This window comes from Veillonella sp. AF36-20BH (assembly GCF_003602765.1).
GTDB classification, from domain to species: Bacteria; Bacillota; Negativicutes; order Veillonellales; family Veillonellaceae; genus Veillonella; species Veillonella hominis.
Map to the genome: position 1 here is coordinate 1 of NZ_QTLR01000002.1, position 57,671 is coordinate 57,671.

Annotated in this window: 46 protein-coding genes (1 of these 46 running past the window's edge); 14 read left to right on the forward strand and 32 right to left on the reverse strand. The window is 39.3% G+C overall.

The annotated features are described in order from the left end of the window. Positions 1-267: 267 nt before the first annotated feature. The 16 genes from cysK to DW000_RS02695 all read right to left on the reverse strand — a co-directional run bounded on the left by cysK (position 268) and on the right by DW000_RS02695 (position 16,856). A complete protein-coding gene (cysK, locus tag DW000_RS02620) occupies positions 268-1,203 on the reverse strand; it encodes a cysteine synthase A (RefSeq protein WP_120054865.1) in 936 nt (311 codons plus the stop codon). 15 nt (positions 1,204-1,218) lie between these two features. Then, positions 1,219-1,668, reverse strand: a complete 450-nt coding sequence (locus DW000_RS02625; protein WP_004698292.1) for an Rrf2 family transcriptional regulator — start codon at positions 1,666-1,668, stop codon at positions 1,219-1,221. Between the two features lie 377 nt (positions 1,669-2,045). After that, the gene (gene ahpC / locus DW000_RS02630; RefSeq protein ID WP_009352518.1) at positions 2,046-2,609 is read right to left on the reverse strand and encodes an alkyl hydroperoxide reductase subunit C; all 564 of its coding nucleotides are present in this window, start codon (positions 2,607-2,609) and stop codon (positions 2,046-2,048) included. A gap of 609 nt (positions 2,610-3,218) precedes the next feature. Further along, positions 3,219-4,364 (reverse strand): low temperature requirement protein A, encoded by a 1,146-nt coding sequence (locus DW000_RS02635; protein WP_120054867.1) that lies wholly within the window; start codon positions 4,362-4,364, stop codon positions 3,219-3,221. Positions 4,365-4,577: 213 nt separating this feature from the next. Beyond that, positions 4,578-5,015, reverse strand: a complete 438-nt coding sequence (locus DW000_RS02640) for a helix-turn-helix transcriptional regulator (RefSeq protein ID WP_207798782.1) — start codon at positions 5,013-5,015, stop codon at positions 4,578-4,580. Between the two features lie 9 nt (positions 5,016-5,024). Continuing rightward, positions 5,025-6,635: a CTP synthase gene (locus DW000_RS02645; protein ID WP_004695015.1), complete on the reverse strand. Its 1,611-nt coding sequence runs from the start codon at positions 6,633-6,635 to the stop codon at positions 5,025-5,027. A 15-nt stretch (positions 6,636-6,650) separates the two neighbouring features. After that, positions 6,651-8,384: an arginine--tRNA ligase gene (gene argS, locus DW000_RS02650; protein ID WP_120054869.1), complete on the reverse strand. Its 1,734-nt coding sequence runs from the start codon at positions 8,382-8,384 to the stop codon at positions 6,651-6,653. Further along, the gene (locus DW000_RS02655) at positions 8,350-8,808 is read right to left on the reverse strand and encodes a DUF1934 domain-containing protein (RefSeq protein WP_004695011.1); all 459 of its coding nucleotides are present in this window, start codon (positions 8,806-8,808) and stop codon (positions 8,350-8,352) included. The genes argS and DW000_RS02655 overlap by 35 nt, the downstream gene beginning before the upstream one ends. A 51-nt stretch (positions 8,809-8,859) precedes the next feature. Continuing rightward, entirely contained in the window at positions 8,860-9,141 is a 282-nt protein-coding gene (locus DW000_RS02660) for a GIY-YIG nuclease family protein (RefSeq protein WP_120054871.1), read from the reverse strand. Then, complete coding sequence (locus tag DW000_RS02665) at positions 9,131-9,772, reverse strand: peptidylprolyl isomerase (RefSeq protein ID WP_105087149.1); 642 nt, start codon at positions 9,770-9,772, stop codon at positions 9,131-9,133. The genes DW000_RS02660 and DW000_RS02665 overlap by 11 nt, the downstream gene beginning before the upstream one ends. 212 nt (positions 9,773-9,984) lie before the next feature. Then, on the reverse strand, positions 9,985-10,893 hold the full coding sequence (locus DW000_RS02670) for a DUF3829 domain-containing protein (protein WP_120054873.1): 909 nt from the start codon (positions 10,891-10,893) through the stop codon (positions 9,985-9,987). Positions 10,894-11,029: 136 nt separating this feature from the next. Then, on the reverse strand, positions 11,030-11,806 hold the full coding sequence (locus DW000_RS02675) for an HAD family hydrolase (RefSeq protein WP_004698247.1): 777 nt from the start codon (positions 11,804-11,806) through the stop codon (positions 11,030-11,032). Positions 11,807-11,814: 8 nt separating this feature from the next. Continuing rightward, positions 11,815-12,051 (reverse strand): DUF1653 domain-containing protein, encoded by a 237-nt coding sequence (locus DW000_RS02680; RefSeq protein WP_004698254.1) that lies wholly within the window; start codon positions 12,049-12,051, stop codon positions 11,815-11,817. Positions 12,052-12,095: 44 nt separating this feature from the next. Continuing rightward, positions 12,096-13,169 (reverse strand): iron-containing alcohol dehydrogenase family protein, encoded by a 1,074-nt coding sequence (locus DW000_RS02685; protein ID WP_004698178.1) that lies wholly within the window; start codon positions 13,167-13,169, stop codon positions 12,096-12,098. Positions 13,170-13,318: 149 nt separating this feature from the next. Next, complete coding sequence (brnQ, locus tag DW000_RS02690; protein ID WP_004698182.1) at positions 13,319-14,650, reverse strand: branched-chain amino acid transport system II carrier protein; 1,332 nt, start codon at positions 14,648-14,650, stop codon at positions 13,319-13,321. A gap of 202 nt (positions 14,651-14,852) precedes the next feature. After that, the gene (locus DW000_RS02695) at positions 14,853-16,856 is read right to left on the reverse strand and encodes a molybdopterin-dependent oxidoreductase (protein ID WP_120054875.1); all 2,004 of its coding nucleotides are present in this window, start codon (positions 16,854-16,856) and stop codon (positions 14,853-14,855) included. A 580-nt stretch (positions 16,857-17,436) separates the two neighbouring features. Here DW000_RS02695 and DW000_RS02700 point away from each other — a divergent pair. Beyond that, on the forward strand, positions 17,437-18,576 hold the full coding sequence (locus tag DW000_RS02700; RefSeq protein ID WP_004698291.1) for an Ldh family oxidoreductase: 1,140 nt from the start codon (positions 17,437-17,439) through the stop codon (positions 18,574-18,576). Between the two features lie 295 nt (positions 18,577-18,871). Further along, positions 18,872-20,509, forward strand: coding sequence for an L-lactate permease (locus tag DW000_RS02705; protein WP_060919055.1), 1,638 nt, complete (start codon positions 18,872-18,874; stop codon positions 20,507-20,509). A gap of 89 nt (positions 20,510-20,598) precedes the next feature. Here the strand turns inward: DW000_RS02705 and DW000_RS02710 are convergent, their stop codons facing one another. After that, on the reverse strand, positions 20,599-20,883 hold the full coding sequence (locus DW000_RS02710) for a PepSY domain-containing protein (protein WP_060919056.1): 285 nt from the start codon (positions 20,881-20,883) through the stop codon (positions 20,599-20,601). A 378-nt stretch (positions 20,884-21,261) separates the two neighbouring features. Between DW000_RS02710 and DW000_RS02715 the strand changes: the two genes are divergently transcribed. Then, on the forward strand, positions 21,262-22,449 hold the full coding sequence (locus tag DW000_RS02715) for a multidrug effflux MFS transporter (RefSeq protein ID WP_120054877.1): 1,188 nt from the start codon (positions 21,262-21,264) through the stop codon (positions 22,447-22,449). Positions 22,450-23,088: 639 nt separating this feature from the next. Here the strand turns inward: DW000_RS02715 and DW000_RS02720 are convergent. The 8 genes from DW000_RS02720 to DW000_RS02755 form a co-directional block, all read right to left on the reverse strand. Then, entirely contained in the window at positions 23,089-27,345 is a 4,257-nt protein-coding gene (locus DW000_RS02720) for an acyl-CoA dehydratase activase-related protein (protein WP_060919057.1), read from the reverse strand. A 514-nt stretch (positions 27,346-27,859) separates the two neighbouring features. After that, entirely contained in the window at positions 27,860-28,693 is an 834-nt protein-coding gene (locus tag DW000_RS02725) for a MetQ/NlpA family ABC transporter substrate-binding protein (protein WP_008602315.1), read from the reverse strand. Between the two features lie 372 nt (positions 28,694-29,065). Further along, the gene (locus DW000_RS02730; protein WP_120054879.1) at positions 29,066-30,379 is read right to left on the reverse strand and encodes a DUF389 domain-containing protein; all 1,314 of its coding nucleotides are present in this window, start codon (positions 30,377-30,379) and stop codon (positions 29,066-29,068) included. 9 nt (positions 30,380-30,388) lie between these two features. Next, a complete protein-coding gene (locus tag DW000_RS02735) occupies positions 30,389-31,426 on the reverse strand; it encodes a nicotinate-nucleotide--dimethylbenzimidazole phosphoribosyltransferase (protein WP_120054881.1) in 1,038 nt (345 codons plus the stop codon). Positions 31,427-31,715: 289 nt separating this feature from the next. Beyond that, the gene (locus DW000_RS02740) at positions 31,716-33,035 is read right to left on the reverse strand and encodes a dicarboxylate/amino acid:cation symporter (RefSeq protein WP_120054883.1); all 1,320 of its coding nucleotides are present in this window, start codon (positions 33,033-33,035) and stop codon (positions 31,716-31,718) included. Between the two features lie 160 nt (positions 33,036-33,195). Then, complete coding sequence (locus tag DW000_RS02745) at positions 33,196-34,032, reverse strand: hypothetical protein (RefSeq protein ID WP_120055264.1); 837 nt, start codon at positions 34,030-34,032, stop codon at positions 33,196-33,198. A 10-nt stretch (positions 34,033-34,042) separates the two neighbouring features. Then, complete coding sequence (locus DW000_RS02750; protein ID WP_120054885.1) at positions 34,043-34,873, reverse strand: hypothetical protein; 831 nt, start codon at positions 34,871-34,873, stop codon at positions 34,043-34,045. A 24-nt stretch (positions 34,874-34,897) separates the two neighbouring features. Next, positions 34,898-36,070 (reverse strand): iron-containing alcohol dehydrogenase, encoded by a 1,173-nt coding sequence (locus DW000_RS02755; RefSeq protein WP_120054887.1) that lies wholly within the window; start codon positions 36,068-36,070, stop codon positions 34,898-34,900. Positions 36,071-36,218: 148 nt separating this feature from the next. Between DW000_RS02755 and DW000_RS02760 the strand changes: the two genes are divergently transcribed. The 4 genes from DW000_RS02760 (at position 36,219) to DW000_RS02775 (ending at position 42,431) form a co-directional block, all read left to right on the forward strand. Next, on the forward strand, positions 36,219-37,778 hold the full coding sequence (locus tag DW000_RS02760; RefSeq protein WP_120054889.1) for a hypothetical protein: 1,560 nt from the start codon (positions 36,219-36,221) through the stop codon (positions 37,776-37,778). A gap of 282 nt (positions 37,779-38,060) precedes the next feature. After that, positions 38,061-40,343: a ribonucleoside-diphosphate reductase subunit alpha gene (locus DW000_RS02765; RefSeq protein WP_120054891.1), complete on the forward strand. Its 2,283-nt coding sequence runs from the start codon at positions 38,061-38,063 to the stop codon at positions 40,341-40,343. Between the two features lie 148 nt (positions 40,344-40,491). Beyond that, positions 40,492-41,520 (forward strand): ribonucleotide-diphosphate reductase subunit beta, encoded by a 1,029-nt coding sequence (locus tag DW000_RS02770; protein WP_120054893.1) that lies wholly within the window; start codon positions 40,492-40,494, stop codon positions 41,518-41,520. A gap of 104 nt (positions 41,521-41,624) precedes the next feature. Then, a complete protein-coding gene (locus DW000_RS02775) occupies positions 41,625-42,431 on the forward strand; it encodes an alpha/beta hydrolase (protein ID WP_120054895.1) in 807 nt (268 codons plus the stop codon). Positions 42,432-42,437: 6 nt separating this feature from the next. On the opposite strand, the gene DW000_RS02780 is transcribed toward DW000_RS02775, so the two are convergent. After that, entirely contained in the window at positions 42,438-42,854 is a 417-nt protein-coding gene (locus tag DW000_RS02780) for a GNAT family N-acetyltransferase (protein ID WP_120054897.1), read from the reverse strand. A 473-nt stretch (positions 42,855-43,327) separates the two neighbouring features. Between DW000_RS02780 and aroF the strand changes: the two genes are divergently transcribed. From aroF to DW000_RS02810, 6 genes are all read left to right on the forward strand, one after another. Further along, complete coding sequence (aroF, locus tag DW000_RS02785) at positions 43,328-44,341, forward strand: 3-deoxy-7-phosphoheptulonate synthase (protein ID WP_120054899.1); 1,014 nt, start codon at positions 43,328-43,330, stop codon at positions 44,339-44,341. 74 nt (positions 44,342-44,415) lie between these two features. Further along, positions 44,416-45,468, forward strand: a complete 1,053-nt coding sequence (gene aroB / locus DW000_RS02790; RefSeq protein ID WP_120054901.1) for a 3-dehydroquinate synthase — start codon at positions 44,416-44,418, stop codon at positions 45,466-45,468. Positions 45,469-45,486: 18 nt separating this feature from the next. Further along, entirely contained in the window at positions 45,487-46,755 is a 1,269-nt protein-coding gene (gene aroA, locus DW000_RS02795; protein WP_120054903.1) for a 3-phosphoshikimate 1-carboxyvinyltransferase, read from the forward strand. Continuing rightward, complete coding sequence (gene aroC / locus DW000_RS02800; protein ID WP_120054905.1) at positions 46,745-47,839, forward strand: chorismate synthase; 1,095 nt, start codon at positions 46,745-46,747, stop codon at positions 47,837-47,839. Before aroA ends, aroC begins: the two co-directional genes overlap by 11 nt. Next, positions 47,826-48,965 carry a bifunctional chorismate mutase/prephenate dehydratase gene (locus tag DW000_RS02805; protein ID WP_120054907.1) on the forward strand — a complete coding sequence of 380 codons (1,140 nt, stop codon included), beginning with the start codon at positions 47,826-47,828 and terminating at the stop codon, positions 48,963-48,965. Before aroC ends, DW000_RS02805 begins: the two co-directional genes overlap by 14 nt. 124 nt (positions 48,966-49,089) lie before the next feature. After that, positions 49,090-50,325: a shikimate kinase gene (locus DW000_RS02810; protein ID WP_120054909.1), complete on the forward strand. Its 1,236-nt coding sequence runs from the start codon at positions 49,090-49,092 to the stop codon at positions 50,323-50,325. A gap of 202 nt (positions 50,326-50,527) precedes the next feature. Here DW000_RS02810 and aroD read toward each other — a convergent pair whose 3' ends face one another. The 3 genes from aroD to DW000_RS02830 all read right to left on the reverse strand — a co-directional run bounded on the left by aroD (position 50,528) and on the right by DW000_RS02830 (position 53,421). Continuing rightward, the gene (gene aroD / locus DW000_RS02820) at positions 50,528-51,322 is read right to left on the reverse strand and encodes a type I 3-dehydroquinate dehydratase (RefSeq protein ID WP_004694946.1); all 795 of its coding nucleotides are present in this window, start codon (positions 51,320-51,322) and stop codon (positions 50,528-50,530) included. Between the two features lie 159 nt (positions 51,323-51,481). Then, positions 51,482-52,738 carry an MFS transporter gene (locus DW000_RS02825; protein WP_004698237.1) on the reverse strand — a complete coding sequence of 419 codons (1,257 nt, stop codon included), beginning with the start codon at positions 52,736-52,738 and terminating at the stop codon, positions 51,482-51,484. 263 nt (positions 52,739-53,001) lie between these two features. After that, positions 53,002-53,421, reverse strand: a complete 420-nt coding sequence (locus DW000_RS02830; RefSeq protein WP_004694942.1) for an RrF2 family transcriptional regulator — start codon at positions 53,419-53,421, stop codon at positions 53,002-53,004. Positions 53,422-53,567: 146 nt separating this feature from the next. Between DW000_RS02830 and DW000_RS02835 the strand changes: the two genes are divergently transcribed. Beyond that, positions 53,568-54,935 carry an NCS2 family permease gene (locus DW000_RS02835; protein WP_004694940.1) on the forward strand — a complete coding sequence of 456 codons (1,368 nt, stop codon included), beginning with the start codon at positions 53,568-53,570 and terminating at the stop codon, positions 54,933-54,935. Positions 54,936-55,172: 237 nt separating this feature from the next. Here DW000_RS02835 and DW000_RS02840 read toward each other — a convergent pair whose 3' ends face one another. From DW000_RS02840 to DW000_RS02850, 3 genes are all read right to left on the reverse strand, one after another. Next, positions 55,173-56,480 (reverse strand): hypothetical protein, encoded by a 1,308-nt coding sequence (locus tag DW000_RS02840; protein WP_120054911.1) that lies wholly within the window; start codon positions 56,478-56,480, stop codon positions 55,173-55,175. A gap of 14 nt (positions 56,481-56,494) precedes the next feature. After that, positions 56,495-57,280, reverse strand: coding sequence for a hypothetical protein (locus DW000_RS02845; protein WP_120054913.1), 786 nt, complete (start codon positions 57,278-57,280; stop codon positions 56,495-56,497). Positions 57,281-57,515: 235 nt separating this feature from the next. Continuing rightward, positions 57,516-57,671: the end of a pyridoxamine 5'-phosphate oxidase family protein gene (locus DW000_RS02850; protein WP_120054915.1), read on the reverse strand. 357 nt of this gene lie beyond the right edge of the window; the window shows 156 of its 513 coding nt (coding positions 358-513); its start codon lies beyond the right edge, outside the window; its stop codon occupies positions 57,516-57,518.

A 57,671-nucleotide genomic window follows, 5' to 3' on the forward strand; every position in this document is an offset into this window, starting at 1 on the left:
CTCCAATATGAGTCTTTTTATTTGTCGCAATATATTTTACAATTCATCATATACAATTATAAATTTTCTTGTGTATTCAATAATAAATATTATTGTAAAAGACCCTCTCCCACTATTAATAATCTGCACCATTATCTACTCAGTACATTACCTATTACAATAACAAATGAATTCAGAAAAAAAGGATGCTCCCTGTAAAATACAGGGAAACATCCATGTGTTTGAGCCAGTAGGAAGCAACTGTTATGCTTTCACCATGATAGGTGATTAAACTTCAGGAAATAAAGCTGTAGATAAGTAGCGTTCGCCTGTATCAGGGAGAATTACTACAATATTTTTACCTTTATTTTCAGGGCGTTTTGCCAATTCTTGAGCCGCCCAAAGCGCAGCACCAGAGGAAATACCTACCAATACGCCTTCTGTATGACCAAATGCTTGAGATGTAGCGAATGCATCTTCGTTAGTTACTTGGATTACTTCATCGTAAATGTTAGTATCCAAAGTATCAGGAATGAAGCCAGCGCCTAAGCCTTGGATTTTATGAGGGCCTGGTTTGCCGTTAGATAATACTGGGGAATCAGTTGGTTCCACAGCTACTACTTTAATATCAGGATTTTGTTCTTTTAAATAACGACCTGCACCTGTTAAAGTACCACCTGTACCAACACCTGCTACATAGATATCTACTGCACCATCTGTATCTTGCCAGATTTCAGGACCAGTTGTTCTGTAGTGAATTGCAGGATTAGCTTGATTTACGAACTGACCTGCTTCAATAGCACCGGATGTAGCCGTTACGATTTCCTTAGCTTTAGCAATAGCGCCTTTCATACCAAGAGAACCGTCAGTCAATACAAGTTGAGCACCATAGCCAAGCATCAATTTACGGCGTTCAATGGACATTGTTTCAGGCATTACGATAACTACTTTATAGCCAAGCGCTGCACCAACAGCAGATAAGCCAATACCTGTGTTACCAGATGTAGCTTCTACGATTGTACCCCCTGGTTGTAATTCACCAGATTCAACTGCAGCTTGAATGATTGCTGCTGCGATACGGTCTTTTACGGAACCGCCTGGGTTGAAGTATTCCAATTTTGCGAAAATATTAGCGTTTGCACCATATTTTTTACCAAAACGTGTAGCAGCTAATAATGGTGTTTTACCAATTAATTCAACAAAAGATTTTGCAATTTTAGACATAGTGGTCACTCCTTATTAAATAGAACCATCCCAATTATCATATTTTGTATCAAGTTTAGCGTAAGTCCCATCAATTACATCTTGTAGGGTTACGTTTTCTAAATAATCATGAATATAGTTTTGTAAGCCTGCCCAGAAACCAACGGTGCGTTCGTTGATTACTGTATCAGTACTCACCCCTTCATCAAGGGTAGATATGATAGCCATCGATTCCTCAGTAGCAAGCAATATTTCAATAATTGTGTACTCCTTAGGGCTTTTAGACAATCGATATCCGCCGTATTTACCGCGGATACTATCCACTAGGTTAGCAGCGCCTAAACGAGCTACGATACCTTCTAGGTATTTTTCAGATATGCCTTGTCGTTCTGCCACAGATCGCAAGGAAACTGGTTTATCTTGCCCTTGCTCTGCCAAATCGATGAGAACCATCAATGCATAACGACCTTTTGTGGAAATCCTCATATATCTTGCCTTTCTTTGTAAACGTTAGTGTTAAACACACCCATATTAAAAAGTGCTTATATTATATTTATAAAGCTATTTATAAAACCTTTCATATTAATAGGAATTAATTTCATTATAGACCACTCACTATAAAAATGCAAGAACTTATTTCCTACTTTTATAAAGGGATATTAACAACACAAAAGGACCAGCCCGAAGGCCAGTCCTTTTGCGTATAGTTTGTAGTTTGTTATATGAGGTTTACCATGATGAATTGGAGAGGGTTCATCTGGTATTGGGACTTACCGTATCGTCAGGAAAACGATGCGCGCCCGTGTTCTTGTCATTTGAGGAGTTGTCTAGATTACTCTAGGACTTAAGTATAGGCTTCTAAATTAGATTTTACCTACAAGATCAAGACCTGGTTTCAAAGTATCTTTACCTGGTTTCCAACGTGCAGGGCACACTTGGTCGCCATGTTTAGCTACGAATTGAGCAGCTTGTACTTTACGAACCAATTCTTCAGCGGAACGACCAATACCCATGTCATGGATTTCAGCTGTACGTACGAAGCCTTCAGGGTCTACTACGAAAGTACCACGGTAAGCCATAGCAGATTCTTCTTGGAATACATCGAAGAAGTCAGCCAATTCATGTTTTTTGTCAGCTAACATGTAGTACTCGATTTTGTTGATAGTTGGAGAAGCATCAGACCATGCTTTGTGAACGAATTCAGAGTCACAAGATACGGAGTAAACTTCGCAACCCAATTCTTTCAACTCTGCATAGGAGTTTTGTACGTCTTCCAATTCAGTAGGGCACACGAATGTGAAATCTGCTGGATAGAATACGAATACAGACCATTTACCCAACACGTCTGCAGTGCTTACTTTTACCAATTCAGGTTTTTTGAAAGCATCAAGTGTAAATTCAGGAAGTTGTTTACCGATAATAGACATGTCATGTCCTCCTTGTTTGAGTTTCAAATTGTAATGATTATATTTGTATTGGTGCACTTAACACCACGTCTATATCTATCTTTGTCTATATAATAACAAATATCATTCAATATTGCAAGCGTTATTTTTAAATTTATCGATATATTTTCCCAATATTTTTCGATATGAATAAAAAAGAAGAAAGATGCTCATTTCTGAGCATCTTTCTTCTTTTTACGTACTACAACAAATTTACTGCTTATAGCATGATCAAAGGATATTAGTCCCGCTAGGTTAGCAACACCTCGTCGTGCTATATGCCCCCTACATGAATTTGTAAGAACTTTTCATATTGAAAATAAACAAAAATGTTGAAATATAGCTGATTTTAGGGAAATACTTTTAGGTATTTTCAATGTCAGGATTTAAAAATGGGGCAAAAGTGGGGCAAAAACGAATGACTCACATTTGGTTTGAAAACCTATAATACCTAATGATTATGCCATACTAGATATATAGTGTTGTTATAAATAAATGTCAGTGCGAGTTCAAATCGGAGGATAAAATGGAAAAACAAATTAATGAAAAAAAAGCCTTGGTTCCCAAAGCTTTTTTTATGTTATAATCTCATTAAAATATCCCCCAGTTAGATTTGGAATATTTTTTATTCTGTGTCACATAAAAATAAATAAAATGACTAGCTATAGCTAGAGCAAAAATGGTTGCAACACTCAGCACTATTGTAGGATTAGAAGCGAAAACCAAAGCCAGAATCAAGGCAACCAGATAGAGTGTCGCTTGGATACAGTAGTAACTTTTCGAATAGCTAAGATAGTGTTTGTTATAGGGCCCATTTGCTAGGACAGCAGCTTGGAAGAGGCCAATTCCGATATAAAAGAAGCTGATTGAAGCGAGAAGATTAGCCTCAGGATTCAGAAGAAAACCCATCGAAACTGTCATCAACATAAGCCCAATGAAAATAGGATAGTGACTGTAAATTTGAAATAGTCCCTTTTGATTAGATTTTTCATCAATAGCATGGTCAAATTCACCAAAATAAAACAGGAACAGAGAAAGCATGATAATGAAATTTAGAACCGAATAAATCGAGAAACTCTCGGCTGTAAAGAAGCTAACTAGATCAATAACCATCTCTCCAAACGTAATAATGACAAGAAGGGAGACGCGCTCGATTAAATGGGGAAGATTTACCTGGAAATGCTCATCTTTAGTAATCAAGAAAATTGGCACAATAAATGTTAGCAGAATACTAGCAATAAAGATATAGACTCCAACGTAAATAGGAAAAAGAGCTGCCAGATAGGCTCCTAAACTTTGTAGACCTGTTAACCATAGAAAACCTTTGATACTTTCCCGATTAGCATTATCGGTTGATTCTCTAAAAAATTCAACCAAATATTGAAAAAATAAGGTAAGGGTTAATGTGCCAACAGCCCAACAGGTATGATAGTACCATTGTTGCCAATTGTATCCAATCATATTGGATATAAAGAGCAGAAGTCCCATGTTGATAAACATGATTACCATATTAAATAACGAGTTCTTTCCATAGCGATTGGTATAAATGGTTTGAATCATCCAGGAATTGATGATAACCATAACAGAGATGAAGAAATCAAGTAAAGAATCCCAAGACAAAACAACGTTATGAAGAGGGTGAATTAAAGCAGTTGCTTTTGAAATTGCAAAAACAAAAACTAGGTCATAAAAAAGTTCTGAAAATTCTACACGTTTATGTTTAATAAGAGTTGTCATCTTAAGTCCTTTCTATTTTAGAAGTACTATTTATTATAACAGAAAATGGTAATGAAAGAGAACGAGATGCTTAAATAACTTCATGTGACGCGAATTGTCAAAACCTTGGAGCACATTTTCACGTACCAGCTTACAGGCGGAGGGTTTGACGATTGATAATGAAGAATAAGATTATACAATAGAAAAAGCGAGCCTAAAAATCGCTTTTTTTATTTAATCTAATAGCTCCTTATTTTCAATTAAGAGTTCGAGTGGAGATTTCTCTCTTGCTACAATAAAACCAGGTTCATATTGGTTATGAACTGTTCTTTCCTGAGAAGTTGGATCAATATACAACTCTTCTCCATCTTCTGTGTATAGTTGGTTGCCTCTTGTTAGGTAAAGTAAATCCTCTAAGTGTTGTCCATTAGTATGTAGGAAATGCTCGATGTATTTGACAGCTTTTAAAATCTCACTTACTTTATCAAAGTATTCATTCGATTCAAGAACACTCTTTTCTAACTCAATCTCTTTACTAGTTCCAAATAGTTGGGTTGGAGTTGCATTAAAATATTCTGCTATCTTATCCAAATTTGCAAAGGTAGGATAGCTTTTTTGTTTTTCATAATCAGAGATGGACTGCATACCTATAATAGATAAAATAGATCCCATCGCTTTAATCTATTTTTTTAGTTCTAAGATTGCATCTACGAAACCACGGAATAATGGGTGTGCATTATTTGGGCGAGATTTAAGTTCTGGATGTGCTTGTGTACCAATAAAGAATGGATGATTTTTTACTTCAATACTTTCAACAAGACGGCCATCTGGAGATGTACCGGAAATTACAAGGCCTGCATCAGTCAATTGTTGACGGTATTCATTGTTGAACTCATAGCGATGACGATGACGTTCATAAATCAAATCTTCCCCATAAGCTTCGTGAGTTTTCGTACCGGCTTCCACTTTGCATGGATAGATACCTAGGCGCATTGTACCGCCTTTTTTATCTACATCAACTTGATCACTCATCAAGTCAATTACTTTGTACTTAGCATTTTCATCGAATTCGCTAGAGGTTGCTCCTTCCATGCCACATACGTTACGAGCAAATTCCATTACTGCAGATTGCATGCCAAGGCATAGGCCAAGATATGGAATATTGTTTTCACGAGCGTATTGGATTGTGCGAATTTTACCTTCTACACCACGGGAACCAAAGCCACCAGGCACGATGATACCTTCAACACCTTCAAATACCTCTTTAGGATCTACAGAAGTATCATCAAGTTCTTCAGAGTCAATCCAACGAATATTCACTTTAGTACCTGTAGCAATACCAGCATGATCTAGAGCTTCAACTACGGATAAATACGCATCATGCAACGCTACATATTTACCAACGATAGCAACTGTAATATCTTTATTAGGATTCAAGATCTTATGAACCATTTCTTTCCATGCAGTCATATCACATGGACGATCTTCAAGACCTAACTTTTTGATAACAATATCATCAAGACCTTGATCTTGCATCATCAATGGCACTTCATAGATAGAGCTACAAGTTTGATTTTCAATAACTGCTTCAGGTTCTACGTCGCAGAACAAAGCAAGTTTTTCTTTCATATCATCAGAGATATGTTTCTCACTACGACATACCAAAATATCTGGTTGAATACCAATGCTACGCAATTCTTTTACACTATGTTGTGTAGGTTTTGTTTTCAACTCGCCTGCGGCATTGATGTAAGGCACTAACGTAACGTGAATGTAAAGTACATCGTTACGGCCTACTTCTTTTTTCACCTGGCGAATAGCTTCCATAAATGGCAAGCTTTCAATATCACCTACAGTACCGCCAATTTCAGTGATAACTACATCAGCATTATCCTCTTTACCTACACGGTAAACATTTTGTTTAATTTCATTTGTAATATGTGGAATTACTTGTACAGTGCTACCTAGGTAATCACCTTTGCGTTCTTTATTGATTACAGACCAATATACTTTACCAGCTGTAATATTAGAACGTTTGCTAAGGTTAATATCGATAAAGCGTTCATAATGCCCCAAATCAAGGTCCGTTTCGGCGCCGTCATCTGTTACGAATACTTCACCATGTTGGTAAGGGCTCATCGTACCAGGATCGATATTAATGTATGGATCAAATTTTTGAATCGTTACATTGAAACCGCGGTTTTTTAGTAAGCGACCCAAAGATGCTGCTGTAATCCCCTTTCCAAGAGAAGAAACAACGCCGCCAGTTACGAAAATATACTTAGTTGCCATGATGCCTCCCACCTATTACATTTTTTCCGGAGCGGAAATACCTAAAATACCCAAGCCTTGACGAAGAACGAGGGCAATCGCTGTGATTAATCCAAGACGAGCTTGTTGCAACGCTGGATCTACGCCAATGATACGACCTTGACGGTAGAATGAATGGAACATGCTTGCCAAATCGTATAAGTACCGAGCAATACGATGAGGTGCACGATGTTCAGCAGCTTGAACGACCTCTTCCGGATATTCAGCTAATTTCTTAATTAATTCTAATTCCATTTCACTTGTAAGTGTTGTGAAATCAGTTTCACTATAATCGCCAAATGCGATGCCAGCTTCACGCACTTGGTTGTAAATGCTGTGAATACGAGCATGAGCATATTGGATATAATACACCGGGTTGTCATTACTGCGAGATTTTGCCAAGTTAATATCGAAATCAAGTTGGCTGTCTAAGGAACGCATCAAGAAGAAATAGCGAGACGCATCTACGCCAACCTCTTCAATCAATTCATCTAATGTAACGCTATCACCACTACGTTTAGACAATTTAACAAGTTGTCCGTCACGGAACAATGCTACCATTTGTAATAACAATACTGTTAATTTATCAGGGTCATAACCAAATGCCGCCATAGCCGCTTTTACACGACATACATAGCCATGATGGTCAGCGCCCCAAATATCAATCATTTCTTTAAAGCCACGATCAAATTTATTGCGATGATACGCAATATCTGCCGCCAAATATGTAGGAACCCCATTATCACGAATAACTACGCGGTCTTTATCATCACCATAATCAGTAGATTTTAACCATAAAGCACCGTTTTTTTCATAAACTTTGCCAAGGGCCTTTAATGCCTCTACGGAATGATGAATCTCATCCGTTTCATGAACTGTACGTTCAGAGAACCAATTATCAAAAGTAACGCGGAAGTTTCTTAATGTTTCCTCTAAGCGAGCTAATTTTTCTTTTAAGCCCTCTTCCTTAAACAAGGCTACACGATCTGCTTCGTTCATAGCATTTAATTTATCAAAGCCTTCGCGTTCTGCAATCGCTTTCGCTGTTTCAATAATATCTGGGCCACGATAGCCATTTTCAGGGAACACTAAAGCCCCTTCTGGAATATCGAACTCAGGCATAGAACCGTCTTCATTACGTTTAGGCGGGAATACTAATTTAGCACCTTGTAACTCTTGGAAACGGTACTCAATGGAAATAGCCATGTTGTCGATTTGATTGCCTGCATCATTGATATAGTATTCAGATTGTACATTGTAACCCGCTGCACGTAACAAGTTTACAAGAGCACTACCGTATGCAGCACCGCGACCATGACCAACATGCAATGGTCCTGTAGGGTTTGCACTTACGTACTCTACTTGAATCGTATCGCGCGCACGCAATGGTTGAACACCGTACTCAGTACCAGCATTCAAAATGGCTTTTAACGTATCATACACCATATCAGATTTCAAAAAGAAATTAATAAAACCTGCGCCGGCAACCTCAGCACGTTCAAGCCAATCAAAATTCATATGACTAATCAAAGCTTCAGCAATAGCTCGAGGATTTTGACGAGCTACACGAGCGGATTGCATAGCGATGTTTGTAGAAAAATCACCGAATTCCTTTTGAGGTGGCACTTCGAGAACGATTTCTGGATATTCCCCAGCCGGCAAATCACCGCTGTTAATCGTATCTTGTAATGCCTGTTCAATCCCCGATTTCAGGATTTCCTTCATGTCCATGCTCTATATCCTCCCGCACGTCTATATCTAACTGATTATAAAATTGCCATTCACCTTCGACGGAAATATCATATCCTAAATGAACATGACCTACACCATCGTGAAAGTCTACTGTTAATTCATGAGTATTTACGGCCATATGTAAATCACCATATGGTGTTTCATATACGGCTTCGCGTTCTTCACCACGGACGTATTGATGACGCATATTGACAGCCCCTGTTCGGAGCAACACGATAGAATCATCATGGATTTTAATGGTCGTCTTAACCCCATCCAATCCAGTTACACTAGATTCTTCGTAACGCACATATTGAGCATTACCCTTTTCATGTGACGTACCTGGGGAAATCAGTTCCACTACGGTATCCTTGCCATCCATATCTCGTTGTACACTCTTTACGGACACTAGAACCCGCTTCATTTTCAACCTCCGTGGTAGTAATTAATCATCATATTATACCATAATCAAGGACTATTTTGCACCCTTAATGAGTCTCAATTTCTTAGTCTTCGTCATCCGTTTAATAGCATATTCTCTGCGTTGTGCTTCTTGTTTTTGGTGAAAGCTTTCAGAATATACCAAGGTCACAGGACGACGTCCTCGCGTATACTTTGCACCGCCTGAGATATGTCCATTGTGAGCATCTATTCGACGTTTGAGATCTGTAGTCCATCCACAATACAAAGAATCATCTGCACATCGCACCAAGTACACATAGTGCCGTTCTTCAGACTTAGCATCCTTATTTGCCATTTTTCGCATCATCAGTGATTGGTTCCAATGTGATAGAATTGATAATTACTGGTTCAACTGGTTTATCATTGCGACCAGTCTTAACCTTGCCAATTTTTTCAACTACATCCATACCTTGTACTACAGTACCGAAGATGGTGTGTTTATTATCTAACCAATCCGTAGGTCCCAAGGTAATGAAAAATTGAGAGCCTCCTGTATTAGGGCCACGGTTTGCCATGGCAAGAACGCCCATTTTATTGAAATGTAAATCATTGGAGAATTCATCAGGAATTGTATAGCCCGGTCCACCGGCACCTGTGCCATCAGGATCTCCACCTTGAATCATAAAGCCTTCGATAACGCGGTGAAATGTTACACCATTGTAGAAGCCTTTTTTCACGAGATAATCAAAATTTTTGACCGTAATCGGCGCTTTAGACCCTAACAAACGAACCTTAAATTGACCATAGTTTGTATCAAAAATAGCATATTCATCTGCAATTGGCGCATTCGTAAAATTAGGCATCGCCACAGTTTCTGCTTTCACAGTATTACCTTGTGGTTGCTCCCCAGTTTTGGTACTACATGCTGTTGTACTAAGTACTGTAATCCCCAACATTGCGCATAAAGCCAAGCGTTTCCAGTTCATATGTCCCCCAAAATACTAATATTATATTTAACTAAATGTAGATTTAAAATTTACATAGAAAAACCGCTCAACCCATGAGCGGCTCTTTTTTAGTATATCATATTATGGCACTATTGAGATTAAAAATATAAAAAAATAATATAACAACAAAAAACAGAGCTTCAAAGGAGCTCTGTTTTTGTAGGCCTCAACTAATCACTTAGTTAATTCGATTATTTAGAGTCAAATTGGTCTGGAGTTGTATTATTATAAGACTCAATATAATTATTGAAATTCTCAATCATGTCGTTAAGATTGTTTTCATTTGCATCAGTAAGTACTTGACGTACAGAACCAACTACAGAGTTATAAGAGTTAACAAGCACTTCTCCACGATCATTATTTATGCTCTTAAGCAATGTTTGAATTTCATTAAGTTCTTTTTCTACAGCTTGTTTGTCTGCATTTTTAGGAGCTTTTTCTACATTTTCTACAAGAGTAGTCAAGCGAAGCGTAGATTCCATTGCTGCTGCATAGCCTTTTTTACCGTCTTTTTTCAATTTTTCGATTTGTTTCTTAGTTTGTTCAGTGTTAGCTTTGTTAAGAGCATCATTGAACTTCGCATAAGCTGCATCAAATTTTTCTACTTGTGCTACGTATTTAGCTGCTAGTTCTTTACCTTTAGTACCACCATCGTTCATGTAGGCTTTAGAGTCATCATAAGCTTTCAAATCTTTGAATGTTGGTACTAATTCATTAAGAATATTTAATACATTATCGCGTTCTGTGTCAACTTCTTTAAATGTAGAACCTTCTTTTTTAGATTTTTCCAAAGCATCTTTTAAAGTATCATAGTGAGGTTGACGACCAATAGCACCTTCTTGGAAACCACCCTTTAGTTTAGCCAAACTATCTGCATAGTTTTGACCCCAAGTTGCATTATCACCATTGAAGCGATTTGTTGCATCAATAAGTGTATTAAGCTTAGCAGCTGCTTTCTCATCGCTACCGCCATCAACTACGGAGGATACTACGGAGCCAATGCCACCCGCTTTATCACTGCCACAACCAGAAACAAATAAACCTGCTGTCAATGCCGCTACACAAAGTAAAGTTGAAAATAATCTGCGTTTATTGTTCATATCTTCTCTTCTCCTTTTAACACATGAATATTGAACTAAGCGCATTATACTAACTATACTACACCAATTCTGTAGCCGCAGCTACAAAAATAAATCTTCATATAAACTTCACCTGGCTTAGGGGCATTAGCGATAATTAATCAATCCATTTAAAATGCTTACACGCATTATAAATGCCATCTTTATCACAGTCTGTAGTAATATAATCAGCCTTTGCCTTTAATTCAGGGCGCGCATTACCCATAGCAATATTTAGCCACTCAGGCCTAAACATAGACAGATCATTATACCCATCACCAAATACAACAGCTTGATTTGGCTGCATTCCAAAGTGTTCAAGCATATTACGAATACCCAACGCCTTTTCCATAGGCTCATATAGAACACAGCCATCACCATAACGAATGAGCTTATGTGTCATATGCTCGATATCCTTCTCCTCTTCCTCTCCTTCCTTGAAAAACACATAAATCTTATAAAATTCTTCAACACTATGAAAGTCAAAATTAGGGTCTACAGTTGTTTTAAATACATCCCAATTTGGATGCCACTCTAAAATTTCCTTATACGGCGTAATACGACCGAGTTTATTACGATCCGTTACGGCCCAAGGAATATTATGTGATTCTAAATACTCTAAATATTTAATACATGCATCACGATCCATACCTATCATGGATACCAATTCATTATTAACAGTGATACTGTGACCACCATCTGCTACGAAATCAGTAAGGCCTGCTTGCTCTGCGAAACGCTTAGCATCCACTTGAATACGACCAGTTGCTAAGGCTACACGATGACCACGACGCTTTAACTCATCTAAACTGTATTGAGCACTTTCAGGGATTTTACCTTCAGGCCATACAGCTAAGGTATTATCGATATCGAAAAAGAAAAACTTCTGTTCCACAGGCCCTCCTAATCGCGTCCACTCATCAGCTTAAACCGCTCTTTTTGTTTTACATCTGGATATTTTTCATGGTCCACATCACTCAAAAACATATCTAGTGGTCGTACATATAAGTCACGTTGATCATATAATTTTTGATATACCACGAACTGTTCACTCGTTTCCGAATGAGTTGCAACATCTAACACGTAATAGTACATGCCTTTAAAATGACGATATAAGCCACCCTTTACAATTTCTTGCATTTATAACCTCATCACATAACATACACAAATAGTTACAAACCATATTAATCAAGAGATTCCATATATTGAATAGCCTTAGTCAACATATCTGCTGTAATTTTATATGGAGATACATCAATATCATGAACAGATGTAGCCTTTTCAACAATTTGAGGAATATGCGATGCAGTAAGATCTAATTGTGAAAGTTTAGTAGGCCAACCTAATTCGCGATATACTGGCAACCACCGTTGTAACTCATCCATTTGTTGGTCAACGGTTAACAAAATAAGTAAGCCATAAGCTACTATTTCACCATGCAAATGATTTTCTTCTGTTTCTTTATTAGTAACACAGCCATAACATACAGCATGAGCCATGTTGCTATTATATGCCATAGGAACACAACCTGATACAACACCGGTAGTAAAGATAACAGTCATAGCAATGGTATCAAAGGCATCACTACGTTTATTAGCTTGACTATCTTTATAGGCTTGTATACCATGTGCTAAAATTGGTTCACTACACATAGAAGCTAGAGTAAGGCCTAACTGAGTATTATAGTCTTGCTCGCGACTGCGAGCAGAAAGATGAGTTTCATAGTGTTTTGCAATAGTATCTCCCATTCCTGCCCACAAGTAACGGCTTGGTGCTTCTACGAGAATATCAGCATCAATAAAGCAGTGCACAGGAGGATGATTTACAAAAGCTACGTCATCAAAAGTATGATCTGCCGTGTATACAGCTGCCACTTCTGACGTTGCCGCACAAGTAGACGCAATGGTTGGAATTGTAAAGAATGGTTTATCATCTAACTCTATAGCTACTACTTTTACCGTATCCATGGCCTTACCACCACCAACAGCAAACAAAAAGTCCGCATCTTTTACAGATGCCATTTGTGCAATTTCCTTGCCTCGAGCAAAAGTACACTCTCCACCAAAGTGGATAATATCTAGCACCTTAATCCCCGCTTTATCAAGCACTGGACGAATGTGTGGCAAAGCTTTAGAAAGAGCTGTTTCGCCACCGATGATAGCTACAGACTTGCCATATAATTTTGTAAACTTTGGAATAGCGTCAAATACATCATGACCTCCAAAACTATAACTAGGTAAACAATGAGTACTACGCATAAAATTTCCTTCCTTCTTTTATCATTTATATCCTTATTTATCCTTATTATAGAAACTTCTACACACAAAATCAATTTTATATGACAACAATCAAAACATAAAAAGGCTCTATACTCTCACAAAATGAAAGCATAGAGCCTTTATCTTTATTACTTATTATCGGAAGCAAGACCTTTATGGATAAGACCCACAACAAAGCCTAATACCGCAAAGCTTACCCAGCCCATACCAGCACTTTGAAATGGAATATATTGAGCAAAGAGCTGTTCCAAAGCTGTAGGTGCAATACCTGCAGTTTCAAGACCAGTCATGAGGGCAGAGATCATTGTGAAAGCCATAGTCCATGCATATACGCAACGACGACCACCAAACACATTATGAAGAAGTGCCAACAAGATGATTACGATAGTCAACGGATACAAGAGCATCAACACAGGGATTGCTGCACTGATGATTGTTTTCAAGCCAAACATGCTAAGACCAAACGCCGCTACAGAGAAAATTACTACATATAATTTGTAACTAATCTTTGGCGTCAACTTGTGGAAATATGTACCGCAAGAAGTGATAAGACCAATACTTGTAGACAAGCAAGCTAGCAAAACGATGATAGCCAAGATGATTTGACCGAACTCACCAAACAAATAGTTAGCACTTACGGACAATACAGGAGCCCCTGTCTCGAACAAACCAAAGCGTTCAACACTAGTAGCACCGATATTAGCGATAAATACGTAAACAATACCAAGAAGACCTACCGCAATAGCACCTACCTCCATTACCGTTTTTGTAATCACAGCACGAGATGTAGCACCGCTAAGACGAACAAAGTCGATTACAAGAATAGCAAATACTACGGAAGCTAAGGCATCCATTGTATTGTAGCCATCTAGGAAACCCTGTAATACAGCCGTTGGCGCATCACCATATGCCGGTTGTGGCACCGCATAACCACCAAGTGGAGTAATAAAGGATTTAACAATTAACAACAGAATTACAAGTAGTAAAGCTGGTGTCAAAATATTGCCGATACGGTTAACAAGTTTTTGCGGACTAATAGATAACCACAAAGAAATACCAAAGAATAATGCCAAGAAAATTGGTTCCATATTCATGCTTAAACCTTCAGCAAAAGGTTTAATTGCGATTTCATAAGCTACAGTACCAGTACGTGGCGTCGCAAACATTGGACCAATACTCAAGTATAAAGAAATTGTGTACAACAAGCCATAAATCGGATGAACACGACTTGCAAGTTCTTCAACATCTTTACAGGAAGAGTAACCCATCGCTGCAACACCTAAGAGTGGAAGGCCTACACCAGTTAATACGAAGCCGAGCAAAGCCCAACCTACATTATCACCAGCATGTTGCCCTAAGGCCGCTGGGAAGATCAAGTTCCCTGCCCCAAAGAATAGAGCAAATAACATCATACCTATAGCCAAATAGGCACGGGTCGACAGATTGTCGTTACCATTCATAAATGTAACCCCCTTTAGGTCAATAAAATAATATTACCATTATAATCTAAAGGAGCTAAGGTATACAAGAAAAATATCCTCACTATTCTATATCCGTATAGAGTTATTCCCATAAGTAACAGACTTTAACTTTTACTTATAGAAATAAGTAGATAAATTCCTATTTTACAGTAATCATTACAGACTATTAATTGGTCATTCACTACAAAAGATTTCTTATATGAACTTGTACATCATAAAAGGTGCTCCCCCATCCCTGATCGGTAGGACGAGCTGCGGTAAGCGCATTGATTGCCACGTGAGGATCACTCGATTGAGATTGCCACCATACACCTAGTGTTACCAATGTCCCTCTCTGTACTTCATCGTCGTAGTATGCTTTAATTTTTACACTGCCACGATCGTTATAGATTTCTACCTCAGCACCATCGTTTATGTTATACATTTTTGCATCTTCTGGATGGATGCGAAGTTTCATCAACTCAGGATCATTAAAGTCTAATTCGCAGAAGCTAGAGTCCAAAATTCGAATATCATTACCATTTATAAGCCAAAACGGTGCATTATCACCATATGGAGGCATATACCGAATTAATGGTTCTACATCCTGCGGATTATATAATTCAATTTTTCCAGACGGTGTTTTGAAATCCATCTTATAACTCTCAGGTACCGTCATCTCCACAGGCTCACCATTTAAAATCAACTCTTGGTCCCTCTTGGATATACGACTCGAAGTCCGCACAATTTGTTCAATAAGATCTTTTTCACTAAGGTCAAAAAAATCATCCTCCAACCCCATGCGTTTTGCTAACTCAGCAATAACTTGCCAGTTGGAACGAGATTCACCAATTGGCTCAATCAATTTGTAACCCGTCCCAATTGTGTAATGACCATAAGAATTATAAATATCATCATGCTCCACAGATGTTGTGGCTGGTAAAATAATATCAGCATACTTACAAGTATCCGTAAAGAAACGCTCATGTACCACAGTGAATAAGTCATCGCGCATCAACCCTCTACGTACAACATTCTGGTCAGGAGCTGTGATAGCCGGATTTGAAGAGAAGATATATAAACTATGAACTTTAGTTCCTTCAGGGTTTATAAGCATTTCACCCAGTTTAATCATAGGCATCAATCGTTTAGCTGGCGCATGAACATGAGCCTGTTGCATCACATCTTTGCCAATAAATTTACTACCACTAGCACTCGACAACAATCCACCCCCAGGATATTGCCATGCTCCAACCACAGCAGGCAAGGCATTAATAGCACGGCATGTCATAGCACCATTGCCATATCGAGATAGTCCACTGCCGAGACGAATAAACGGCGCTTTTGACTTTGCATAAGCATGAGCAAACTCAGTCATCCGCTCCACAGAAACACCGCAAATTTCAGCCGCTTTTCCCGGCGTAAAGTCAAGCAACACCTCTTTTACCAACTCATCGTAGCCTTGGACATGCTTCTTAATAAAATCTATATCTGCCAAGCCATCACGATGAATGATATGGAGCATCCCTAAAGCTAGTGCGCCATCACTACCGGGTTTTACGTAAATATGTTCATGAGCTTGGCTGAAAGTATACGTTTTATGAGTATCAATAATCCAAACACGAGCACCCTTCTTTTTTGCTATATTCACATCATGTAAGATATGAACATCTGTGGCTGTCGCATTCATGCCCCACAAGACGATAAGATCACTATGTTGCGCCTCTTGTGGTTTAATACCTAAGGTTTCACCATAAACAGAGCGGAACCCCGCCTGTTTGGCAGGAGAACAAATACCTCGGTCTTGGTCTGTAGCACCAATGCGACGGAAGAAATAATCTGCTGCAGGGCTCTGAATAATCCCCATTGTTCCCGCATAAGAGTAGCGCAAAATACTTTCACTGCCATAAGTATCAATATTTTTTTTAAAATTATCGACAATTGCATCAAGGGCTTCATCCCAACTAATACGAGTGTACTGATCTTCACCAATTCCCTTTTTACCAACACGCTTCATAGGGTACTGCAAGCGCAACGGAGAATGTATTACTTTTTCATAATGTGCCATCTTAGGACAGAGTGTACCTCTTGTGAAAGCATGATCTCTATCCCCTCGAACAGATATTACTTTATTATCATCAACTGATACGATGAGTCCACATGCATCGGGACAATCATATGGGCATACAGATTTATATTCTTTCATGATAAGCACCTCGCTTATAAATTGTACAAACTATAGGATGTATATTTATATTATAGTATAGTATGACTCGTATAAGTATAACCTTTTGCACATCTTCTGAATTAAAAAGGTTTTAGAAATGATTATTTTATGTATATCAATGCATTCGATTATCACATTACATTTATGACCTCATCATTTATTTTGATATATATAGTTAGACATTTCAAGTTTTATCGATATCTATCCATTATCATTCTTGTCCAATGCCTAAACAGATATACTAATAAGTTCTATAAAAATACCAAAATTCTTCAAAAAAATCATGTAATCATTACTAAAAGTCATAACCATATAGTTTTAGGTATAATCAGACATTTTAATAGCGTCGTATAGATTATGTGACAAAAATCACCGGTACGTATGCGTATTTAGTAATGTCGTTCAGACTGTAAGACTATTCAATCTCACTTGTTTCTGTGCTATACTGACAGTGTCATTTGAGAGGATATAGAACTCACAAGAAATCATTTTGAATTCATGGTTATCTAATGTGAAGTAGCTATATCAGGTACATATTTTCTGAAAAGAGGTTTTAACGATGGCAGACGCAAAAAACACTGTGTTATTCCCTTATGAAACACTAAAAAAATTGAGCATGGACGCTTTCCAAAAATTTGGTTTCTCCGAAAAAGAAGCTGACATCATCCAAGACGTACTTTTGACTTCTGACTTGTTCGGTATTCAAAGCCATGGTATGCAACGTATGGTTCGTTACCATAAAGGTATCACTAATGGCTTGATTAAAATCGACGCTAAACCTGAAATCGTAAAAGAAACTCCAATTTCTGCAGTTATCGACGGTCATGACGGCATGGGTCAATTATTGGGTCATAAAGCTATGGAAATGGCTATCGAAAAAGCTAAAAAATCCGGTGTTGGTATCGTATCTGTACGTAACTCCAACCACTACGGTATCGCTGGTTACTATGCTAAAATGGCATCCGACCAAGGCTTAATCGGTTTCTCTTGTACAAACTCCGAAGCAATCATGGTTCCTACATATGCTCGTAAAGCTATGCTTGGTTCTAACCCTATCGCTTGGACTGTACCAGCTGATCCAGTTGACTTCTTCTTCGATTGCTCCACTACAGTAGTAACTCGTGGTAAACTTGAAATGTACAACAAAATGGGCAAAGCTACTCCAGATGGCTGGGCTGTTAATAAAGACGGCGTTCCTTCCACTGATGCAGCTGAAGTATTGGGCAACATCTCCCGTCATGAAGGTGGCGGTATCCTTCCTTTAGGTGGTGCTACAGAAGTTCTTGGCGGTCACAAAGGTTATGGTAACGGCATGATTGCTGAGTTGTTCTCCTCTATCTTGTCCCAAGGTGGTACTTCCAACAAATGTATGGTTGGTGGTAAATCCAACATCTGTCATGGCTTCATGGCTATCAACCCTGAATTCTTCGGTGACCCTGCGGAAATCAAAAAACACTTCTCCCAATTCTTACAAGAATTACGTGAAGCACCTAAAGCTCAAGGTCAAGATCGTATCTATACTCATGGCGAAAAAGAACATGAATCCGTTGAAAAAGTTAAAGCTGAAGGCATCCCTGTACTTAACGGTACAATGCTTGAAGTTCAAGACCTTTGCAATGAATTAGGTCTAGACTTCAAATCCTACTTCGGCGATTATGTACCAGAAGCTCCTGCTACAATGTTCAAAGGTAACTACTAATACCTAAACTTAGTAATGGCCCTAACAAGGACTTGTAGTTAGTACAGAAGGGGACATAAACACTGTTTATGTCCCCTCTCTTATGTTTTTAACCTCATAGCCTATGAGGTTAAAAAATTTTATGTACTATATCAATTTTTATGATAAGTATATCTGTTATTTTATTGTAAGCTTTTATTTTAACTGAACTTTTACAAATTAACATCATAGCGATTTATTCATCAATTAAATTGATTAAACTACGTCGTCCTGTTGAGCATATATTTTTGTTTTACTTGAAAGGATGATCTTAGAAATGAGTGCTATCACCGTTCTATTAGCGCTATCTCCAATCATTTGGTTGATTGTAGCGTTATCCATCTTGAAATTACCTGCATGGCAAGCAACAAGTGTTGCTGCGATTGGTTCTTTCATTATCGCTATTACAGCATTCCAAGCTGACCCATTTATTATGGTCACTGGTGCCCTTGAAGGTGCCGCATTGGCAATCTGGCCAATCCTATTAGTTATTACAGCTGCTATCTTCGTTTATAACCTGGTAGTACATACGAAAGCAATGGAAACTATTAAAACCATGCTTTCTTCTGTAACATCTGATACTCGTGTACTTGCATTACTACTTGCATGGGGCTTTGGTGCCTTCATGGAAGGTATGGCTGGCTTCGGTACTGCCGTTGCAATTCCTGCAGCTATGATGGTTGCCGTAGGTTTTGACCCACTTAAATCTATCATCGCATGTCTCGTTGCAAACTCCGTACCTACAACATTTGGTTCTATCGGGATTCCAACAACTACATTGGCATCCTTAACAAACCTTGATCCAAGCCATTTAGGTACATTCATTTCCGTACAATTGTTCTTGCTTAACCTTATCGCTCCATTCTTTGTTGTTATGATTATTGGTGGCGGTATTAAAGCGTTAAAAGGCGTATTCCTTGTAACATTACTTTCTGGTTTAGCATTAGCAGTTCCTGAAACTGTAATCAACGCTGTAATGGGTCCAGAATTATCCGTAATTTCTGCATCCATCGTTATCATGGCAGTTATCATTGGTTGTGCAAAAATCATGCCTCCTAATGATCCTAAATACGCAGTTAAACAAACTGGCGAAGTCCCTAAAGTTTCTGGTGGCGAAGGCCTTGTAGCTGCAATGCCATTCATCTTAATCTTCGTATTATTGTTATTAACTTCTAAATTGTTCCCTGCAATTAATGGTCCTCTTGCGTCCATTAAGACATCTGTACCTATTTATCAAGGTGCTGGCGCAAAACCTTACACATTCGTATGGATTGCAACACCTGGTATTATGATTTTCATCGCTGGTATTGTTGGTGGTTTCATCCAAAAAGCAAAAGCTGGCGAAATCTTCGGTACATTGGGTAGCACAGTTAAAAACTTGAAATTCACATACCTTACAATCATCACAGTTGTTATGACAGCTAAATTGATGACTTACTCTGGTATGACTGCAGACATTGCAAAAGCAATGGTTGCTGGTACAGGTACTTTATACCCTCTATTCGCTCCTATCGTAGGTGCGTTGGGTGCATTCTTGACTGGTTCCGGTACAAACTCCAACGTATTGTTTGGCCCACTCCAAATTGCCGCAGCTCAAGGCTTAGATCCTACAAACTTCGAAGACCTTGGCTTCTGGTTGGCAGCAGTTAACTCCGGTGCAGCTGGTATCGGCAAAATGTTGTCCCCTCAATCCATCGCGATTTCTATTGGTGCCGTAGGCCCTGCTTTGAAAGCATACCTAGAAAATCACAAAGAAATCAGCTCTGAAGAAGCTCATAAACTAGAACATGAAATCGAAGCAAGTGTTATCATGAACAGTGCATTCAAATACTTTATTATATTTATCGTAATGCATGGTTGTATATCCTTCTTCGGTCAACATTTCATTCATGAAATTCATCATTTCTTCTTCTAAGAATTAGTGAAACAAAAAGAACAGCTCATTACGAGCTGTTCTTTTTTGTTTGTATTAAGATACTACATTTTTATTCTTACTAATTATAATTAGAAATACTTGCGCTCAACTTCCCATTTTGTGAAGTTGCCACTTGCTGCATCGATTTCAAAATCATATTCGTAACCATTGTATCGAATTTCACCTTCGTATTCTAATCGACCATGATCATAGTCATGCCCAAATTCGGTTACATTAGCTTGTGTTGCTCCTGGCACGCGTGCCAATGCACGATTTAATGCCTCTTGCTCACCGATACCTTGCGCAGATGCAAATGTTGTTAATCCAACAGCAGTCACAGCAGCCAATACCAAGGCTTTCATAAATTTTTTCATAATAACCTCCTATATACGATAAATTATATTGATTTTTTTAGATTTACTCTGTATATGTATTTTAATCTATAAATCGAAATACATCAAACTCAAACTTTTGATATACAACCATCTCTCAAACGTTATGCACTACATTATTATTTATATACTCACAAAAATATTTTATATACAAACACCAAAAGTTTAACCTAAATAAAATAGTATATAAAGGCTAGAGGTATATGCAGACCAAAATAGAAAAAGCTTTTACATATAAATCTATAGAATAATCCATACAATTATGTTACAATACATCTTATTATAAGATAAAATTTAATGCAGTCTGCGAAGTGCGATTCGCAGACTTTTATTTTTCTCACTTTAATATAGGAGGGTTTTATGACTCAAGAAAGCTCTGCTAAGGTCTCTTTCATCTTGGTAGTATTCCTCGGTCTGTTGACGGCGATTACACCCTTAGCAACAGATCTTTATTTACCGGCATTACCAATTATGCCTGGGGAGCTGAATACAACAGCTTCTAATATTCAAATGACCATAGGTGTTATGACCTTCGGTGTCGCATTAGGACAACTATTTGGTGGCCCCATTAGTGATACAATGGGGCGTAAACTACCTCTTATCGTTGGTAATTTACTGTGTGTCATCTCTGGTATCATCTGCGCCTACGCACCTAGTATTGAAATACTGTTACTAGGTCGTTTCTTACAAGGATTAACTGGATCTATAGGCGTTGTAATCGCCAAAGCTATCGCTCGTGACTTTGCATCCGGCCAAGAATTGACTAAGCTATTTGCATTACTTATGATGGTTAATGGCCTTGCGCCAGTACTTGCACCATTAGTAGGTGGCCAATTACTACTCTTTACTACATGGCGCGTTATTTTTATTATCCTCGCTGTATTCTCAGCCATTCTATTAGTAGGTTCTCTTCTCTTCCGTGAAAGTTTACCCAAAGAAAAACGTATTACAGGTGGTATCACTACATCTGTAAAAAATTATCTTACGCTGATGAAAGATAAACCATTCCTTGGGCAAACCTTAATCCAATTCTTTGCTTTTGGTGCATTCTTTGCGTATATCTCAGGCTCATCCTTTGTATATCAAAATATTTTCCAATTATCTGCTCAAGAATTTAGTTACCTCTTCGGTATCAATAGCTGTGGTATTATTTTAGCCAGTGCCATTAGCGGCCGCCTAAGTAATGTTGTAACATCTTATCAATTCCTCACATTCAGTCTTTGGCAACTGACAATCGGCTCTTTACTATTCCTAGTAGCCATGCTATTAGAATGGCCTCTCATTCCTGTTACAATCATACTATTCTTCACCGTATGTACCGTATCCCTATTCGGCTCCGCCTCCTTCTCTATGGCAATGACCAAATATGGGAAAATGGCCGGTAGTGCCTCTGCAGTGCTTGGCTTTGCCAGCATGTTCTCTGCAGGGATCGTGTCTCCACTCGTTGGTATTGGTGGGGAATATACGGGTATTCCCATGGGGATTACAATGCTAGTATGTGCAGCGCTTTCCTTATTGTGCCTATATTGTTTGGTAGAGAAAGAATAATCTCTTTTAAGCATTTGTGTGAGCCCTACAATGGGGCCCCTTTACAACAGCATATTTTAGTATATAAATAAGATACCCCTTTCCTTGCTCAGTACGGCGCTACGCTTCGTAAAATCGCTTTGGAAAGGGGTATCTTATTTATATTAACACTACCCGTAGAGCCGCCCCATTGTGGGGCTGTATAACTTATGTCTAAAATAGATTAATTCCTGTTCCCTACAAACACCATAAGCACAATAAAAGAAATCACCTGTCCAACTGGTTGTAGACGAAAGGAGATGTGGCATAGCCACATCTCCTCTCCCATCTCCGTTAGGTGTATTACTAATTTTTTGTAACTAATAAGATAACAAACTCGATGGAGCTATTAAAGATATAGTAGATTGGATTACTTACATTTTATAATGGGACGTCTTCATATCCAGGTGTATATAGAAAAGAATACAGCCCTCTCTGCAGCGATTTTACGGAACATAGTGACGTACTGAGCCAAGAGAGGGCTGTATTTTTTCTATACTAATGATATGCAGTTATATCCGGGCCTCATTATAAAATGAAAGCGCCTTATCGCTTATTTACAATAGCTCCATCGAGTTACACAACTATTATTTGGGCTAAAATTAGCAATACACTAACTACTTACTCGAACATTGTCGATAGTAGTAATTTCAATCGGTTTGCTTGGTTTACCGCACTGGAGCCTGGATCGTAGTCGATAGCTGCAATTCGCACGTCTGGGTATGCAGCGGATAGTGTTTTCACCATGCCTTTACCTGTTACGTGGTTTGGTAAACAGCCGAATGGTTGTAAGCATACGATTTGTTTAGCTCCTTTTTCGATAAGGTCAATCATATCTCCTGTGAGGAACCAGCCTTCACCACATTGGTTACCAAGTCCGATGAATTGAGCTGCTTCTTTTGCTACTTCTGTCATACGTTGTAGCGGGTCAAAGTGTTTTGACGCTGCTACGGCTTTTGCATATGGTAAGCGGTAGAGCTCAAGGGCTTCACGAGCCAATGTACCGAAGAAGCCAGATAGCCATGTACCATCAAGGTTCTTAGCACGGTATGTGCTATCCATTGCACAATACAAGAAGAAATCTAGCAAGCCAGATGTAACGACTTCGCCGCCTTCCTTTTCAATAAGCTCATTAATATGATTGTTAGCACTTGGATGGAATTTAACGTAAATTTCCCCTACGACACCAACACGAGGTTTTTGTACATCTTTATTAATTGGCAAGTTATCAAAATCATGGATGATTTCTTTGATGTACTTATTATATTGTCGAAGACTGGCAGATGTAATATTATCACGTAATTTTTTAATCCAATAATCACATAGTGCATCGGTAGAACCAGGATTTGTCTCGTATGGACGTGTGGCAAGAACACATTGCATGAGCGCATCACCGTATACAACGGCTTGAATCATACGATGCAAGAAGCCTTTTGTCAACTTAAAGCCTGGTTGACGTTCCATATCACTCGCATTGAGAGATAGGATTGGTACTTGTTTCATACCCGCATCAATTAATGCTTTACGTAAGTAACCGATGTAGTTTGTAGCACGACACCCACCACCAGTTTGAGAGATGATAACAGCCGTCTTATCTACATCATATTTGCCGGATAACAGTGCGGACATGAGCTGCCCTACAACGATAATCGCTGGGTAACATGCATCATTATTGATATATTTCAAGCCCACTTCAATATCGTCACGTGTTGGAGCTGGCAACATTTCAAAATTGTAACCTTCATGTTGAAGGACAGGCTCTAAAAGGCTGAAATGCAATGGTGACATTTGTGGTACCAAGATTTTATATGTCTTACGCATTTCTTCTGTGAAGACAACTCGATTGTAATCGTAAGTTGGTAATTTCTCTACCACTACTTCTTCCGGCGCCTCAGGATTATGATGACGACGCAAGCTACGTTCCATTACAGATTGCAAGGAACGCAAACGAATTGTCACGGCGCCAAGGTTTGTACCTTCATCGATTTTGAGCAAGGTATGGATTTTATGGTTTGCTGAAAGTATATCTTTTACCTGATCTGCTACGATGGAATCGAGACCACAACCAAAGGAGTTAAGCTCAACGATTTGGAAGCCTTCTGTTCTACTTACGAATTCAGCGGCACGATATAGACGGCTATGGTAGGACCATTGGTCTACAACGCGTAAATGCTTGATTTCATTCCCTAATGGTGCAACGCCATCTTCTGTAAGAACAGCCATGCCAAGAGATGTGATAAGTTCAGGAATACCGTGGTTAATACCGGAGTCCAAATGATATGGACGGCCAGCCAATACGATTGTAGGAATTTGTTCTGCCACGAGGCGAGACACAGTTTTCTTTGTCGTTTCACGGTAAGACGCTTTACAGTTTTCCTGCTCTTCCCAAGCGAGGTCTACAGCCTTAGCAATATCCTTCTTCTTTAAGCCTAAGAAATCCAATGCTTTCACAAGGGCCGGAACAAGGGATTTTTTATCAGCTAGCGGCAAGAATGGTGCGTGGAACGGAGTAGCGCCCAATACCTCTTGCATATTATTTTTGATAAGTTCTGGATAAGAAATAACCATTGGACAATGGTAATTATTGTCGCGGCTAAATTCCTTAGGGCCATGTTGAATACAAGGGTACCAAATAAAGTCTACCTGTGCATTCGCTAAGTCGCGAATGTGACCATGAACAGCCTTTGCTGGATAGCAAGCCGTATCGGATGGAATCGTATCGATAGCCTTATTGTATTGATCCTTAGTCGTATAATCTGAAAGGATTACTTCATAACCCAAGCTATTGAAGAATGTAAACCAGAATGGGAAGTCCTCATACATGTTGAGAACGCGAGGAATCCCTACACGCATTTTACCTTCAAACTCTGGAATGTTTTTCTTCAAGTAGTAATCAAAGTAACGACGTAATTTTACATCTACCAAGTTAGGAACTGGTTTACGTTTCTCTTGGATCATATCGCCAGCACCGCGATCACAACGGTTGCCCGTTACGTACGTACGACCATCGGAGAAGGCGTTAATAGTAAGCATGCAGTTATTTGGGCAAAGGCCACAATTGCGCATTGTCGTAGATACTTGTAAAGAATTAAGGCCTTCACTATCTAGCAATGTACTTTCACCTTTTTGCAACTCTTCCGCCGTTTCCGCGGCAAGAAGAGCCATACCGTATGCCCCCATCAAACCAGATACATCAGGGCGAATCACCTCTACGCCCATCAATTTCTCAAAGGCACGCAAAACAGATTCGTTATAGAACGTACCACCTTGTACAACGATATGATCACCTAATTCTTTAGGGTCTTTCACCTTGAGAACCTTATAAAGGGCATTTTTAATTACAGAATAAGCAAGACCTGCCGCGATATCTTGTACCGTAGCACCTTCTTTTTGAGCCTGCTTAACCTTAGAGTTCATAAATACGGTACAACGAGAGCCTAAGTCGATTGGCATAGGTGCCAATAACCCTTCTTTTGCGAATTGATCGATTGGAATTCGTAGACCAGATGCAAATGTATCAATGAAAGAGCCGCAACCAGATGAGCAAGCTTCGTTCAACACGATATCTTCGATATACCCATCACGAACCTTACAGCATTTCATATCTTGACCGCCAATATCCAAAATAAAGGATACATCAGGACAGAAGAATCGAGCCGCACGATAATGAGCCATCGTTTCTACTTCGCCTATATCAATGCCAAGGGCGCGTTTAAGAAAGGCCTCACCGTAGCCGGTTACGCCAGAGTGTGCAATATAAGCACCTTTAGGCAATAATGTATAAATCTGCTCAATAATTTCACGAGATTTTTCTAATGGTTTACCATGATTAGGACCATAGTGGGAGAAGATAATTTCCTTATTACTATTAATGAGTACTACCTTTAGCGTAGTAGAACCAGCATCAATCCCAAGATAGCAAGGACCTTGAGCATCCTCAATATTCGCTTTTGGCGTTACCGCCTTAGCGTGACGAGCACGAAATTCTTCTAATTCTTGTTCATTCTTAAATAGCGGATCGACACGGTCTGTAGCTTCCATAGGAATACCGATAAGTGCACCGATTTCCTTTGTCAATTGACCAACAGTGATCTCACGGCACTCATCTTTCATCAATGCCGCCCCTAAAGCAATGAACAACTCACCATTCTCAGGGATAATGCGATGCGCTTCATCCAACTCTAAAGTATCGCAGAAGCATTGGCGCAACTCGGATAAGAATGTCAATGGACCGCCAAGGAATGCTACATTACCTTCGATTTTATGTCCGCATGCAAGGCCAGCAATCGTTTGGTTTACAATTGCTTGGAATACGGATTTTGCAATATTTTCATGAGATGCGCCTTGATTTAACAAAGCTTGTACGTCCGTTTTAGCAAATACGCCACAACGTGCCGCAATTGGATAAATCGTATCAGCATTCATGGCTAATTGATCAAGACCAGATGCATCTGTCTGCAATAAGGTTGCCATTTGGTCGATAAAAGCACCTGTACCACCAGCACAGGAACCATTCATACGGTGTTCCGCAGTTTGACCTAAATACGTAACCTTCGCATCTTCACCACCAAGTTCGATGATAACGTCTGTCTCTGGATAGAGGGCTTTTACAGCTCGCGTTTCAGCAATCACCTCTTGTACGAATGGGATGCGCACCTTTTCGGCCATAGCCATCCCACCAGAACCAGTAATACATACATGAACAAGAGCGTCTTCATGACCAACTTGAGCCTCTTGTAGCAAGGTATATACTGTGTCCAATATGTTTGCATAATGGCGTATGTACTTTTTATACAAATAATTATCGTGTTCGTCCAATAATACAACTTTAACCGTTGTAGACCCCACGTCAATCCCCATGCGTAGCATGTGCTGCATAAATACCTCTCTTTTTAACGACCGTATGACCACCTAAGTGACCATACTTATTTTTGTGAAAGTCTCACATGTAATATGTACAACATATATACTGTACTAAGCATCTAAAATAAAAATTAAATTAGATAAGGATATAATACTTTCACCAAAATATCTAAATTTTTAAATATCCTATCTTTATTATACAACAACAGCAGTTAAAATCTAAGTTATTTCTATATCTAAAATGTTATAGAAAATATGTTAAGATTTAAATTACAAAGTCATATATATAATAGGATGTAAAAAATATTATACCATTTTACAATGAAAAATAACGTAACTTTTGCAACATAACAGGACAAATCAAATATATTAACTGCATTAGACAATATGCAATAGATAAAAACTAACCCCCAAAATGGATTCCAATTTGGGGGTTAGTTCATAAGACAGTATATCTTATTCGTATCTATAAAGTTATGTCATGAGAGAGTATTGTATTAAATACATATATGTTATTAACGATCATTGATTAAAACGCTGGAATAATAGCCCCTTTGTAATGCTCTTCGATGAACTTCTTAACCTCTGGAGATTGTAATGCTTTAGCTAATTTTTGAATAGCTGGTTTATTTTCATCACCAGGGTTTACGGAAAGAAGATTTGCATATGGAGAATCCGCTTTTTCTACGAATAAGCCATCTTTTGTAGGATTAAGACCTGCTGGCAATGCATAGTTAGCATTGATTACAGCTGCATCTAAATCTTGAATGGAACGAGGAATTTGAGCTGCTTCCAACTCTGTAATTTGAATGTTTTTAGGGTTGCTAGTCACATCAAACGGTGTGTTAGTCAAACCAGTTGGGTCTTTCAATGTGACAAGACCTGCACTTTGCAACAAGAGAAGTGCACGAGCACTGTTTGTCGGGTCAGATGGAATCGCTACTTTTGCGCCATTAGGCAAATCTTTCAAATCTTTAATTTTTTGAGAGTAAATAGCTAATGGTTCGATGTGAACTGGTGCAAAGCTTACGAAGTTTGTGCCATGATCTCTGTTAAAGTTATTTTGGTAAGGCACGTTAGCAAAGAAGTTTGCATCTACTTCATGGCTAGATAATGCCATGTTTGGTTGAATGTAGTCTGTAAATTCAATGATTTGAAGATCTACACCTTCCTTAGCCAATAAAGGTTTAATTTGATTTAAGATTTCAGCATGAGGTACAGGGTTTGCTGCCACTTTTAACACCTCTGCTTTAGAACTACCAGCACTGCTGGAACTTGCGTCATTTGTGGAAGAACCACAACCACTAATCAATAAGGACGCGCCTAGTACGGCCGTCGCTGCTAATGCTAACCATTTTTTCATGTAATCCTCCTATCTACGATGAACACCTACATCTATTGACGAGGACTCATGCGTATACAACACACGTAGATATGTTAATAAATCTATATATTCTTACACTGTATCTACATTTAATTATTTAATAATTTCGATGTAGTAAGTATAGCAAATTTAATTCCTATTCGTATAATAGATTTTATATATCAATTAATATAACCTTAATCTATAGCAAGATAAGAGTAATTACATTTAGCTATGCCAAGTACATAAAAACGGTACTAAGATGATTCCCCGTACTACTAGGTAATATACCTAATAGGTACAATCAAACTTAGTACCGTTATAAATATCACTCTATATAATAAACAATCTAATCAAAATCAAAAGATTCAATTATAAAGTTGACGTTGTTTGCTCCACAGAAATAGTTACAGGTGCTGATAATTTAGCCTCTAACCAAGCTTTTATTCGTTCCGAATCTGCATCAGATACAGTGGACACGGTATGGATAATCACCATATAGCGATTCGCTTTAGGCTGTTCTAAATTATCTATCAAAGGCATGCCTTCCACTCTGCTTACAAACGGGAATAACGCCTTTGCTTCAGCTTCTGTCGTTTTCATAGTGTTTATAGTTTCACTTACTAGTTGATAAGTCGGCTGGTACAGATTACTCAAGTTTGTATATTTTTCATGATCCTCCGAGGCTTTATTCAAGCTCGTCTTATCCACAGCAGATTTTTTCTCATCTACACTATTAACAAATCGCACTGCATAAGACTGCAAATACTCGTCTTTCTGTAATTTATCATCCAACTGGGATCGTTCCTCTGAAGTCACAGGAGCTCCTACAACTACTATATCTACTAGCTTATTCACTCGGTCCAATGAATAATCAATCACTAGTCGACGCCCATCTTGATTAATATTGGTCTTAATAAACTGCTCTATATGATTTGACTCAGAATACTTGATGGTCATATCATAGCCTGCATAAATGCTTGGTATAGCCATAATAAGACCAATCACAAGAAATATTAGCTGATTACGACGATTAATCTCTTCTGCTTGCTTATGGGATGGCAAACTATATACACCTTTTAAAACAATAAAAGATGCAAAGAAGATGAAAAATGCATTTATAAAGAATAGATACCCAGCCCCAAAGAAATAATGCCAATTTCCATTAGCCAGTCCATATCCTGCCGTACACAGTGGTGGCATAAGTGCAGTCGCAATCGCTACCCCTGGTATGACATTATCTAAGGTCTTACGCGTTTGACCAATAATCCCAGCTAACCCACCAAATATAGCAATGAATACATCAAAAATATTCGGTTCTGTACGCGCTAATAGTTCAGATGTAACTGTCTGAACGGGGGAAATATAAAAATATAAAGCAGATGCCAAAACAGCAATCGTAATCTGTAAGGACAATCTTAAAATAGCACTTTTCACAACTGTAAAATTAAGCGTAGCGAAGCCAAAGCCAGTTGCTAGAATCGGTCCCATCAACGGCGATATAAGCATAGCACCAATAATAACGGCTGTACTATTCATATTCAACCCAATAGAGGCAATAAACATGGAGAGGATCAGGATAACCAAAGCAGGACCCTTAACCTTAGCCCCACCTATCAACCTTTTAGCAATAGTTGCATCATCGGCTCGTTCAAAATGTATATCAAAGTATTTATTTAGTTCCATTCTTCTACCTCATAATTTCATCAAATCTGCAAAGGTGCCCACATTTACAAACATATATTGTGTAGTCTTTAACATTTGCACCATCAAAATGGCTCCCGTGCCTTCGCCCATCGACATTTGTGCTTGTATAGGAACCATGTCTTGAGTGATCCCCACCTCAGCCAAAGCCAGTTCCGTGCCTTTTTCTTTAGACTGATGCGATGGTAACGCATAGTCCACAACACGAGCGTTTATATGTGCTGCACAAGCAGCTGCTACAGCTGTAATAAAACCGTCAATGACAAAAGGCTTTTTAAAATCTGCACAAGCTAGCATGGCTCCAAGAATAGCCGCAATATCAAAACCACCTACATGAGCTACGATTTCACGAACTCGGTCTGATTCACTTTCAGAACCAATATTAGCCTTGTGCTTGTCTAATACAGAACGTACAAAGTCAACTTTTCGTTTCATCAAATCTGGTTTATCTGGCCAGGAACCAGGACCCACGGTTTCCGTCGGATCAGCCCCCATCAATGCAGACAACACACACGCAGAGGTCGTCGTATTCCCTAACCCCATTTCACCAAAGGAGAACAGATTGATTCCTTGTTCTACATAATGCTGAACCCGTTCATAGCCAGCTTGAAAGGCTCTATTAAATTCATCGTCAGTCATGGCAGCATGGTGCAAAATATTCTTTGTACCCTTAGCTACTTTGCGATTAACGCCGATACCATCATCTGAGGCAATGCCTACATCCACGACCTCATAAGGAATATTATTAAAGTTGCAGAATTGTGTGGCTGACGAGCGACCTAATAACATATTACGGGATTGCTTTTGTGTCACCTCATAGTTATAGCCTACATAGCCTTCTATATTGCAACCATTATCGGCAGAAAATATGATATGCTGTGGTCGAATTTCGCCATTAATCTCACCCCAAGCCGCGCAAATCTTACGAAAATATATTTCCCATAAACCAAGACCACCTGGGATGAGGCATTTTGGTTGGAGAAATTTATTTAATTGTTTCTCTATCGGTAATACTGACTTATCTTTCATTTTATTCTCTAATCCGCACCTAATGTGCCAACTAGCCTTCTATTAATTCGATATTATTCTATCTGAAAGTATAACATAAAATGCATATCTAATAATGTGACTATTATTAGTTTTTAGAAGTATAATTTAGTTTTGAAATATAGTATTCTAACGGCATTATTTCTAATCGAAATTATCATTACACAATTACAACCACTCTAGTAGATAAAAAAGGTTATCCCCTTACAGGATAACCTTTTATTTGAGTTATATAATTAAGTATTTTCTTAAGTTTATCTAACCTACGAATTTAAGCACCTTGGAATTGAGGCATATCGTCGCCGCTAGAGTCGTCCAATTTACCTTGAAGGTCATGGTCAACCATGGCACATACAGATGCATCAGACCATACGTTTTCAGCGGTTTCAATCATATCGATAATCGTATAGATTGGCAAGATGATACCAAGCAAACCAATTGGTGCACCGATGGAACTCATCAAGGATAAGGTTAAGAAATAACAACCCATTGGAACGCCCGCATTACCAATCGCAGCGAGAACAGCAATAAATAACCAAGCCACCATTGTGCCCATAGTCAATTCCATTCCCGCATTTTGCATTACGAATAAGGATGTGACAAGAATGAAAGCTGCGCAACCATTCATATTAATAGTTGTACAAATTGGCAATACAAAACGAGCTACTGCAGGGTGAGCTTTCAAATTATCCTCAGCAGATGCCAATGTAACAGGCAATGTTGCAGCAGAAGATTTAGTAAACAACGCGACGGCTACGGCTGGAGACATTTTACGAAATACGTCCACAGGGTTCAAACCGCGGAATAACAAGAACAATGGAATTACGATAAAGAATTGGATCAAGTTACCACCGATAACAACAGCCGTATATTTACCTAAAGCACCAACAATTACGCCCGCTTCAATTTGCGCAGATAATTGACCTGCAAAGGCGAGGATACCGATTGGCAATACATAAAGTAATGCTTTAATCAATGTAAATAGTAATTCTTGTAAACCAAATAAGACTTTCAACACCGCTTCGCGATTTTCAGTGCGTGGCATGAACGCAAAGGCTAAACCAACGGAAGCAGAAATAAACATTACAGACAATACATTGGCTTGTAGGTATGGTTGCAAAATATTGTTTGGAACAACAGATAAGAAATGATCATAATACGTAACACTGCCAAGTTTTTCAGGCACTTGAGCTGCACCGGCACCGATTACATCAAGCGGTAAGTTACCTGGTGCAATCCATAGGAATAAGCCAAGTCCTACAGCTGCCGCACAAACTGTAGTTAGCAAGGTATACACTACAGCGTGTCCAAAGATACGACCTGTATCCTTTTTAGCACCTAGCATGGATAATGTTGTAATTACCGCTAAGGATACGGTTGGAATTGCGATAAATTGGAACAAACGTGTAAAGACCGCTGCAATAAAGTTAAAGAGCTCATTTAAAGCCGGAATATGTTGCCATCCTAAGATAGCACCAATGATGAGTGCCCCCATCCATAAAATGAACTGACGCAATTTACCTTGACCACGACTTTTTAAGGTAATCTCTTGCGCTAAGGCATCCACATTCTTGTCGTTTTGATCTGCCATAATAACACCTCTCTACAAACTAAACTACTAGAGACTAAAAAAAGAAATCCCAGCCCTAGGGCTGGGATAATGAATATCCGAGTCTCTCTTTAAATCATATTATAAAAATATGATTTAAAATTGTCAAACCAAAGTATTTTTGATATATGGATTCATATAATCAATGCGTCACTATAAAATCATATAAGACCACACGAGTACGATCAGGGCTAAATAAAAAATATATTACATACGGATCAATACCACTCTCACGATGCATAACATAAACCGTATAGCCATAGGTAGGAACTCGTTCAAGTTGATAATATCCACCTGCTAGTTGACGACCATATAGAAGCCACACAAATAAGTTCCACTTTGTATAATCTTCTGTTAAAAAATCATAGGTACTTTGTATATCCCCTTTTAAAAATATAGAGTTGGCCTCATACGAATAAACTCTATTCTTAAACAACTCTGGCGTAATAATTAAACCCAGTGCCGAAGATTCAGCAACAAGGTGTTCAAATGCTCTTACATCTTCGGGACTACCTTCAAAGACAATAGTAGTTGTAAAGTCATAAAAACTTTCTATTGTCCCCCTTGAAGATATAGAATGCAATCCTTTCGGAACTATATCAGGATTTCTAAAATGTTCTGGTAATACTGTTGCTTTTACTGGCCATCTTTGTTTCCATCGTGATATATCATTAACTTCACTTCCAAAAAGGAGCTCATATATAAACATAGACATTAGCAATAAAGGTACTGCTACAACTAATGTGCACCAAGCATATAAAATGTGTTTCTTCGGTAATATTAAATGATAGAAGTAGTAATAAAACTGTATTCTTATTGATAATAATAAGATTACACCTACAATTACAAACCATAATCCTGGCAATTGAATATGTGCATTTCCCCAAAGAAAAAAGGCAAAGAATAAGATTGATAGAATGATATGTTTACCACAAGGAGGGCCTATTAGCATTTGTAATAGTTTAATAAAGCAATTCACAATATAATCCTTACTTAGACTGATAAAACACAGCTCGAGTCCCATCATCACTAATCAAAAGTTCCACAAAATGAGGTCTCTTTGTATTACCATCATCAACAAATACATATAATCTATGATTCCGCGTAGAATTATATGTATCCTTGACTACTGTTTTTGTTTCTTTTCGAGGTGCAAAGCGCAACCACTCTATAAAATTCCGTTGCGGCAAATTTAAAGGTTCTTCTCCTATACTTTCTATAATATTATAGCTATTTGGGTGAGATATAAAACGCTTTTTCTCCCCAGTATCTAAATCACGCAATACACCATCCGCATCAATTTGCGCTGTATAAGCTGCATTTTGCTTAGCTATCGCTTCATATTGTGAGATTACTTTAAGGTCTCCTTCAAGTACTGTATATCTTTCTCGATATGCATTAGCCCATACTAAATCACTACGAAAAGCAGACGCTCTATAAATACCTTCTGGAAGTTTCTCTGGTCGTTTTAACCCCTCCGGCAATTCTTCACTATTAGGCCAACCACGTTTCCAATCCATCGTACTAAACTCAAAACCATCAGTTTGATCACGAGTCGTTTGAGTATCATATTGAATCCAATCAGCTACAAGCCAAGATATACTAAGGGTTATGACAATAAATAAACCGCAAGCTAGTCGGCTATGGGCTTTTTCAGATATGGTTCGTTTCTTAAAGCGACCATATTGCAGTAACACACTCAATACTATGGCTATACCAAAAACCATGTATGTAATAGGTGCTATGTTAAATAGCGATACCACGATTGCAAACAACACGCATAGCATAACCGTTAATAGGCCATAAAATTCTTGAAACAAAACTCTCTCCTATCATGACAATACTTAGAACATTTTCTTATACAACATTTCTATATCTTCCTGACTCACATCGGCCACTGTATTAGCAATATTGCCGGTAGCTACGACATACACGTTATCGACAAGCCAAGGAATGTCTTTTTTTGTAAAACCAAGTTCTGTAAGGTTTGTAGTAAGGTCTAGGTCATGTACAATCAAGCGTAATGCTTCACCTAGTTCGGATCCATCTCCGTGGTTGAATATGCGAGCTAAGGCACCAAATTTATCAGGGTTTGCACTCCATGTATATTCCACCGCAACAGGTTCAATAACGGCAAGGCCTACACCGTGAGTAATATCCTTAAGCCCACTGGCAGGATGTTCCATGCCATGTGCTAGTGTTACACCAGCGGTATTAATAACCATGCCTCCAATTGTGCTAGCCAATGTAACGGCCTCCCAAGCTTTTGTAAGTTGAGTTTCATTGAGAACAGCTGCTTTGCCTTCAGCCATTGCTCTCACATGTTTATATAGTGGTACAAGATATTGTGCCAATAAGGTTACCGCATAATGAGCTAATGCATCGGTAAAAGGTTGCGCCGTTTTAGAGGTGTAGGCCTCAATATTATGGCATAGGGCATCAAAGCCCACAGATGCCAATACATGAGGAGGCATTGTACCCATTACAGCAGGATCTACAATGGATACCTTTGGTATGATGGCATTACATCGCAAGGATTTCTTGTCTCCCGTTTCAGGGTTCGTAAGCACCCCAAAGCCATTGCCTTCAGAACCTGTGCCACAGGTTGTAGGAATTACAATAAGAGGCAACGCCTTATCACTGGTTTTACGATTAAAAATATAGTCGTTAATGTCACCTTCGTTAACGGCCATAAATGCAATGCCTTTTGCACAGTCCATGATAGAGCCGCCACCGATGGCAATAACCATATCACAGCTTTCAGATTTAGCTAAAGTAGCGCCGTCCAATGCAGTCGTTGTTAAAGGATTGGCATCCACTTGATCAAACAATACATGTTCAATATGTGCCGCATCAAGTTTTGCTGTCACACGGTCATATAGTCCAGATTTTTTGGCACTTGTCCGCCCTGTTACGATGAGTGCTTTATTGCCATAAGGCTTAACAAAATCAGCAACACTATCGACTTTATCCCAACCAAATTGGATATGTACTGGTAAAAAATAAGAGAACTCCATGTGAACGACCTCTTTTCTATAAATACTAGATCTTAATGTTATTGTAATGTATATTCAGACGCCTGTAAAACCTCATAGGACTTTCACTAGAAAACATGTATACTACAGATAAGAGGGGGGCATTTATTTTTATAAAGGGAGAGAATCTATGAAATCTGCAATTACACATTTATGGTCTTCGCTGCGTGACCTAGCAACGCAGTCACCTATATTACTGGCATTAATTGCCGTATTTTCATGTACACCGTTTTATCTAGAGCAAGATTGGTTTGCCGATATAGACCTTTGGTTCTATGGGCTGTATTTCTTCATCGTCATACTACAATCATATATAACACGAGATCGAAAGTTCTCCATAGTATATACATTATTAAGCATAGGTATCAGCGTTGGTCTATATACGATTCATGAAACCTACCATCACATACGAGGCATCGAGCTAGCCACAGAAAATATATCATATCTATGGCTGTACTCTATGATTGCTCTATATTTTACATCGCCTGGAGAATACTACATTGGCGAAATCGTCAATCGCCTGAAACGGATTGGTATTACCATTGTTACATCAACACTGTACAATGTCGTCATAATCATGACTCTATGGTTTTTCTTCATCATTCTGAACAAACCATTTACCTTTGATGATCTAATCTTTAAATTACTAGCCGCTATTAATATTTTTATCTGTATGTCCATGCTGTGCACTTATAAAGAGGAGCTTGATGGTCCGCCAGAACCAAATACATTCTATAATGTTGTTTTTGGAATCATACTACCAAAAGCTTCCATCATTACAGGTATTCTAGCTAATATCTACTTGGTATTGATCCTCTTAGGCCTCCGTGAAGATGCACGGTTCCTTTACACATATTATCCGTATGTAGCCATTTTCTATCTATTTTACTTGGCTAGTTTCAGGTCTAGTGAAAGCAGCAAGACACAAAGGATCCTATGTTTCTTATTTATTACGATTACAATATTGTGCTTAATCCTGATTGGTAAGCGCGTAATAAATGAGCCCGTACTCTGGCTCAATACGATTTACGTAGCCGCATTCAATCTAATCTTCTTAGCACATAACTTGTATTCCTTTGTAAAACGTTTGACTCCATCGATCCATACAACGATTATGGCACTCGCCCTAGGTGCAGTCCTTTTAATGCCTTTTATCGGTTACACATCTCATCGAGAGTTTACAAACTATACGAAAATTGACGGTCAATGGCACGTATACTTGCCTATTACAGAAACATTTAACCCTGATTTTACAGACTATGGCAGGACGATTATACAGGGGGATTCTTCAAAACCAGGAGCAACGGAAATATATAAGGAACGAAATATTCAGTTTATCAGTTTTACGGCCGTTGAAGAACCTCATGTTATTTCGCTTGTAGGATATAATAAATTCATTTCTAACATCGAATTAGAAGTACGTGAGCCTGCTGATAGTACAGCTGACATACCAACAGCATCCTATGAATCTATCAACTTTAGATTCATCAATGAAGGCCTTGATTTAGAGGTATCTCTACCAAATGGCGTGACCGAGGTTCATCATATATATGAAAAATTTCTCACTGTTCCTAAAACGGCTTCAGATTCAGTCATTATAGAAGGTACGGGATACAAACTCTTAATCCACTCCTACTATGCATATCAAGACAGCGCACGAAGAATTATTTTTAGCGTATTATATAATTAATTATGAAAGCTAGTAATTTAAGGCATCTTCAGCCATATCGACATTTTTTGTAAAACTATATTAAAAAATTTCCAAATGTCAATATTGAATATATAGATTTTTTTCGCTATAATCGTAACATAATGTATAAGCCAAATAAGAAAACTACCATATATAGTAGTTTTCTTATTTTTCTGATTAGACTCAACTTAAAGATATTTTATATAATTCATTCTAATCTTATATATGCTTATACGACTATATTAACAGTTTTATGACTTTTTGCTCTCAAGGGGAACAGTAATGGAGATTATGATCAAGAAACGGGATGGCCATTTCGAGCCGTTGTCCGTTGAAAAAACGAAACGAATGATAGCCTTCGCATGTTTGGGGTTAGATTCTTGTGATCCACTAGAATTGGAAATGGATGCGAAGTTGCAATTCGTTGATGGTATGACTACTAAAGAAATTCAAAAGACTTTAGTCCAAACAGCTATCGAAAAAGTTATATCTAAAAAAGACGACGGCTTCGGCAACCAAGTTAATAAAATGAACCAAGATTGGCAGTTCGTAGCAGCCCGCCTATTCTTGTTCGATCTCTATAAAGAAGCCGCTATTACTCGTCGTTACAAAGCATTTGGCTACGGCAACTTCCCAAATCTTGTACACATGCTTGTAGAAGAGAAAAAATACGCAGACTTCTTTGTTACAGAATACACAGCTGACGAATTGCAAGAGTTAGGCGATTATATCAAACCTAAGCGCGACTATCTCTTCAACTATGAAGGTCTCAAATTATTGGCTGACCGTTACTTGGTAAAAGGTTTTAACAAAGAAATCTTTGAATTACCTCAAGAACGTTTCATGGCTATCGCAATGCATTTGGCTCTTGTAGAAGGGGAAAATAAAGTAGAATACGCTAAGAAATTCTACGATTTGATGAGTCAATTAAAAATGACGACAGCTACACCTACTTTGGCAAATGCTGGTACACCATTCCACCAATTGTCCTCTTGCTTTATCTCTGGTGTAGATGATAACTTATGGTCCATTTACGACGTAAATAGCAAGTTCTCTCGCGTATCTAAACACGGTGGTGCTCTTGGTATCTACCTTGGTAAAGTTCGTGCATTGAACTCCGATATTCGCGGCTTTAAAAACTCCTCTGGTGGCGTTATTCCTTGGATCCGCTTGTACAATGATACTGCAGTTGCAGTAGACCAATTGGGTAAACGTAAGGGCGGCGCTACAGTAACACTTGATATTTGGCATAAAGACTTCTACGAATTCGTAGAGCTTCGTACAAATAATGGTGATGATCGTCGCAAAGCGCACGATATCTTCCCTGCTATCTCCGTTCCAAATATCTTCATGGAACGTATGTTAGCTCGTGAAAACTTCACCCTCTTCGACCCTCATGAAATCTTGGCTGTAAAGGGCTATTCCTTAGAGGACTACTACGATACTGATGACAATAAGGAATTCACAAAACGTTACCTCGAATGTGAACAAGATCCTAACTTACACGGCATCGAAGTACCAGCATTAGATATGATGAAAAAAATCATGCGCTCCGCTGTTGAAACTGGTACACCATTTATCTTCTTCCGCGATACTGTAAATGCTGCCAATCCTAACAAACATGCAGGTATGATTTACGCATCCAACTTGTGTCATGAAATCGCACAAAACGTTGGCTTCACTAATCTTGCTGAGGAAATTATCAACGAAGACGGTACAATTACTACAAAAACAAACACAGGTGATATGGTTACATGTAACTTAAACTCCATCAGCCTCGGTCGCACTACAGATGAAGAGTTGGAAGAAAACATTGCCCTTCAAATTCGCATGTTAGACAATGTTATTTCCATCAACCAAGCGCCAGTACCAGAATCTCGCATGACTTCTGATAAATACCGTGCTATCGGTCTTGGTACATCTGGTTACCACCACTACCTCGTAAATCATGATATCCAATGGGAATCCGATGAACATATCGAAGTTGCGGACAAATTATTTGAAAACATCGCATTCTATGCGATTAAAGCTTCCATGGAGCTTGCTAAAGAAAAAGGTGCATACCCTGCGTTCAAAGGTTCCGAATGGGAAACTGGTGAATATTTCACTCGTCGTGGCTACACATCTGATCGTTGGAAACAACTGGCTGCAGACGTTGCAAAATACGGTATCCGCAATGGTTACTTGATGGCCGTAGCTCCTACAGGTTCTACCTCCAACATCGCTAATACAACAGCTGGTATCGACCCTATCTTCAAAAAATTCTTCATCGAAGAAAAGAAAGGTTCTTTCACACCAAAAACGGCACCAGATTTAAACGACAAAACATTCTGGCTCTACAAAGAGGCACATACTATCGACCAACAATGGTCCATCAAAGCTTGTGGCGTACGTCAACGTCATATTGACCAAGCACAATCTTTCAACTTGTACATTACGCCTCAAATGAAAGCAAAAGAAATTCTTGACCTTTACGTAGAAGCCTACAAACAAGGGATCAAAACAATCTACTATATCCGTAATCAATCCCTCGAAATGGATGAGTGCACTAGCTGCTCCTCCTAATATTGGAAATATAATTGCTATATTTTGCAAAACCTATTCACTATAAATAGAGAGTACCGATTTCGAGAAGGATACTTTCACCAGCACTATAAATCTGATGACGACCTATAGTCGTATAGGTCGCATCATTGTATAAAGGAGTCCTACTATGGAGAAAAAACTGATTTTCAACGAACATGGTGAACGTGGCACGCAATCTATGATTGGCGGCAACACAACAAACCTTCGCGAATGGAACCGTATCAAGTACGACTGGGCAAATCAAATGTACCGTACAATGCTCAACAACTTCTGGATTCCAGAAGAGATTTCCTTGAACGAAGACGTTAAACAATTCCCATACTTAACAGATTACGAGCGTCGTGCCTTCGATAAAATCATTGCGTTCTTAAACTTCCTTGATTCCATTCAATCTGAAAACTTGCCTAACTTGAGTCGCTACATTACAGCATCTGAAGTGGCATCTTTATTGAATATCCAAGCATTCCAAGAGGAAATCCACGCTCAAAGTTATTCCTACATTTTGGACACAGTAACAAATCCGATTACACGTGACAAAATCTATGACGAATGGCGTACAGATAAAACATTGCTTGAACGTAACCGTTTCATCGCCGATGCGTACCAACGTTTCAGCGATGATCCTAGCGAAGCAAACCTTATTCATACAATCATCGCTAACTATATCTTAGAAGGCATCTACTTCTACTCTGGCTTTAGCTTCTTCTACACATTGGCACGCCAAGGTAAGATGACAGCTACATCCACAATCTTCAAATATATCAACCGCGATGAAGTAACTCACCTCGTATTATTCCAAAACATCATCCGCGAGTTACGTCGTGAACGTCCTGACTTGTTCACACCTGAACTAGAAGCAAAAATCACGGACATGATTCGCCAAGGTACAGAGAATGAAATCGCTTGGGGCCAATACATCACTGACGATAAAATCCTCGGCCTTAACAACGTTCTTATCGAACGCTACATCAAATACCTTGCAAATATCCGCTTAGAAGCAATCGGCTTGCCTCATTTGTATCCTGAAATCAAGGAAAATCCAATGGAATGGATTGAAAGCTTCTCCAATTTGAATAGTACAAAAACTGACTTCTTCGAAGCTAAAGTTACAAACTATACAAAAGCAGCGGCATTTGATTTTGACGATTTAGAATAATATAGTCTATTTCTCCATAATTAAACACTTATTAATATAAACAGCATATCAAAAACAAATTAAGCTATAACTACAGAAACGCAGATAAGTATATTGAGAAAAATATGAAAGAATACATACTACACACCAAATGGGGTCCTTTATATTACTGGACCAATGACCCATGGCAATCAGATAAACCGACAATTTTCTTTTTCCATGGATTAACGGCAGATCACACTATGTTTGAGCATCAGCTTGATTTCTTTAATACTTCTCACAATATAATTGCATGGGATGCTCCCGGTCATGGTAAATCAAGACCTTTCTCTCAATTCTCTATGGATATTGCGGTAGAAATCGTATGTTCCATTTTACAAAAGCATCATATTTCACGATTTATTGCCATAGGGCAATCATACGGCGGCTATATTGCTCAAGCGGTTATGTGCAGATATCCTGATATAATCAGTTTATTTATTGGCATTGGAACTTCTCCTTACGGTACAGATTATTATAGTAAAATAGACTTCTTTTTATTGCGCAATATGAAGTCAATTATAAAATTCTATCCATGGAAAACATTAAAAACAGCGGCCGCAAAAAAGGCCGCTGTTACAAAAGATGGATATGATAATATGACACAAATGATCAGTATTTTTTCAAAAGAAGAATATTCGAAACTATTGCAGCAATATTATAATGCAATGATGGTAGATAACAGAAATCTACATATCACCTGTCCTGTTCTTATTATGATAGGTGAACACGATAATCTGGGGAAGGTAAAAGAATATTGTCATAAATGGCACAAAAAAACCGGATTCAATTTAATAATAATTCCTCATGCAGGTCATAATGCCAACGTTGATAATCCTACTGAAGTAAATAAAATTATTAATGATTTTATAAAGCAGACTCCCCACACATAAATCCCCCTACAACTCTTTTCTCATCAGAATATGCGGACATCCCTCATCAAGGTATGTATCGCCTTCCGCTACATATCCCAAGGATTCATAAAAGGGCTGCGCCTGTACTTGCGCTGACAAGGAGCACGTTTTAAAGCCGTCACGACGAATAGCATTTTCGGCGGCCATCATGATCTTAGTACCTAAATGTTGTCCACGATACAACTTACGTACCGCCATGCGCCCAATATGTGCATCTCCAACTGTGTCACTTGGAAAATATCGACACGTACCAGTCGCTTTACCATCAATGGATAAGAGCACAAACTTTGCAGTCTCATCGATTTTATCAAATTCGTCTTCAAACCCCTGTTCTTTCATAAATACATCGACACGAATTTGTTTTATTTCCTCTGTTATATGATCTAAGATTTGAATAATCATAGGTGCCCTTTCTGATTATAAGCATATTTATAAGAATCGATTTAGGCGTATTACGAAATGTCCTATAAGCAATAAAAGCTTCTTATTTTTATTATATCAAAAATACGCTTAATGCCACAAAACGTCTCAGTTCCTGTTAATTCCCACATCAAAAATATTTTAAAACTTCCATGAAATTCATTTTTAGGTATTGCATAATTTTATCATTTGGGTTTATACTATACCCAACATTTTAGAAAGGAGCAACCAAAGATGACTAACCAAATTAGCCTCACTGCAAAGCAATACTTTTATTGGTTCTTTATCCAACGTACGGGTAAGGAACTATTTGTGATGCGCTAATTAAGGATTATTCAACATTAGTTGCTTAGAATAGTAAAAGGGCTACCCGTATTAGATTACGGGTAGCCCTTTTTGTTTGCTATCCGTATGGTCAGCCCAACTATTCACTGTAGTTACAAGGAGGAATTATCATGATTATTACATTGAAACAAAATGCAGCAGCAGAAGAAGTATCTCGTTTACGCAGTGAATTAGAGGCTCAAGGATTTGTTATCCACCCAGTAGAAGGAACGCGATACAATATTCTAGGTCTGATTGGTGATACTGCATCTCTTGATGCGCGTCAAATCGAGTCCTTAGATTTCGTAGATAAAGTAACTCGCATTCAAGAGCCATACAAAAAAGCAAACCGCAAGTTCCATCCCGATGATTCTGTAATCAACGTAGGTGGTGCACTTATCGGTGGTGGTAACTTCGCAGTAATGGCCGGTCCTTGCTCGGTGGAAACACCTGAACAAGTATTAGCCACTGCAAAAGCATGTAAAGAAGCTGGTGCCACAATCCTTCGGGGCGGCGCTTTCAAACCTCGTACATCCCCATATTCCTTCCAAGGCATGGGGCCAGAAGGCTTGGAATTGTTAGAGCTTGCTAAAAAAGAAACAGGTCTTCCTATCGTTTCCGAAGTTATGGATATCTCCCAATTACAATACTTCGATAATGTAGATATGCTTCAAATCGGCGCTCGTAACATGCAAAACTTCACGCTTTTAAAAGAGGTGGGCAAATTGAATAAACCAGTTCTATTAAAACGGGGTTTATCTGCCACATACGAAGAATGGTTGATGGCTGCTGAGTACATCATGTCCGAAGGCAATGAACAAGTTGTGTTATGCGAACGCGGTATCCGCACATTCGAAACTAAGACTCGCAATACCTTAGACGTAACAGCAATTCCTATGATGCATGAATTATCTCACTTGCCAATTATCATGGATCCTAGCCACGCAGCAGGTATGAGCCGCATGGTTCGCCCGCTTTCACTTGCATCCGTAGGCGGCGGTGCAGACGGACTTATGATCGAAGTTCACAATGATCCTTCCAAAGCATTGTGCGATGGCCCTCAAGCATTGCGTCCAGACCAATTCACTAGCCTTATGAAAGAAATTATCGCATTGCGCCAAGCATTGGTGGAATGCACTAAATAATCTCAAATATCACACAAATAAGCTAGTATCCGTTATAATAGATACTAGCTTATTCTTTTATGAAAGGAACCATCATGACTCGCATCCATATTAACGCATCCACACCGTATGACGTTGTCATCGAGGAAGGCGCTTTACAACGCATCACCGATTATATTAAACCATTAAAACCAAATTGTCGTGTTATCATCGTCAGTGATAGTAATGTAGCGCCCCACTATTTGGACTCTGTGAAAGCTAATATGGAACATGCGGGTTATGTTGTTTGTGATTATGTGTTTCCTGCTGGTGAAAGCTCCAAAAATGCTCATCAACTCATCGATTTAGTAGAATACATGGCGGGCCAATCATTGACTCGCAAAGACTTGCTCATCGCCCTAGGCGGCGGTGTTGTAGGCGATATGGCGGGCTTTGCAGCAGCAACCTATTTACGTGGTATCGACTATGTTCAGGTTCCTACATCTCTATTAGCCGCAGTAGACTCCTCTGTAGGTGGTAAAACAGCGGTCAATCTCGAAGCTGGGAAAAACCTCTGGGGTGCTTTCAAACAACCTATCCTCGTCCTCTGCGATCCAGCTACACTCAATACATTACCTGATATGGAATGGATTAATGGGTGCGGCGAAATTATCAAATACGGCTTCCTCGACGTACCTGGTTTATTAACCCAACTAGAACATAAACCATTAATTAAACATCGCGATAGTGTTAGTACTGTCATCGCTCGTTGCGTTCAAGCAAAAGCGGATATCGTGGAACAAGACGAATGCGAATCTGGCGTTCGTGCCCTCTTAAACCTTGGTCACACCTTTGGTCACGGCATCGAAAAAGCGAGTCATTTCGAGGTACATCACGGTTATGCCGTTGCTATTGGTATGGTGCTCATGGCACAAGGTGCCGTCAAACATGAAGAATTAGATGTAGAGGCGTTAGATAAATTAAAGGCCCTCATCAAAGCACACGATTTGCCAACCACAACAACCATAAGCAAAGAAGAAATTCTAGCTGCCGCTAAGCACGACAAAAAAAGCGAAGGAGCAACCATTAAAATCGTAGTACCTACTAGCTATGGTCACAGCGAGCTCAAAGTGGTAACACACGAGGAACTTGCAACCTATTTAGACTGAGATATAAAGGAGATTTATATGCATTCCGTAACGAACGCCATCCCTACAGGGACTATCGCGTCCATTCCTGCAAAAGCTCATGCGCACCGTGCACTGATTTGCGCAGCTCTCGCAAACTCGCCATCTACCATACTACTGAGCCGCACCTCTAAAGACATCGATGCAACTATGGACTCCTTGCGAGGCTTAGGCGCACATGTTGTGTATGAAAACAAAGTTGTCACTGTTACACCTGGTCCTGCCCCAACAAAGGGCAATGTAGTTCCCCACGAATCCGGTACCACATTGCGCCTCTTATTACCAGTGGCAGCGTCCATTTGTAATGAGGTAGACGTGGATGCGAAAGGGCGTTTACCAGATCGTCCTTTAGAGCCCATGCTCGGTGAAATGAAAACTCACGGCGTAACATTCTCCCAAGATAAACCACCATTCACTATGACAGGTCGTCTACAAGGCGGTGAGTTCGGTATGGTTGGAGATGTAAGTAGCCAGTTCTTCTCTGGATTATTATTAGCAGCGCCACAATGTGGAGGTGCTACAATCACATCTACTACACCACTTCAATCTAGCGACTATGTAACATTGACGACTACAACGATGGCAGACTTCGGCGTAACAGTCGACCATACTCCCGCCTCTGGCACAGTCCAAGAGTCCTTTGCAGTAGCGGCTAATACTACTTTTAAAGGTCAAAGTAATTACCAAATCGAAGGCGATTGGTCCAATACGGCTATTTGGATGGTAGCAGCGGGCATGACAGGTAAACCAATTACCATTACGGGTATGAACAAATATTCTGTGCAAGCGGATCGTCGCATCATGCAGATTATGATTGATGCCGGTTGTGATGTAGTATGGGATGGCATGAACGTAACTGTTATGGGTCGTGCAGTAAAACCAATCCATGCCGACCTCGAACAAATGCCCGATATGTTGCCAGTTATGGCAGCCCTCGCTTGCTCTATCCATGGTGAAAGCTCCTTTGTTAAGGGTGCACGCCTACGCTTGAAAGAATCCGATCGCCTCGAAGCCGTTGCTAATCTGGTCAGAGATTTAGGCGGTACGGTTCGTGAAGATGGTGATGACCTATATATCATCGGTAGTGGTATACTAAAAGGAGGACAAGGTGATTGTGTTAACGACCATCGCCTTGTTATGGCAGGTACATTGATGGCACTCATCAGTGAAAATCCTGTAACATTAAAAGATAGCGAAGCTATCACAAAATCCTATCCAGACTTCTTTGAGGACTGGAACTTACTAGGAGGTAATGCTAATGGCATCTAATTTCGGTAAAACCATACAAGTATCTACCTTTGGCGCGTCTCATGGGTATGCCATCGGCGGTATCGTGGAAGGCCTCCCTTGTGGACATACCATCGACATCAACGAGCTACAAGCCTTCTTAAAGCGCCGTGCGCCAGGTCAAAACCAATTACAGACGCAACGTAAAGAAGCCGATATACCTGAATTCTTAGCAGGTATGGTAGATGGCATGCTCAGTGGATCTCCATTGGCATTTATGATTCGAAATACCTCTCAGCACTCTAGCGATTACAATAACTTGCGCGATATACCTCGTCCATCGCACGCAGACTTTACGGCTCGCATGCGCTACGGTGACAAGGTAGATATGCGAGGTGGCGGCCACTTCTCAGCGCGTCTTACAGCACCTCTTTGCGTGGCTGGTGGCATCGCCCTTCAACTACTACGTGAAAAAGGTATCAAAATTCACGGTCATTTAAAACAAGTTGGTACAATCCAAGATACTCCTATCGATATGGTTCATCCAGATATGAAAGCACTTGCCAAAATCGCTACAGAACCTATCGCTATGGTCGATGCAGACAAACGTTCTGAAGTAGAAAACTTGGTCATGAAACTCAAAAAGGACGGTGACTCCACAGGCGGTATTGTTGAGGTTGTGGCTACGGGATTACCAATCGGTCTTGGCAATCCAAACTTTGATGGCATCGAGAACCGATTAGCTCGCGTGATTTTTGGCGTACCTGCCATCAAAGGTGTGTCCTTTGGAGGTGGCTTCGACATGTGTTCTCGCCTTGGCTCCGAGGTGAACGATGCTTTTACAATGGATGGAGATACAATCACAACAACTACCAATAATAGTGGTGGTATTCAAGGTGGTATCACCAACGGCTTGCCTCTCGTTATGCAAGTGGGCATCAAGCCTACTCCATCCATTTATAAGGAACAACATTCTGTGTCTCTTTCACAAAAAGAGGACACATTACTCACCATTAAAGGTCGTCACGACCCATGTGTAGCGCTTCGTGCTGTACCTGTTATCGAAGCCGTTACGGCCCTTGTCATTCTTGATTTCTTAGGAGATATTGACCATGAACTTAGATGAAGTACGCGTTAAGATTAACGATATAAACGACCAAATGCTCACCCTCTTCAAAGAGCGCATGGAACTCTCTAAGGACGTAGCGGCTGCAAAAAAAGAAATGAATAAGGCTATTTACGATGCCAAACGAGAGCGCGACATCCTCGACAAGGTAACAAAAGATGCAGGTCCAGACCTCGATCTATATGCACGACGCTTTTTTGAAGCATTATTTAGCTTGAGTCGTACATACCAATCTGAGCAACTATTCCAAGACAATGAATTTACTTTGAAAATGAAAAAAGCCATCGAGCAATCTCCTACTTTGCCACCTCAACGGGGCAGTGTAGCTTGCGCCGGCGTATTCGGTAGCAATGCTCAAATGGCGTGTGATAAATTATTACCTCTCAGCCAAATCCATTATGTAACGGGTTTCCGTGCCGTATTCGATGCCGTAGAGTCAGGGGAATGTCAATTCGGTGTATTGCCTATTGAAAACAGCTCCAATGGTTCTGTAAAAGAAGTATATGACCTCTTAGAAGAGCGCAAATGCTATATCGTTCGCGGTACGCGTCTTTGGATATCTCACGACTTGCTCGTGAAAAAAGGAACAAAACTAGAAGATATTCATACCATAATTTCCCACCCTCAAGCATTGGGCCAATGCAGTCACTTCCTAGATAAGTTAGAAGGCGTAGAATTACGCTCCTATGACAATACAGCTCGAGCTGCACAGCTCGTAGCAGCTAGTGATGACCCTGGAGTAGCGGCTATCGCAGCACCTCAATGTGCAGACCTATATAATTTGTCTCCATTATTGAGAAATATCCAAAATAGCGATAACAACTATACGCGCTTTATCTGCATTAGTAAGGATTTCCACGTATACCCAGGAGCCAATAAAATCTCAGTAGTAACGACTGCAAGTCATGCTCCAGGCGGGCTTGGTACATTGCTCACCAAGTTTGCTAATATCGGTGTGAACCTTACAAAACTCGAGTCCCGTCCGATCGTAGGACATAACTTTGAATTCTTGTTCTACCTCGATTTAGAAGCATCCTTGGCAGATCCAAAAGTACTTTCCGTATTAGCAGAGCTCCACGCATCGCAAGATAAATTCCGCTTGCTCGGCAATTATCCTGAAAATTGATATTTTCCTTTATGGTAGTGCTTATTAATGGCATATATAGTACAATGGATATAGTTTTAAAACTTTAATGGCTAATAGGTGACAGCCTATTAGCCATTTTGTGTATATTGACCTAGGAGGTCCTATGAAATTTGGTTTACTTGGCCGTACGTTGGGCCATAGCTTTTCCCCACGCATCCACAATGCTTTGGGAAATACTAATTATGAATTATTTGAACGAGAACCGAGCCAACTGCAAGAGTTCTTTGCAGACCCAGAATTACAAGGTACTAATATTACCTTTCCTTACAAGGTTAACGCCCTTGAAGCTTGCGATGTAGTAGACCCTCGCGCAGAACGCATTGGCTGTGTAAACACGATGGTCCGCAAAGACGGCAAATGGCATGGTTACAATACAGACTACGATGGATTTGTATTCACCCTAAAACACGCTGGTATCGATGTATCTGATAAGGAGTGCATCATCCTTGGCGATGGCGCATCTTCTGCTACCGTTCACGTGGCTCTTGAAGATCTAGGTGCTAAGAGCATCACGCATCTATCCCGTAAAACAGCTCCGCTCTATACCGATGCACCTAATTACTACGAAACAGCACAGATTATCATTAACTGCACGCCTATCGGGATGTATCCGCATAATCCGGCTAGCCTGATAGATATTATGCAATTTTCCAAATTAGAAGGCGTTGTAGATCTAATCTACAATCCGCGCCGTACCGTTTTGCTTTTACAAGCAGAAATGATGGATATTCCTCATTGTGATGGTCTACCTTTCCTCGTAGCACAAGGTGTTGAGGCGGCTAATCATTTTCAAGGTGAAAGCTTTGGTACGAAAGAGATAGAACAAATCTTGCGAGATGTGCGCCGTGAAAAGGAAAATATTATCCTCATCGGTATGCCTGGTGTTGGAAAAACAACAGTAGGCAGAGCAATCGGTAAAGAGATGGGCCGTACTTGGTTTGATGTGGATCACGAGCTAGAAAAAGAAATTGGCAATGTTTCTACCTATATTACAGAACAAGGGGAGGCTGCGTTCCGTGAAAAAGAGGCAGAAATGATTGCAAAACTAGGCACTCAAACTGGCCTTGTCATCTCCACTGGTGGCGGCTGTGTAACAGTACCTAAAAACTATGCACACCTGCGCCAAAATGGGCGTATTTACCAATTAACACAACCTGTAGAAAAACTATCTACTTCAGGTCGTGTTCTATCTAGTGGCGGTATAGAACGTTTACGTGAACTTGAGGAAACTCGCACCCCAATGTATGAAAGCTTTGCACAATGCATCGTGGAACATAATCGCAATGCACCAGAAACAGTGGCGGCTATTCTCGAAGACTTTGAAGCAAACTTATTGTAAGAGTTTATATAACGGTATTTATAAGATTGTTTCCTCTATATAAGTAAGGGCTTCTACATCTTTAGAAGTAAGAGCATTTACATCTGTATTTCTATATAAAGTCATTAATAAAAACATATATATTTTTTATATTCGCCCTTCAAAAATGAATATACTACAAGAAATACAAAACATATAAAAAAGTCGGCTTTCGCCGACTTTTTTAATGTACTTTTACGCGTTTATGTTGTTGTTCATCAAATACGCCATCTACGTCGATGGTATCTAGAATTCGTTTTAAAGCATGTACATCAATTTGCCCTGGTGCTGATGTTTTACCAGCAGAAGCAAAGGTCATGGCATTTCCAAATAGAGCACCTGCAGTGCGTGTAACAGCACCTAGTTCTCCCATTGCCATCGTAATTATTGGATCCGAAGGATACAAAGCCTTTACTTCGGCTGTTGCTTCAAGGAGCGTCAATACATCACCAGTTGTGTGAGGCATAACGGCAATCTTTGGCACATCCGCTAAGAACTCTTTCATTTGAATGAGTCGATTTACAATGACTTCACGACTCGGCGTACCATGGAAATCATGGTTACTCATGATAATAGTAATTCCATGAACCTTAGCAAACTCTATCGTTTTAAGCATTCTATCTTGATCAAAGAATAACTCAATATCGATAGCATCCACCAATCCGGTAGGAATCAAACGTTCTAGCATTGTAAAGTAATCTTGTGTGGAAATCGTTCTTTCCCCACCTTCACCTTTTGTACGCCATGTAAAGAGCAAACCACGACCTTTCAGTTGTGGCTTGATGAGCATTAATAATTCAATGATAGCGTCAATGGAGTGGGCCCGCTCATAATAGTCAATGCGTAGCTCCACGACGTGACACGGTGTATTACATGCTACCGCAGTGGCATCTAGAATTTCTTTCATTGTTGTGCCCACAATAGGCACACATATTTTTGTACACTTTTCGCCGAGTACAGTATGACCGATACGGACCATAATAACTCCTTTCTGTCCCACACGGTGAGACTAATGACTTACCTTAAACTAACTATATACCAATATTTTTGTAAAAGCAATCAATCCTCCCATATTGGATTGCTATTCACTAAAAGTGTATGAAAGCCTGTTATTATGCACTAAAACAGTATTCTTAGATTAACGATTAATGTCATTTTTTGTTATATCATGTCGCACGGATAGTTTCCGTGATTGGAATCCCATATAGAGTAATAACAAACCTGTAATACTAAATACATAGGATATCCCAATGTAGGTAGATACAATACTTGCGAACACAGGCCCTACCATAGAACCAAATTGTTGAGCTGTCGTCGTCATACCAAACATGCGACCTCTAAAGCTTGGATCCGTATTGAGAGTTACGGCTGCACTCAAAGATGGGTTGATGCCCACAATACAAGAACCAATTAGCACTTGTAGTACACCAAACCACCAAATACCTACTGGTAAACTTTGAAGTAAGAGAACAACACCACTACCAAGCATACAGTAGGAAATGGTTCTAAAGTAGCCACGGTGCTCACCAAGGCGCACCCATAAGTTAGTCGTTAAAGAACCAGCTAAACCACCGATACTAAGAATTGTACCCGAAATGATAGCAGCCCCTTCCATAGTGCCTTGCATATCACCTACATAAAGCGCCAAGATAGGCTGTAGCATCATGATCACACATTGCATAAAGAAGAAAATCCATAAAAGTCTTACTAATACAGGTTGTTCTTGAACTACTTTAAAATCCTCTCGTAAAGATGTAGATTTCACCGGTTTTGAGGACTGTTCATTAGAAGCTATATTTTCTACATTTAGCTTTGGCTCCTTTACAAGGAACAATACTGCCAAAGTAGCAATGAATACGGCTATACCTGAAATATAAAACACAGGACGCATACCTACAACACTTTCAACGGCACCGCCCAAAAATGGACCGACGACATTACCTAAAATTAGACCTGTTTGGAATATGCCAAGAGCGCGGCCCACCTGTTTTTCATCCACACTGAGGGAGACCATGGTCATCGCCGCAGGATAAAAGCCGTTAGCAAAACCTACTAAAGCACGGCCCATCAACAATTGGTACTGATCCGTTACCATACCGATGAGAACATAACAAAAGGCAATTGCGAAACCAGCTCGTAGAGCCATCCGTTTCTTGCCCTTATTATCTGCAATTTTCCCCCAAATTGGCGCCATAATGCCAGCGATTAGGAATGTAATACCAAAGACGAGACCAGACCAAAGTGCCACATCATCCTTAGGAACACCGAGTTCCAACAGATATATTGGCAAAAAAGGAATTATCATTGTATAACATATGGCTAACACCGTCATACTAGCTGTGATAATCCACACGTTGCGCATGCCACCTCGAGCATCATATACACTTGTACTCATGGTATCCTCCCTTCCGCATAAAATCGTTTAGATAAACTAATATACACATAAATCACTTTAAATTACAGTTCCATTTAAATTACAGTTCTACTTAGATTTCAATCTATGTTACTATTCATAAAATGTTTTTACATTTTAATTTCATATATAAAGAAGAGCCGCATACGAAACGCGACTCTTTCCATAAAAACTAACTTAAAAGATAGCTATACAATGTAGTAATTCGCAAAAATTGCTCATACAAAAACTTTAAAAGCTATCAATTATTCCGTTGGAAATTTGTGATCCATTACATCTTGCAAGGAAACATGTTCCATAACATGTCGGAACTCATCTTGTAAATACTGCCACAATGGAGCTGTCAAGCAGTCATTAAACATAGGACACGGTTCTACATCATCTTCTAAACAAGACACGAGAGCAATGGAGTCCTCTGCGGCATATAAAATTTCATATACATTGTATTCAGCCGGAGATTTCACCAAACGATATCCTCCATATTTACCACGTCCACTTTTAACAAGGCCCGCAGAGGATAAACGAGATACAATCCCCTCTAAATATTTATCGGAAAATCCTTGGCGTTCTGCAATCTCACGAATCGGTACATTTTTTTCTACCCCGTGTTCTGCAATATCCGCCAATATCCGTAAGGCATAACGCCCCTTTGTAGATATTTTCATAAGTTAACCTCTATATCATTCATAATATATTAATAGTATATCACAAATTCATACAAAAAATGGTGGGAAATATGATACACTATACATATATCGAAATATCTTTATTTAGGTATGATTTTAATTTCATATAGGGAGGATTTTATCTAATGTTAGATAAATTATTTCAACTCAGTGAGCGTGGCACAACCGTTAAAACAGAAATTTTAGCAGGTATCACTACGTTTATCACGATGGCGTACATCCTTTTCTTGGCGCCAAACATTCTTAGTCTTGCAGGCATGGATAAGGATGCGGTTCTCATTGCCACAGCCTTAGGTGGAGGTCTTGTGACGATTGCTATGGGTTTATTCGTAAACTACCCAATTGCTCTCGCTCCAGGGGTTGGCCTCTTGGCATTTTACTCCTTTACCGTAGTTCTCGGTATGGGCGTATCTTGGCAAACAGCATTAGGTGCGGTATTCATTTCAGGTCTCGTTTTCCTCGTATTAACATTGACATCAATACGACAAATGATCGTTGAAGGTATCCCAGCCTCCATGAAAATTGCCATTACCGTTGGTATTGGTCTTTTCATTTCTATCATCGGTTTGAAGTTATCCGGCTTGATGGCTATCTCCATAAGTTTGTCTCCAAACTCCTTGGGTCAAGTCGTACAGACACATGGTAATCTAGTCCCTCCAGCGTCTGAGGCACTTTTGACGCTCGGTAATTTGCACAGTGGTGAAACATTGTTGGCACTATTTAGCCTCATCTTTACAGCTTTATTGATGGCTCGCAAAATTCAAGGTTCTCTCTTGATCGGCGTTTTAGTAACAACAATCATCTCCTATGCAACAGGTCTTTCCACAATGCCTGAGAACTTCACCGTATTAGCCGTTCCTGATTTCTCCAAAGCAGCATTCTTGCAATTAGATATTCCTGGTGCTCTTCACATGGGCTTAATTACGATTATCTTCTCCTTCACATTTGTAGAATTATTCGACTCTATGGGCACTTTGATTGGTACCGCTACAGAGGCGAAAATCGCAGATCCTAAATCTGGTAAATTCCCCGGTCTTGGTAAAGCCATGACCGTAGATGCTATCGGTGTTAGTGCCGGTGCATTACTCGGTACTTCTACAATTACGGCTTTCGTTGAAAGTGCGGCAGGTGTAGGGGCTGGCGGCCGTACAGGTTTAACAGCTGTCACAACAGGCGTACTTTTCCTAATTTGCTTATTCTTGGCTCCATTGGTATCCTTGGTTCCAAATGCAGCCACATCTCCTGTTCTTATCATCGTAGGTGCCCTCATGTTAGGTGCCATTCGCAACATCGACTTCGATGATTGGACTGAAGGCTTCCCTGCATTCCTCGTTATCGTATTAATGCCGTTCACATACAGCATCGCTAACGGTATCTCTGCAGGTCTTATTGCATACCCTCTACTCAAAATCATTGCAGGCCGTGCAAAAGAAGTTAACTGGATTATGTACGTATTGGCGGTTCTCGTTATTATCCGCTACGTATTCTTCTAATTAACGTATACCCATAATGATGCTATTAGTGAAAGCTACTTTATATTCGATAACTATAAAATCACTAATACCTAAAAGCAAAATATATGTAAATTACATACACTAAAAGAACCTATCTCTAAAGATATTACTCTAATATCTAGGAGATAGGTTCTTTTTATTATGTACACTTTTACTAAACGCTAACGTCGTATGGCATCACCAAATCGTACTATAGAGTCTTATTAGAGTTTAGTATTAACGAATCGTTTTTACACCGATTAAGTCTGTACGACTTGAATCAATATCTTTTAATGGTCCTACATGCTCTTTATAAAACTCTGCTTCAGATACTTTCACAGGCACTTGGAAGAACAAGAAATATGTCATGTTATCTTTGCTCCACGCAACACTGCGTACTAAGCCCTTATCTACATTACCTGTATACTGCACATCACCGGTTGGCGTAGAGTCAATCCACTGTACGTCATGGTATTCCGTTGGAACATATTCTTTAGGCCATACCGTATCCATAGAGTGGCTCATGCGAAAGGCCATCGTATGATTTACCCAACGTCCGCTGCGTTCTTGATATTCTTGACCTTCCTTCCAATATACAGTTTCTAATACATCATTATCATAAAAATGTGTAGCATAGTATGTATAGCCAAGAGGCAAGTAACTTGGTACAGATACGTCATAGGACAGCTTACGAGATGCATCAATTACACCGCTAGGTAAGCCGATGGATTTACTCGTAAGTATAGGCCACTCAGAATTCGTATGTGTACGCAGTGGCAAACCAATAGTTTCAAAATGAGGTCTATCTTGTTCACCATTTTGTTTAACACTTTGCGCATCGTTTTCTTCAACATGTTGCTTATCATTGCGTTCACCACGTAATCGAGTATCATCAGCGGCTAGGTTAGTAAGAGGACCTACAGAGTCTACAATTTTGCTTACAAAGTTTTGGTTTCTTGTAGAGGCAAAGTAGAGCATATATACTTTATTATCTTTTTCCCAATAAGCAATTTGAACAGAGTCGTTGCTAGAGCCTAAAGTATGTACAGGGACTCCATTAGGGGTAGTAAAGCTAATGGCATCATCAGCATCGTATTTTGTCTTTTCCAATATAGGCTTTACCACGGTATCGATAGCCCACCCCATGCGATACACAATATCTGTATTAGAGAAGGTTAATTTCTGACCATATTCTCCATTATGTCCCGTTTCCGTATACACGATTTCTAATACGTCATGATCTCTTGACTTTACATCGCGTACTGCATAATCTTCAGGCATATAAGACGGAATTTGTAAATTATATCCAAAATAATTAGTAGTTGCCTCAATATTACGCTCTAGGATATCACCATTATCAAGTTGATCATACCACCGATAGCGATTCATTAGTTCTTTATTCTTTTCCACTGTATCAGTGGTAACTGTATGTCCATTTTCATCCACTAAAGGAGATAATGCACTAACTGGTTGTACTCCAAAGCTACTTACCACAGCAGCTAGTATTCCTATTGCTAATAATGATTTTGTTGTTTTTAATCTCATAATTTCTGCTCTCTCTAAAACACGCCAGTCTTTGCTTTCATAGGAACTACATGTTCCTGTTTCATTTCTTCAATAGTTTTAGGTTTAATCGGTGTTTTCGGATAGTTACCAACTAGTTCATAACGAGAGCTATCAATACTCTTCAACGGTACTACATGCTCCTTATAGAATTCCGCATCAGCTTCTTTCACCGGTTCTAAGAAGAATAGGAAGTAAGCCATACCATCCTTCGCCCACGTGATGCTACGAACCATATGCGTTTCAGGATTGCCTGTATAATAAACCTCACTAGAATCACCTGATTTAGACCATTCGAGATCGCCGTACTCAGATGGAACATATGGTGTATCTCTTACGGTATCTAAGGAATATCCCATTCTATATGCCATAATACTATCTATATATTTTTTCCCATCCCGATAGATAGTCACACCTTTTTTATAATATACAACCTCTAATACATCATTTTGATCTTGACGCGCTGTATAGAGCTGATAACCATAAGGTATATAGCTAGGTGCCTTGACCTCATACGGCAGTTGCTGTGCAGCTTCTACTATTCCTTTCCAATTACGAGCCCCTTCTTGAGTTTTCATAGGCCACTCTAATAAAGTCTTTCTTGGTAATGCTTTGATTGCAGAATCAGGATGAACTCTAGACATATCATTTGTAATGGTAGCGGAAACGCCAACATTATCGGTAGATATTGAATCATTAACAACATCAGCTGAAACATATCCTGCACACAATAATCCTACAGCCATAGCAGATAAAACGGACTTAAATAGAAGCTTCTTCATAATCTCTCCTTTATAAAAACTTGATATACTTTACACATATAATGATATATTTTCTTATTTATATCAAAAACATGCTGCCGATTCTGTTGCCCTAGCTACTTCATAAAACTTTTATCTTTCCTATTGTGAAAGTATCGTTATGAGCCATTAGCTGGTTTAATGCTTATTAGTTATACATAATAAAACATCCTACTAAACGCTATATTACAATAGAGTTCAATAGGATGTTTTGTCATTATTTAGTTAATGGAGGCATAATAATATCTTGTTCAAACTGTCGTCGTCTCTTTGCAGTATAGTCTACAACTTTAATTTGAACTACGCCCACAGAGTTTACCATGGCATCGGTAAAGGTAAATTCTCGACCGGTCTGATGCTTCATCAACACTTG

Coding starts and splice junctions, on each gene's coding strand:
- cysK (WP_120054865.1), bottom strand. CDS start 1,203: ATGTCTAAAATTGCAAAATCTTTTGTTGAATTAATTGGTAAAACACCA.
- DW000_RS02625 (WP_004698292.1), bottom strand. CDS start 1,668: ATGAGGATTTCCACAAAAGGTCGTTATGCATTGATGGTTCTCATCGAT.
- ahpC (WP_009352518.1), bottom strand. CDS start 2,609: ATGTCTATTATCGGTAAACAACTTCCTGAATTTACACTTGATGCTTTC.
- DW000_RS02635 (WP_120054867.1), bottom strand. CDS start 4,364: ATGACAACTCTTATTAAACATAAACGTGTAGAATTTTCAGAACTTTTT.
- DW000_RS02640 (WP_207798782.1), bottom strand. CDS start 5,015: ATGGGATCTATTTTATCTATTATAGGTATGCAGTCCATCTCTGATTAT.
- DW000_RS02645 (WP_004695015.1), bottom strand. CDS start 6,635: ATGGCAACTAAGTATATTTTCGTAACTGGCGGCGTTGTTTCTTCTCTT.
- argS (WP_120054869.1), bottom strand. CDS start 8,384: ATGGACATGAAGGAAATCCTGAAATCGGGGATTGAACAGGCATTACAA.
- DW000_RS02655 (WP_004695011.1), bottom strand. CDS start 8,808: ATGAAGCGGGTTCTAGTGTCCGTAAAGAGTGTACAACGAGATATGGAT.
- DW000_RS02660 (WP_120054871.1), bottom strand. CDS start 9,141: ATGGCAAATAAGGATGCTAAGTCTGAAGAACGGCACTATGTGTACTTG.
- DW000_RS02665 (WP_105087149.1), bottom strand. CDS start 9,772: ATGAACTGGAAACGCTTGGCTTTATGCGCAATGTTGGGGATTACAGTA.
- DW000_RS02670 (WP_120054873.1), bottom strand. CDS start 10,893: ATGAACAATAAACGCAGATTATTTTCAACTTTACTTTGTGTAGCGGCA.
- DW000_RS02680 (WP_004698254.1), bottom strand. CDS start 12,051: ATGCAAGAAATTGTAAAGGGTGGCTTATATCGTCATTTTAAAGGCATG.
- DW000_RS02685 (WP_004698178.1), bottom strand. CDS start 13,169: ATGCGTAGTACTCATTGTTTACCTAGTTATAGTTTTGGAGGTCATGAT.
- brnQ (WP_004698182.1), bottom strand. CDS start 14,650: ATGAATGGTAACGACAATCTGTCGACCCGTGCCTATTTGGCTATAGGT.
- DW000_RS02695 (WP_120054875.1), bottom strand. CDS start 16,856: ATGAAAGAATATAAATCTGTATGCCCATATGATTGTCCCGATGCATGT.
- DW000_RS02700 (WP_004698291.1), top strand. CDS start 17,437: ATGGCAGACGCAAAAAACACTGTGTTATTCCCTTATGAAACACTAAAA.
- DW000_RS02705 (WP_060919055.1), top strand. CDS start 18,872: ATGAGTGCTATCACCGTTCTATTAGCGCTATCTCCAATCATTTGGTTG.
- DW000_RS02710 (WP_060919056.1), bottom strand. CDS start 20,883: ATGAAAAAATTTATGAAAGCCTTGGTATTGGCTGCTGTGACTGCTGTT.
- DW000_RS02715 (WP_120054877.1), top strand. CDS start 21,262: ATGACTCAAGAAAGCTCTGCTAAGGTCTCTTTCATCTTGGTAGTATTC.
- DW000_RS02720 (WP_060919057.1), bottom strand. CDS start 27,345: ATGCAGCACATGCTACGCATGGGGATTGACGTGGGGTCTACAACGGTT.
- DW000_RS02725 (WP_008602315.1), bottom strand. CDS start 28,693: ATGAAAAAATGGTTAGCATTAGCAGCGACGGCCGTACTAGGCGCGTCC.
- DW000_RS02730 (WP_120054879.1), bottom strand. CDS start 30,379: ATGGAACTAAATAAATACTTTGATATACATTTTGAACGAGCCGATGAT.
- DW000_RS02735 (WP_120054881.1), bottom strand. CDS start 31,426: ATGAAAGATAAGTCAGTATTACCGATAGAGAAACAATTAAATAAATTT.
- DW000_RS02740 (WP_120054883.1), bottom strand. CDS start 33,035: ATGGCAGATCAAAACGACAAGAATGTGGATGCCTTAGCGCAAGAGATT.
- DW000_RS02755 (WP_120054887.1), bottom strand. CDS start 36,070: ATGGAGTTCTCTTATTTTTTACCAGTACATATCCAATTTGGTTGGGAT.
- DW000_RS02760 (WP_120054889.1), top strand. CDS start 36,219: ATGAAATCTGCAATTACACATTTATGGTCTTCGCTGCGTGACCTAGCA.
- DW000_RS02765 (WP_120054891.1), top strand. CDS start 38,061: ATGGAGATTATGATCAAGAAACGGGATGGCCATTTCGAGCCGTTGTCC.
- DW000_RS02770 (WP_120054893.1), top strand. CDS start 40,492: ATGGAGAAAAAACTGATTTTCAACGAACATGGTGAACGTGGCACGCAA.
- DW000_RS02775 (WP_120054895.1), top strand. CDS start 41,625: ATGAAAGAATACATACTACACACCAAATGGGGTCCTTTATATTACTGG.
- DW000_RS02780 (WP_120054897.1), bottom strand. CDS start 42,854: ATGATTATTCAAATCTTAGATCATATAACAGAGGAAATAAAACAAATT.
- aroF (WP_120054899.1), top strand. CDS start 43,328: ATGATTATTACATTGAAACAAAATGCAGCAGCAGAAGAAGTATCTCGT.
- aroB (WP_120054901.1), top strand. CDS start 44,416: ATGACTCGCATCCATATTAACGCATCCACACCGTATGACGTTGTCATC.
- aroA (WP_120054903.1), top strand. CDS start 45,487: ATGCATTCCGTAACGAACGCCATCCCTACAGGGACTATCGCGTCCATT.
- aroC (WP_120054905.1), top strand. CDS start 46,745: ATGGCATCTAATTTCGGTAAAACCATACAAGTATCTACCTTTGGCGCG.
- DW000_RS02805 (WP_120054907.1), top strand. CDS start 47,826: ATGAACTTAGATGAAGTACGCGTTAAGATTAACGATATAAACGACCAA.
- DW000_RS02810 (WP_120054909.1), top strand. CDS start 49,090: ATGAAATTTGGTTTACTTGGCCGTACGTTGGGCCATAGCTTTTCCCCA.
- aroD (WP_004694946.1), bottom strand. CDS start 51,322: ATGGTCCGTATCGGTCATACTGTACTCGGCGAAAAGTGTACAAAAATA.
- DW000_RS02825 (WP_004698237.1), bottom strand. CDS start 52,738: ATGAGTACAAGTGTATATGATGCTCGAGGTGGCATGCGCAACGTGTGG.
- DW000_RS02830 (WP_004694942.1), bottom strand. CDS start 53,421: ATGAAAATATCTACAAAGGGGCGTTATGCCTTACGGATATTGGCGGAT.
- DW000_RS02835 (WP_004694940.1), top strand. CDS start 53,568: ATGTTAGATAAATTATTTCAACTCAGTGAGCGTGGCACAACCGTTAAA.
- DW000_RS02840 (WP_120054911.1), bottom strand. CDS start 56,480: ATGAGATTAAAAACAACAAAATCATTATTAGCAATAGGAATACTAGCT.
- DW000_RS02845 (WP_120054913.1), bottom strand. CDS start 57,280: ATGAAGAAGCTTCTATTTAAGTCCGTTTTATCTGCTATGGCTGTAGGA.